Annotated in this window: 63 protein-coding genes and 1 riboswitch (1 of these 64 running past the window's edge); of the genes, 2 read left to right on the top strand and 61 right to left on the bottom strand. The window is 37.3% G+C overall.

Annotated elements, in window-relative coordinates; genetic code table 11:
• The 7 genes from dprA to fakB all read right to left on the bottom strand — a co-directional run.
• A protein-coding gene (dprA, locus tag H5S39_RS04430; protein ID WP_182595758.1) for a DNA-processing protein DprA crosses the window boundary here: on the bottom strand, positions 1-317 show its 5' end (the start). The gene continues 547 nt to the left of window position 1, outside the view; only the first 317 of its 864 coding nucleotides appear in the window; it begins with the start codon at positions 315-317; the stop codon falls past the left edge of the window.
• 64 nt (positions 318-381) lie between these two features.
• Complete coding sequence (gene rnhB / locus H5S39_RS04425; RefSeq protein WP_182595760.1) at positions 382-1,152, bottom strand: ribonuclease HII; 771 nt, start codon at positions 1,150-1,152, stop codon at positions 382-384.
• Positions 1,145-2,017, bottom strand: a complete 873-nt coding sequence (ylqF, locus tag H5S39_RS04420; RefSeq protein WP_182595761.1) for a ribosome biogenesis GTPase YlqF — start codon at positions 2,015-2,017, stop codon at positions 1,145-1,147. The genes rnhB and ylqF overlap by 8 nt, the downstream gene beginning before the upstream one ends.
• Positions 2,018-2,031: 14 nt before the next feature.
• Positions 2,032-2,253, bottom strand: coding sequence for a YozE family protein (locus tag H5S39_RS04415; RefSeq protein ID WP_182595763.1), 222 nt, complete (start codon positions 2,251-2,253; stop codon positions 2,032-2,034).
• A gap of 17 nt (positions 2,254-2,270) precedes the next feature.
• On the bottom strand, positions 2,271-2,873 hold the full coding sequence (locus tag H5S39_RS04410) for a YpmS family protein (RefSeq protein ID WP_182595764.1): 603 nt from the start codon (positions 2,871-2,873) through the stop codon (positions 2,271-2,273).
• 2 nt (positions 2,874-2,875) lie between these two features.
• The gene (locus tag H5S39_RS04405; protein ID WP_182595766.1) at positions 2,876-3,802 is read right to left on the bottom strand and encodes an SGNH/GDSL hydrolase family protein; all 927 of its coding nucleotides are present in this window, start codon (positions 3,800-3,802) and stop codon (positions 2,876-2,878) included.
• 170 nt (positions 3,803-3,972) lie between these two features.
• Positions 3,973-4,815 carry a fatty acid kinase binding subunit FakB gene (fakB, locus tag H5S39_RS04400; RefSeq protein WP_182595768.1) on the bottom strand — a complete coding sequence of 281 codons (843 nt, stop codon included), beginning with the start codon at positions 4,813-4,815 and terminating at the stop codon, positions 3,973-3,975.
• 178 nt (positions 4,816-4,993) lie between these two features.
• On the opposite strand from fakB, the gene trhA reads away from it, so the two are divergent.
• Positions 4,994-5,638 carry a PAQR family membrane homeostasis protein TrhA gene (gene trhA / locus H5S39_RS04395; RefSeq protein ID WP_182595770.1) on the top strand — a complete coding sequence of 215 codons (645 nt, stop codon included), beginning with the start codon at positions 4,994-4,996 and terminating at the stop codon, positions 5,636-5,638.
• Here the strand turns inward: trhA and H5S39_RS04390 are convergent.
• From H5S39_RS04390 to H5S39_RS04125, 54 genes are all read right to left on the bottom strand, one after another.
• The gene (locus tag H5S39_RS04390) at positions 5,624-6,115 is read right to left on the bottom strand and encodes a dihydrofolate reductase (RefSeq protein ID WP_182595772.1); all 492 of its coding nucleotides are present in this window, start codon (positions 6,113-6,115) and stop codon (positions 5,624-5,626) included. The two genes, trhA and H5S39_RS04390, sit on opposite strands and share 15 nt — an antisense overlap.
• A 10-nt stretch (positions 6,116-6,125) precedes the next feature.
• Positions 6,126-7,088 carry a thymidylate synthase gene (locus H5S39_RS04385; protein WP_182595774.1) on the bottom strand — a complete coding sequence of 321 codons (963 nt, stop codon included), beginning with the start codon at positions 7,086-7,088 and terminating at the stop codon, positions 6,126-6,128.
• Between the two features lie 52 nt (positions 7,089-7,140).
• A complete protein-coding gene (locus H5S39_RS04380; RefSeq protein WP_182595776.1) occupies positions 7,141-9,042 on the bottom strand; it encodes an ABC-F family ATP-binding cassette domain-containing protein in 1,902 nt (633 codons plus the stop codon).
• Position 9,043: 1 nt separating this feature from the next.
• Positions 9,044-10,255 (bottom strand): CCA tRNA nucleotidyltransferase, encoded by a 1,212-nt coding sequence (locus tag H5S39_RS04375; RefSeq protein ID WP_182595777.1) that lies wholly within the window; start codon positions 10,253-10,255, stop codon positions 9,044-9,046.
• Positions 10,256-10,390: 135 nt separating this feature from the next.
• A complete protein-coding gene (locus H5S39_RS04370) occupies positions 10,391-11,656 on the bottom strand; it encodes a tetratricopeptide repeat protein (RefSeq protein ID WP_182595779.1) in 1,266 nt (421 codons plus the stop codon).
• A 128-nt stretch (positions 11,657-11,784) separates the two neighbouring features.
• Positions 11,785-12,060, bottom strand: coding sequence for a non-specific DNA-binding protein Hbs (hbs, locus tag H5S39_RS04365; protein WP_003666054.1), 276 nt, complete (start codon positions 12,058-12,060; stop codon positions 11,785-11,787).
• A 210-nt stretch (positions 12,061-12,270) separates the two neighbouring features.
• A complete protein-coding gene (gene der, locus H5S39_RS04360; RefSeq protein ID WP_182595781.1) occupies positions 12,271-13,584 on the bottom strand; it encodes a ribosome biogenesis GTPase Der in 1,314 nt (437 codons plus the stop codon).
• Positions 13,585-13,676: 92 nt separating this feature from the next.
• The gene (rpsA, locus tag H5S39_RS04355) at positions 13,677-14,930 is read right to left on the bottom strand and encodes a 30S ribosomal protein S1 (RefSeq protein ID WP_182595782.1); all 1,254 of its coding nucleotides are present in this window, start codon (positions 14,928-14,930) and stop codon (positions 13,677-13,679) included.
• A 77-nt stretch (positions 14,931-15,007) separates the two neighbouring features.
• Positions 15,008-15,688, bottom strand: a complete 681-nt coding sequence (gene cmk, locus H5S39_RS04350) for a (d)CMP kinase (protein WP_182595783.1) — start codon at positions 15,686-15,688, stop codon at positions 15,008-15,010.
• A gap of 70 nt (positions 15,689-15,758) precedes the next feature.
• On the bottom strand, positions 15,759-16,325 hold the full coding sequence (locus H5S39_RS04345; protein WP_182595784.1) for a LysM domain-containing protein: 567 nt from the start codon (positions 16,323-16,325) through the stop codon (positions 15,759-15,761).
• A gap of 83 nt (positions 16,326-16,408) precedes the next feature.
• Entirely contained in the window at positions 16,409-17,848 is a 1,440-nt protein-coding gene (locus H5S39_RS04340; RefSeq protein ID WP_182595785.1) for a RecQ family ATP-dependent DNA helicase, read from the bottom strand.
• Positions 17,838-18,863, bottom strand: a complete 1,026-nt coding sequence (locus tag H5S39_RS04335) for a helix-turn-helix domain-containing protein (RefSeq protein ID WP_182595786.1) — start codon at positions 18,861-18,863, stop codon at positions 17,838-17,840. Before H5S39_RS04335 ends, H5S39_RS04340 begins: the two co-directional genes overlap by 11 nt.
• A gap of 181 nt (positions 18,864-19,044) precedes the next feature.
• Positions 19,045-19,623 (bottom strand): ECF transporter S component, encoded by a 579-nt coding sequence (locus H5S39_RS04330; protein WP_182595787.1) that lies wholly within the window; start codon positions 19,621-19,623, stop codon positions 19,045-19,047.
• 111 nt (positions 19,624-19,734) lie between these two features.
• Positions 19,735-19,862, bottom strand: a riboswitch (FMN riboswitch).
• 365 nt (positions 19,863-20,227) lie between these two features.
• Positions 20,228-20,935: a hypothetical protein gene (locus tag H5S39_RS04325; RefSeq protein ID WP_182595788.1), complete on the bottom strand. Its 708-nt coding sequence runs from the start codon at positions 20,933-20,935 to the stop codon at positions 20,228-20,230.
• Positions 20,936-21,063: 128 nt separating this feature from the next.
• Positions 21,064-22,299, bottom strand: coding sequence for an N-acetylmuramoyl-L-alanine amidase (locus H5S39_RS04320; RefSeq protein ID WP_182595789.1), 1,236 nt, complete (start codon positions 22,297-22,299; stop codon positions 21,064-21,066).
• On the bottom strand, positions 22,289-22,624 hold the full coding sequence (locus H5S39_RS04315) for a phage holin (RefSeq protein WP_182595790.1): 336 nt from the start codon (positions 22,622-22,624) through the stop codon (positions 22,289-22,291). The genes H5S39_RS04320 and H5S39_RS04315 overlap by 11 nt, the downstream gene beginning before the upstream one ends.
• On the bottom strand, positions 22,621-22,947 hold the full coding sequence (locus H5S39_RS04310) for a hypothetical protein (RefSeq protein WP_139561337.1): 327 nt from the start codon (positions 22,945-22,947) through the stop codon (positions 22,621-22,623). Before H5S39_RS04310 ends, H5S39_RS04315 begins: the two co-directional genes overlap by 4 nt.
• Before the next feature lie 21 nt (positions 22,948-22,968).
• Positions 22,969-24,198, bottom strand: a complete 1,230-nt coding sequence (locus tag H5S39_RS04305; RefSeq protein WP_182595791.1) for a hypothetical protein — start codon at positions 24,196-24,198, stop codon at positions 22,969-22,971.
• A 38-nt stretch (positions 24,199-24,236) separates the two neighbouring features.
• Positions 24,237-24,788, bottom strand: coding sequence for a hypothetical protein (locus tag H5S39_RS04300; RefSeq protein ID WP_182595792.1), 552 nt, complete (start codon positions 24,786-24,788; stop codon positions 24,237-24,239).
• Positions 24,789-24,829: 41 nt separating this feature from the next.
• The gene (locus H5S39_RS04295; RefSeq protein ID WP_182595793.1) at positions 24,830-25,933 is read right to left on the bottom strand and encodes a BppU family phage baseplate upper protein; all 1,104 of its coding nucleotides are present in this window, start codon (positions 25,931-25,933) and stop codon (positions 24,830-24,832) included.
• 4 nt (positions 25,934-25,937) lie between these two features.
• Positions 25,938-27,116: an SGNH/GDSL hydrolase family protein gene (locus H5S39_RS11695; RefSeq protein ID WP_182595794.1), complete on the bottom strand. Its 1,179-nt coding sequence runs from the start codon at positions 27,114-27,116 to the stop codon at positions 25,938-25,940.
• Positions 27,117-27,127: 11 nt separating this feature from the next.
• Positions 27,128-27,391, bottom strand: a complete 264-nt coding sequence (locus H5S39_RS04285; RefSeq protein ID WP_182595795.1) for a hypothetical protein — start codon at positions 27,389-27,391, stop codon at positions 27,128-27,130.
• Positions 27,392-27,433: 42 nt separating this feature from the next.
• Entirely contained in the window at positions 27,434-27,673 is a 240-nt protein-coding gene (locus H5S39_RS04280; protein ID WP_220477050.1) for a hypothetical protein, read from the bottom strand.
• A gap of 2 nt (positions 27,674-27,675) precedes the next feature.
• Complete coding sequence (locus H5S39_RS11570; protein WP_233446416.1) at positions 27,676-32,499, bottom strand: tail fiber domain-containing protein; 4,824 nt, start codon at positions 32,497-32,499, stop codon at positions 27,676-27,678.
• Positions 32,444-34,297, bottom strand: coding sequence for a phage tail protein (locus H5S39_RS04270; RefSeq protein ID WP_182595796.1), 1,854 nt, complete (start codon positions 34,295-34,297; stop codon positions 32,444-32,446). Before H5S39_RS04270 ends, H5S39_RS11570 begins: the two co-directional genes overlap by 56 nt.
• Complete coding sequence (locus H5S39_RS04265) at positions 34,294-35,127, bottom strand: phage tail domain-containing protein (protein WP_182595797.1); 834 nt, start codon at positions 35,125-35,127, stop codon at positions 34,294-34,296. The genes H5S39_RS04270 and H5S39_RS04265 overlap by 4 nt, the downstream gene beginning before the upstream one ends.
• A gap of 14 nt (positions 35,128-35,141) precedes the next feature.
• Entirely contained in the window at positions 35,142-40,829 is a 5,688-nt protein-coding gene (locus H5S39_RS04260) for a phage tail tape measure protein (RefSeq protein ID WP_182595798.1), read from the bottom strand.
• 26 nt (positions 40,830-40,855) lie between these two features.
• The gene (locus H5S39_RS04255) at positions 40,856-41,008 is read right to left on the bottom strand and encodes a hypothetical protein (protein ID WP_182595799.1); all 153 of its coding nucleotides are present in this window, start codon (positions 41,006-41,008) and stop codon (positions 40,856-40,858) included.
• 38 nt (positions 41,009-41,046) lie between these two features.
• Positions 41,047-41,451 (bottom strand): hypothetical protein, encoded by a 405-nt coding sequence (locus tag H5S39_RS04250; protein WP_182595800.1) that lies wholly within the window; start codon positions 41,449-41,451, stop codon positions 41,047-41,049.
• Between the two features lie 132 nt (positions 41,452-41,583).
• Complete coding sequence (locus tag H5S39_RS04245) at positions 41,584-42,288, bottom strand: phage tail protein (RefSeq protein ID WP_182595801.1); 705 nt, start codon at positions 42,286-42,288, stop codon at positions 41,584-41,586.
• Positions 42,289-42,687: a DUF806 family protein gene (locus H5S39_RS04240; protein WP_182595802.1), complete on the bottom strand. Its 399-nt coding sequence runs from the start codon at positions 42,685-42,687 to the stop codon at positions 42,289-42,291. It lies immediately after the preceding gene.
• 1 nt (position 42,688) lies between these two features.
• Positions 42,689-43,144 (bottom strand): hypothetical protein, encoded by a 456-nt coding sequence (locus H5S39_RS04235; RefSeq protein ID WP_182595803.1) that lies wholly within the window; start codon positions 43,142-43,144, stop codon positions 42,689-42,691.
• A complete protein-coding gene (locus H5S39_RS04230; RefSeq protein WP_182595804.1) occupies positions 43,137-43,493 on the bottom strand; it encodes a phage head closure protein in 357 nt (118 codons plus the stop codon). The genes H5S39_RS04235 and H5S39_RS04230 overlap by 8 nt, the downstream gene beginning before the upstream one ends.
• Positions 43,486-43,932, bottom strand: coding sequence for a head-tail connector protein (locus H5S39_RS04225; protein ID WP_182595805.1), 447 nt, complete (start codon positions 43,930-43,932; stop codon positions 43,486-43,488). Before H5S39_RS04225 ends, H5S39_RS04230 begins: the two co-directional genes overlap by 8 nt.
• 21 nt (positions 43,933-43,953) lie before the next feature.
• The gene (locus H5S39_RS11490) at positions 43,954-44,040 is read right to left on the bottom strand and encodes a HeH/LEM domain-containing protein (RefSeq protein WP_310735858.1); all 87 of its coding nucleotides are present in this window, start codon (positions 44,038-44,040) and stop codon (positions 43,954-43,956) included.
• 251 nt (positions 44,041-44,291) lie between these two features.
• Positions 44,292-45,470, bottom strand: coding sequence for a phage major capsid protein (locus H5S39_RS04215; RefSeq protein ID WP_182595806.1), 1,179 nt, complete (start codon positions 45,468-45,470; stop codon positions 44,292-44,294).
• Positions 45,467-46,237 carry a head maturation protease, ClpP-related gene (locus H5S39_RS04210; RefSeq protein ID WP_182595807.1) on the bottom strand — a complete coding sequence of 257 codons (771 nt, stop codon included), beginning with the start codon at positions 46,235-46,237 and terminating at the stop codon, positions 45,467-45,469. The genes H5S39_RS04215 and H5S39_RS04210 overlap by 4 nt, the downstream gene beginning before the upstream one ends.
• Positions 46,238-46,245: 8 nt before the next feature.
• Positions 46,246-47,475: a phage portal protein gene (locus H5S39_RS04205; RefSeq protein WP_231832841.1), complete on the bottom strand. Its 1,230-nt coding sequence runs from the start codon at positions 47,473-47,475 to the stop codon at positions 46,246-46,248.
• Entirely contained in the window at positions 47,476-47,676 is a 201-nt protein-coding gene (locus H5S39_RS04200; RefSeq protein ID WP_182595808.1) for a hypothetical protein, read from the bottom strand. It abuts the gene before it with no gap.
• 8 nt (positions 47,677-47,684) lie between these two features.
• A complete protein-coding gene (locus H5S39_RS04195) occupies positions 47,685-49,025 on the bottom strand; it encodes a terminase large subunit (RefSeq protein WP_182595809.1) in 1,341 nt (446 codons plus the stop codon).
• A 276-nt stretch (positions 49,026-49,301) separates the two neighbouring features.
• Positions 49,302-49,781 (bottom strand): terminase large subunit domain-containing protein, encoded by a 480-nt coding sequence (locus tag H5S39_RS04190; RefSeq protein WP_259407320.1) that lies wholly within the window; start codon positions 49,779-49,781, stop codon positions 49,302-49,304.
• Positions 49,765-50,220 (bottom strand): phage terminase small subunit P27 family, encoded by a 456-nt coding sequence (locus H5S39_RS04185; RefSeq protein WP_182595811.1) that lies wholly within the window; start codon positions 50,218-50,220, stop codon positions 49,765-49,767. The genes H5S39_RS04190 and H5S39_RS04185 overlap by 17 nt, the downstream gene beginning before the upstream one ends.
• Positions 50,221-50,569: 349 nt before the next feature.
• Positions 50,570-50,830 carry an HNH endonuclease signature motif containing protein gene (locus H5S39_RS04180; protein ID WP_231832843.1) on the bottom strand — a complete coding sequence of 87 codons (261 nt, stop codon included), beginning with the start codon at positions 50,828-50,830 and terminating at the stop codon, positions 50,570-50,572.
• A gap of 276 nt (positions 50,831-51,106) precedes the next feature.
• On the bottom strand, positions 51,107-51,292 hold the full coding sequence (locus H5S39_RS04175; RefSeq protein ID WP_182595813.1) for a hypothetical protein: 186 nt from the start codon (positions 51,290-51,292) through the stop codon (positions 51,107-51,109).
• 288 nt (positions 51,293-51,580) lie between these two features.
• Positions 51,581-51,766 (bottom strand): hypothetical protein, encoded by a 186-nt coding sequence (locus tag H5S39_RS04170; protein WP_182595814.1) that lies wholly within the window; start codon positions 51,764-51,766, stop codon positions 51,581-51,583.
• 437 nt (positions 51,767-52,203) lie between these two features.
• The gene (locus H5S39_RS04165; protein ID WP_182595815.1) at positions 52,204-52,431 is read right to left on the bottom strand and encodes a hypothetical protein; all 228 of its coding nucleotides are present in this window, start codon (positions 52,429-52,431) and stop codon (positions 52,204-52,206) included.
• 14 nt (positions 52,432-52,445) lie between these two features.
• The gene (locus tag H5S39_RS04160) at positions 52,446-52,790 is read right to left on the bottom strand and encodes a hypothetical protein (RefSeq protein ID WP_182595816.1); all 345 of its coding nucleotides are present in this window, start codon (positions 52,788-52,790) and stop codon (positions 52,446-52,448) included.
• Positions 52,791-52,854: 64 nt separating this feature from the next.
• Positions 52,855-53,133, bottom strand: coding sequence for a hypothetical protein (locus H5S39_RS04155; protein ID WP_182595817.1), 279 nt, complete (start codon positions 53,131-53,133; stop codon positions 52,855-52,857).
• 16 nt (positions 53,134-53,149) lie between these two features.
• Complete coding sequence (locus H5S39_RS04150; RefSeq protein ID WP_182595818.1) at positions 53,150-53,560, bottom strand: hypothetical protein; 411 nt, start codon at positions 53,558-53,560, stop codon at positions 53,150-53,152.
• A 284-nt stretch (positions 53,561-53,844) separates the two neighbouring features.
• Complete coding sequence (locus H5S39_RS04145; RefSeq protein ID WP_182595819.1) at positions 53,845-53,988, bottom strand: hypothetical protein; 144 nt, start codon at positions 53,986-53,988, stop codon at positions 53,845-53,847.
• 326 nt (positions 53,989-54,314) lie between these two features.
• Positions 54,315-54,563, bottom strand: a complete 249-nt coding sequence (locus H5S39_RS04140; protein WP_182595820.1) for a hypothetical protein — start codon at positions 54,561-54,563, stop codon at positions 54,315-54,317.
• 407 nt (positions 54,564-54,970) lie between these two features.
• The gene (locus H5S39_RS04135) at positions 54,971-55,207 is read right to left on the bottom strand and encodes a hypothetical protein (protein WP_182595830.1); all 237 of its coding nucleotides are present in this window, start codon (positions 55,205-55,207) and stop codon (positions 54,971-54,973) included.
• A gap of 462 nt (positions 55,208-55,669) precedes the next feature.
• Positions 55,670-55,873, bottom strand: a complete 204-nt coding sequence (locus tag H5S39_RS04130) for a hypothetical protein (protein ID WP_182595821.1) — start codon at positions 55,871-55,873, stop codon at positions 55,670-55,672.
• Positions 55,874-56,105: 232 nt separating this feature from the next.
• Complete coding sequence (locus tag H5S39_RS04125; RefSeq protein WP_182595822.1) at positions 56,106-56,252, bottom strand: hypothetical protein; 147 nt, start codon at positions 56,250-56,252, stop codon at positions 56,106-56,108.
• Positions 56,253-56,791: 539 nt separating this feature from the next.
• Between H5S39_RS04125 and H5S39_RS04120 the strand changes: the two genes are divergently transcribed.
• Positions 56,792-57,571 carry a hypothetical protein gene (locus tag H5S39_RS04120; protein ID WP_182595823.1) on the top strand — a complete coding sequence of 260 codons (780 nt, stop codon included), beginning with the start codon at positions 56,792-56,794 and terminating at the stop codon, positions 57,569-57,571.
• The last annotated feature ends 100 nt before the right edge of the window (positions 57,572-57,671 follow it).

Genomic DNA, 57,671 nt, shown 5'->3' with positions numbered 1-57,671 from the left:
AAGCTTAGATTTCCGCGGTAAAAAAGCACTAACGGTGGACAATAAGTCTCTTTCAAGTTTAATGGATACAATGGATCTACAATCGTAATAAAAGGTTCCTGCTTATTCATTTTGACTGTATTATCTAAGTCACTACTAGTCCAATTATTTTTAAATGCTGTGGCGCTACGCAAACTAATCTTCGAATGCTCAATTAAAAAGTTAATGTTATTAAAACAACGTGTTCGCTGCGCACATTCCCATAGACGATATTTCGATACTAAACTAATTCCGCGACATAGACTTAATCGCAATAAAAAATCATTTACTTGTAACATAAAAAAGCCTCCATAAACATATCTTCATAGATATATATACGAAAACTTTTTTAAAATGCATTTTTTAATTTAAATATTTTGGAACAGGATTAAAAGAACGACGATGAATTGGACAAGCGCCTAATTTTGCAAGGCCTGCTAAGTGTTCCTTCGTACCATATCCCATATTCTGTGCAAATCCATATCCGGGATATACATAGTCATAATCACGCATTAAATGATCACGATATTCTTTTGCTACAATACTAGCAGCTGCCACACTAATACTCTTTTGATCGCCCTTAATTAAAGTAGTTTGTGGAATATCGACTGCTAAGGGAACAGCGTCAACAATCAAATGGTCTGGGCGATGATGGAGCTGATTAACAGCCCGAATCATTGCATCTTGGGTTGCCGCATAAATATTTAATTTATCAATTACATCACGGTCATTTACTGCAATACTTACTTCAACAGCCTCATTAATAATCTTTAGATAAAGATTTTCTCGCTCATGGCGACTTAACTGTTTTGAATCAGTTACACCTACCAAATCAAAATCAGCATTCAAAATAACTGCACAGGTAACAACCGGTCCTGCTAAAGGCCCCCGTCCTACTTCATCCATTCCTGCAACATATTGGCAGCCACTTTGCCAGTAGTATTCTTCATATTTGAACCTTTTTTTAAAGGCCGCATAAGCTTCATGCTGACGAGCCAAGCGTCGTTTTAACTGACCAATTGCCGTTTGAACACCCTTACGTGAATCGCCAACTATTGATTGGATATATGGGTCATCGAGCCTTTGAACTGTTAATAGGTGCTCTTTTATTTGACTAATCGTCTCTTTACTCATTTAACCCATCCTCATTTAAATCTGCTGGAACTTCAAGGGTAATCGGTCCTAATTTTCCCTTTCGCAGATCGAATATCAAGCGTTCACTTGCCCGATCATAATCATCACGAAAACCCATTTTCGCTGTAATTGTTAATAATAATTCCGGATTAGCAATATCTTCACTTAGCTCTTCATCGGTTAAATGATAGCGTTCTTTTAACTTTTCTGGCTGGTATTGCCGTAAATAATCAAGCGCAAATAAAGCAACATCATCTTTTGCGTATAAGCTGTCTTTAATTGCTCCTGAAAGGGCCAGCATCGTTCCTTGTTTAGGGGTAGCAAACTTATGCCACAATACTCCAGGCGTATCTAAAAGCTCCAGTTCAGCAGATGATCGCAGCCATTGTTGACCAGTAGTTACTCCCGGTCGATTGCCCGTAGCTGCAACATTCTTTTTCACAAGATGATTCAATAATGTCGACTTACCAACATTAGGGACACCAACACACATTGCCCTTATCGGTCGCTTCTTCATCCCCTTCGCTTGTTCATCAGCAAGCTTATCACGAAGAATCTCCTTACTTTTAGCTGTAACAACTTTTGCAACATTATTTTGACGTGAATCAAGTGCTAATACTGGCTGCCCATGATTTTTATAATAAGTTAGCCACTCATTCAACCTTTGACGATCTGCAAGGTCAGTTTTAGTCATAATTAATAATTTAGGCTTATCGCCTGCAGCTAATGCCACTTCTGGGTTTTGTGATGAATACGGAACCCGCGCATCAACCAATTCAAATAAAATATCCACTAATGGCATCTGTTCGCGAATCTGTCGTAGCGCTTTTGCCATGTGTCCAGGAAACCATTGTATTGTTGCCATTTCTTTCTCCTCCCTTAATTCATGGCATCAATGTATCGCTGCCATGATTCATCAAAAATTGTCATTGATGGTAAATAATCTGCATTCTCTTCCAAATACTTCGAGATCTCTTCAAAATCAGTTGATTGTTTAGGAAATGCCGAATCAAAGAATGCGTTATTAGCAAATTGTTGAACCTCATCTGCACTATTAGGATTTCTTTGCGTCATCAAAAAATGATAAAAGCTCATCCGCATTTTATTTTCCTCCCATATTATTTATTATTAGTTGGTACTGTAATGAGGAATTTAAATTGACCTTCCTCCATATTTATTTCCTGAGCTGAATACTTTAAGGAGCGATGTTTACTATAACGATTAAGATCCAATAGAACTGTCTTCTTCTTTGGATTAATCGTTACCCATTTAGGAATGTCGTAATTTTTGGCGATGTATCCCATCACAAATTTAATTGGAATGTTTAACCGACCAACCGTCAATCCTTTTGCCCGTAACAAAACATTTCCATTATTCATCCGCTCAGGAATAAAATTAATCGCAAAACGAACATTAGCACCTAAAAATTTAGTGTTCCCTGTCAGGGTAGCATACTTATCACCAACGATAAAATCATAACGAATTTTTTGCCCCTTCAAGAATTCATTTAAGTAATTTGCCGCCAATGCATTTACTTGCTTTTTATTTAATTCAACCGTAACCGATGAATCACTCGGTTTAACTGGTTTTGTAATTGTAGTATTTGGTGCAGGAGCGGTTGCCTTATTTAAGACTACACCACACCCAATAACGATCACTGCAACTAGGCAGAGAAAAGCCCATTTCCACCAATTAATATGTTTTGTTTTCGTTTCGTTCATTTTTACCTCCTTGTAAACTCCCAACTATCGTGTTTTTCCATTGAATCAAATAATCGTGCTGCAATTTGACTATATCCAGCATGATTAGGGTGAAAATTATCTGTGGTTGAAATATACTTATTCAAATTTTGGTCCTTATGGTTCATTATTTCAATTACACGTTTTTGACTGACTTTCCCTTGGTTTGCTTGCTTTTCCTCTTTTATTAATTTTTGTTGTTGGTTTTTGGTTTGATATTGTCCATACGACATCACTTTATTAATATCGACAAAATACATATAATGGTAATTACTCATTGCATTTTGGGTTGTTTGATTCCACTCACCAATAGACTGATCAATTATTGTCACATCTGGAAAATAAGTATAAAAAGGGTTATAAATACTCATCACAAAAATTGGGGCCTTGGGATTTTCTTGACGGACCGCGTTAAACAATTTTACTAATTTTTGTTGGTATGTCTTTTCACCCTTACGAACGCTGCTTGTAACCTGATTTTCAGATCCCATAACATTCTTCTCCAAAATTTGCATTAAATCATTACCACCAACTGTCATTGTAATTACATCAGCAGCTTGTAAATCTTTTCTCAATTGTGACTGTTGATCGACCCGGTCAAGGATCTGATCTGACCGATCGCCAGTAACCCCATAATTAATAGTTGTAACCTTGGTTTGTTTATAATGATGTTCAATTTTACTTTTTATTATTCCAACGTAGCCGCCATTGTTATCCTCATCTCCCTGTCCATGAGTAAGAGAATCACCAAGAGCAACTAATCTAACATTTTTCTTCTCAATATATTTTGGTGCAACTGATTTGGTATCACGAGTCATCGTTGTAATCGAAGAATTATAAGCATACCATCCTCCGCCAATAACACCCACCATAACCAATACAACTAATAATAATCGTTTCCACTTTTTCATCTACTGTACCTCATTATGTTAAGAAATAAAGGCTGAGAAAAAACCTTTGCTTTTTCTCAGCCCCACTAGTTTTATGACTAATTCACAATAAAATGATAAGCCCAATAAGCTAGCTTATGCTTTACATGATTAGCTATTCAGGCCAGGTGTACAATCTTCTTATCCTTATATTATTCAGTATAGTATAAAAGACAACAAGCACCCATTCCCGTATGAGTAGCAATAATTGGCACCGTTTCTCTGACTGTTACATCAATATTAGGGTAAAGTTCTTTTAAGTTTGCTAATAATCGATCTACTTCTTTACCAGCGTCTACATGAGATATCCCAATCTTTTTAACCTTAGGTCCCTGCGCCATCTCATCAAGAATTTTTCCCCATTCCTTATGGATAGACTTTAGACCCCGGCCCTTAGATTCAATATGAATTTGACCATTATATACTTGAAGCATAACCTTAATATTAAGTAGATTTGAAACAGCCCCCGCAAATTTACTAATTCGTCCTCCAGCAACTAAATTATCAAGATTATCAATTGCTAAATAAAGCTTGGATTTACTGAGAACACTTTTCATCTTTTCAATAGCGTCGTCAACACTACCGCCATCTTCAATTACTTTAGCAGCTTCCACTATTTGAAAAGCCATGCCTTGGTCAGTAGTCTGAGAATCGTAAACAGTAACCTTTGTCTTAGTCATTCCAGCTGCTTGTTCTGCTGCGTGAACTGTTCCACTAATTGATTCCATCATGGTAACACATAACACTTCACTACCGTCTTCGCCTAGCTTATCAAACGCATCAACGAATTTACCAATTGGCGGTTGAGAAGTCTTAGGTAACGACTTAGCGTTTTTCATCATTGCTGGGAACTGATCATTTGTAATCGTTTCACGTTCAACATATACCGTCCCATCAACCATCACACTTAATGGTATAATTGTAATGTTATACTTTTTTATTTCTTCATCTGCTAATCCAGCTGATGAATCACAAACAATTTTTATCTTTGCCATGAAACTTACCACTCTTCCTGAACAATTTGTGCTATAATTATCTAGTAATCAGAACTAGATAATTAATTTTTAATACTATTATACTCAATTATATCTAATTTTGTAAGGTTAATTGCTATTCATATAGTATACCAAAAATAATGTGAGAATTCATTGGTCTTTAGAAAGGGGTCTTTTGATGACTACAGAAAATAATACTAAGAATCGCGATACCCTTTTAGTAGAAATCGGAAATGCGGTTACACACGGGATTGGTGCCGGTCTATCAATTGCTGGTTTAATTTTATTAATTATTCGAGCCGTCCATACTGGAAGTCCCATGCGAATAGTAACATTTACTATTTATGGCAGTGCTTTAATTCTTTTTTATCTTTCATCAACCTTGTTTCACGCACTTATTTTCACACGCGCTAAACGAGTATTTCAAATTTTAGATCACTCAATGATTTTTGTCCTCATTGCTGCCACCTATACTCCTTATTGTCTTGTTAGCATCGGCGGATGGCTGGGTTGGACTATCTTTGGCGTTATCTGGGGGCTTTCCGTTATTGGAATTGTTTATAAATGTATCTGGCTTAAACATAAGAGTAAATACTCTACTATTATTTATATTTTAATGGGATGGCTTTGTCTTGTTGCTTTTATGCCACTATGGCGGGCACTAGGACCTGTTGGTTTTGGATTATTATTACTAGGCGGACTTGCCTTTACAATTGGTGCCCTATTTTATAGTCGTCCTACCCTTTATACACATCTTATTTGGCATATATTCGTACTAATTGGAACAATCTTAATGTATTTCTCAATTTTATTGTACGTCTAATTGCCATTCCTCAAAACGACAAATTAAGCGACCATTCTCATCGTAATTGACTTGTTTAACTAAGTGCCAGCGATCATAATTGATTGCTGGCATTTTTGTATCGCCATCGATTCTTTTATTGATAACTGTTCGATATAACTTTGTTGCGAGAGGGAGTAATTGTTTATAAATAGTTGCGCCACCAATAACATAATAATCAGCATCATGTTTTTGAAAATACGCTTTTAATTCACTTAACGAATGGACGACAACTACTCCTGAAACACTAAGTTGATGGTTAGTTAAAATAATGTTTTTACGTTTAGGCAACGGTTTATTCCCAAGAGACTCAAATGTCTTCCGGCCCATCACAATTGGATAGCCTAACGTTTGGTGTCGAAAATGCTTCATGTCCGCTGACACATGCCATGGTATGGTATTTTCTTTACCAATCCACCCATCTAAGTCTTCTGCCCAGATTAATCTTATTTCACCCATATTAGTTCTCCTAGACAGCCACAGGCGCCTTGATTGCCGGTTCATGAGTATAACCTTCAAGTTTAATATCAGTCATCTCATATTGATCAACTGGCTTAGGCTCTGCCGGAAGAATTAATTTGGGTGCTTCGTGAATAGGACGGTTCAATTGTTCTTTTACCTGGTCAAGATGATTTAAATAAATATGTGCATCCCCAAGGGTATGAACAAAGTCACCAACACCTAAGCCACATTGGTGAGCAATCATATGTGTCAACAAGGCATAACTAGCAATATTAAATGGCACCCCCAGAAATATGTCTGCACTACGCTGATACAATTGGCAGCTTAATTTCCCATCATTAACATAAAATTGGAACATTGTATGACATGGAGGGAGCGCCATGGAAGGAACATCTTCTGGATTCCATGCTGATACAATCATTCTCCGCGAATTTGGAGTTGTTTTTATTTGATGAATTACATTTGCAATCTGATCAATTGTCTCACCTTGACTAGTTTGCCATTTACGCCACTGACTTCCATAAACCAATCCTAAATCACCATACTTTTGGGCAAATTCATCATCGGCTAAAATTCGGTCACAGAAAGCCTTCTTTTCTTGAAGATAAACTTTTTTAAACTCAGGGTCTTTTAACCATCGATGCCCAAAATCAGTCATATCAGGGCCATGGTAATCAGAACTTTCAACCCATTTTTTAAATGCCCATTCATCCCAAATATGATTTTTGTGCTGAAGAAGGAAGCGAATATTTGTGTCACCACGTAAGAACCATAGTAATTCACTTTTTATTAACCCAAATGGTACCTTCTTAGTTGTTAAAATAGGAAATCCTTTATTAAGATCAAAACGCATCTGGTAACCAAAAACCGATTTTGTTCCTGTCCCTGTTCGGTCGTCTTTCTGATGTCCATTCGCTAAAACATAACGAATAAGGTCTAAGTACTGTTCTTCATTTGGATTTATTGTCATTTTATTTGCTCCTCTTGTTTCCCTTTTGGCCTTATATATCAACGGGTTTTATCTACTCGACATAAGTACTCAAATATTCCCAGCGAGCAGTCTTTTCATCAATTTTAGTTTGAATCTCATTTAATTGTTTTTGTAATTTTGCTAGTTTATTATAGTCACTTGCTGCCTCAGCCATCTGATTTTCCAATTGTTGATGCTGTTGATCAAGCTCATCTAATTCTTCATCAATATGATCCCATTCTAATTGCTCCGCGTAAGTCAGCTTAGTCTTTTTCTTTTTTTCTGGTGCTTCAGTTTTCGGTTTCTTGGTGGCCTTCTTTTTATTATGCGATTCCTTTTCCTTTATGGATTGTTCCTTCTCATTAGTCAGGTAATCCGTAAAACGTCCAGTATAGCGCTGAATGTCACCATTTCCATGAAAAATTAATAGGTCATCGGCAACCTTATCTAGAAAATACCGATCATGAGAAACAGTAATTACTGTTCCTGCAAAGCTATCCAAATAATCTTCTAAAACAGTTAAAGTTCCAATATCAAGATCATTTGTCGGTTCGTCTAACAAAAGAACATTGGGCTGCTGCATTAAAATCTTTAAAAGATAAAGTCGTCGTTTTTCACCACCAGAAAGTTTACGAATTAAAGTTCCATGCATAAACCGTGGGAACAAAAAGCGTTCTAATAATTGCGTAACACTTAACTTATTACCATCCTTATCGGTCACATTTTCTGCAATTTCAGATAAAAAGCTAATCATCCGCTTACTATCGTCAATTCCTTCAGTCTGTTGGGTGTAGTAACCTAGCTTAACAGTCTCACCAATTTTTAAAGTTCCACTATCTAAAGGTACCCGTTGTGCAATTACATTTAATAAACTGGTTTTCCCAGCACCATTTTGACCTGTAATACCAATCCGATCACCTGCTTGAACTAACCAATTAAAGTCTTGCAAAATCTGATGATCACCAAATTGTAAATCAGCATTTTTAAATTCAATAACATCTTTTCCTAGCCGTTGTGAGCCAAGATTAATTGCAATGTCTTCATCCGTTTTAAGGTTACCAATTTTATTTTCAAGTTCATGAAAACGATTGATTCGTCCCTTTTGCTTTGTCGAGCGGGCTTTTGCACCAGTTCTCATCCATGCCAACTCTTTTTTATATAATTGCTGGTTCTTACGTTCTGTATCTTTTGCTAATTCAACCCGTTCTGCTTTCTTCTCAATAAAATCCTGATAGTTTCCTTCATAATGATATAGGTTACCAAAAGAAAGTTCCCAAATATGATTAGTAATCTGATCTAGAAAGTAACGATCATGTGTTACAACTAATACCGCTCCTTTATAACTATTCAAAAAATCCTGTAACCATATAACCGAATCAAGATCCAGGTGGTTAGTAGGCTCATCTAGTAATAGCAGGTCTGGTTGCTGAATCAAAACTTGTGCTAAACCAACACGCTTCTTCTGCCCTCCAGATAGTTCAGAAATGTGTTGGCTTACATCATTAATTTTAAGTTGCGTTAAAATTGTCTTTACTCGGCTATCAGCTTCCCAAGCGTCTTCTTGATCCATTTTTGCCTGCATTTTTGTATAACGGTCTATTGCTTGGGGATCTTCTGGATGCTTTGTAAATCGCTCTAATGCCAGTTCATATTGACGAATTGTCTCAAAGACCGGCTGTTCACCCTCAAACACAGCTTCCATTATTGTTTTTTCTTCATCAAGTTCAGGCTGCTGTCTCAAATAGCCAATGGTGTAATCATTTGGCCTAGTAATTTGTCCGCCTCCCTCCGGCTTCACTTCTCCGCTAATTACATTTAAAAGACTAGTTTTACCACTACCATTGACCCCAATTAGGCCGATTCGATCATTCTCATTGATAATAAAAGAAATATTATCAAATAATACTTTTTCACCGTACGTACTTGTAAGTCCTTCAGCGCGCATTGTCTGCATATTATCCCTCTTCCATTATTTTTCGTGCTTCATTTAATAAAGTGCCTGTATCATTAGCAAGCTTACCATTTATAACTGCTGTTGTTAGCTGCTGAATAATCTTTCCCATTAAAGGTCCTGGCTTTATCCCAGCTTTTGTAATCAACATTTTTCCATCAACCGCTAATTCTTTGCTTTCCTTGATTGGCAACTGCTGATATGCCGCTTGTAATTCCTGATTTGGAATTGCCCAACCATATAATTTAGCAACCTGATTAGCATCTTGGAGAGCCTCTTGCCCAGTCTTAAACATTGTTACTGGCATTAAACTTTTTTGCTGAATCTCTCTTACCGCTGGAACAACCTTTTTCACTCGTGTAATTAGGTCATTAGCAGTTTTCCATTTTTTTAAGAATTTACCAATTTCTTTTTGGCCTAATTGAAGTTGAATACATAACGCTGCCCATAGTTGTGCCTCATTTTCTAATTTCCAGTGATTCAGGAGTAATAATGTAGAAAGGATATCTCTAGCATTAGCAAGGCCAGGACAGTACTTGTACAAACCGGTGGATATAAAATCCTTTAAACCTGCAACTGGATTTTGTCCTAACATTAATTTTTCAAACTCAACCCGAATCCGCTCAACAGCAATTTTAGCTAACAGAGGAGCATTTTCTTTAATCCCGGTTAAAGTAGGACCATCAATAACAAAATTAAGCTTACTTGCAAAACGAACAGCCCGCATCATTCGAAGAGCATCTTCGTGAAAACGTTCATTAGGGTCACCAACAGCTCGAATAAGGTGTTTTTGTAAGTCAGCTAACCCATTGAACAAATCAATAACTTCGCCATCTTCACGAAGCGCTAATGCATTAATAGTGAAATCTCGTCGCTTTAAGTCTTCACTAAGCGAACGAACAAAGGTTACTTTATCTGGTCTACGGTAATCTTGATAACCCGATTCAGTTCTAAACGTCGTCGTTTCATACCCATTACCATGGTCAAGAATCATCACTGTTCCATGTTCAATTCCCGTATCCACGGTACGATTAAAAATTTCTTTAATCTCACTCGGGTAAGCACTCGTTGCAATATCAATATCATGAATATCGTCATGTAATATAGTGTCGCGAACACAACCGCCAACAAAGTACGCCTCATATCCAGCAGCCTCAATCTTTTGTAAAACTGGCCGCGCTGGTTCAAAAATAGCTGGTAATTGTTTTATTTTCATTTAATCAGGTCCCCATTTCGATAATCAAAGTAGATTATAGCAAATAAAATTAACACTAAAAAGAGACAGTGAGTATAAAGAGCTGATAAATTAATTATCAAGCTCTAATATCCCTGTCTCAGTTAAGAAAGTAAATTATTGATAATCTTCATACCGTTCATATAAATCTTGCATTTCCGCATCAGTTGGTACCAACCGTAAATAATGTTCCAACTCATCCATGACTTTATCGGTTTCTCCTACTTCACGATAATAATTAATCAATTCCTTTAAGAAGGTTGGATTTTCACTATATGCTGGCAATGCTGCTTCATAATATTTCCCAGCAAGATCAAGCTGATCTGTCCGTTGATATGATCGTGCTAGATTCCAATATAGTTGTGGATCAGTTTCATCCTCTTTTACTAATGGACTTAATAATTCAATATTAGCTTTATCATCATGCTGATGTAATAAAAAGTTACTATACTGGAGCGTAATTGTCATATTTTCCGGTGCTAATTCATGTGCTTTTACAAGATACTTTTTCATCAACTCTTGGTTTCCCAAATGACTAGTAATTTCGGCAGCTAATGAATATAAGTACTCATTATACTGGTCTACACCTAGTCCTTCTTGCACAACTCGCAACGCTTGCTGATAATTGTTTTCTTTTTCATATGCCCGTGCTAATTCAGGATAAGCAGATGCATATTGATCATCATCGCTTATTAATTCTTCTAAAGTTTTAATTGCTTCTTCAGTATCACCTAATTGTAACAATGTAAGTCCCTGCTGGAAGCGAACATCACTAGTGCGATACTCCGGCTTTACTTGTTTAAAATAACCAAGTGCTTTCTTAAATTGGCCACTTTGGGCGTAACAAATACCAAGCCGGCCTGCAATATCTACTTTTGCAAAATCAGTGTACCCGTTTTTTATTAGCTGAAAATAATACTGAATTGCATCCGTAAATTGGCCAACCATAAAGTAAAATTCACCCAATGCAAATTCAACAGCAGGTTCATCTGGAGCCAATGAATAAGCTTCTTTCAGTTTTTCCTCAGTAACTTCAAATTCCTTTTCAGTCTGGTATAAATCCGCCACCACAAGTAATGACTGGACATACGCTGGCGAATCCGGCTTTACCTGTGCTAAGTAAGATAAAGCCTCGTCATTATGTCCCTCATCAATTGCAATTGTTGCAAGACTAGTCTTTAATTCGTCCTCATCAGGGTACCGTTCTAATAATTTTAGATAAATTGTTCGCGCCTGCTGTAAAAATCCCAATGCATATAATTCCTCTGCAAGACTAAACAACATATCATCATCATCATTAATTAATGCCAGCTTAAACGAATTTTGGGCTTCTTTTAATTTGCCTGCTTCTAATTGGTCAATCATCTGTTCTGAGTAGGTCATTTTTTGCCCTCCTTTTATTACCATTTTAAATATATCACAGTCTATTATTTTAAGCATTGATCTTGATTTTAAAAGAAAAAAGATCATGATAACTCTACCATGATCCTTTTTAATATTTAACTGTTAAATTATTTAACAGCATCCTTTAAAGCTTTACCAGGCTTGAATGCTGGTACCTTGCTTGCAGGAATGTTGATTTCTTCTCCAGTTTGTGGGTTGCGGCCCTTACGTGCAGCACGTTGACGTACTTCGAAGTTACCGAAGCCAATCAATTGAACCTTTTCACCCTTAGCTAAAGATGCTTGAATTGAACTGAAAACAGCATCTACAGCTGCTGTAGCATCCTTCTTGGTTAAGCCAGTTGCAGTAGCAACATTGCTTACTAATTCTGCTTTGTTTGCCATGTTGTTTCACCTCCCACAATTAACGAGAGCCTCAAACTCACGTCAGTGAATGTTAATTTTGAGTGGTCCAAAATTAACGAAATAATTACGAGAAGTTCGTATCATTTCATTGTTAAGATTAGCATAGAGAAAGCCTGCTGGCAAGCGGTTTTATGAACTTCTACCCGCATTTTTAATGTTTTTTCATTTTATTGGAAATTCTCTAACTTTTTATTGCCGTTGACGTTTAATCAGGTGAATTGGTGTTCCCGAAAAGTCAAACGCTTTCCTTATCTGGTTTTCCAAATAACGCTCATAAGAAAAATGCATTAACTCTGGATCGTTTACAAAAATAACAAATGTCGGTGGCTCTGTTGCCACTTGTGTTGCATAGTATACCCGTAAACGACGACCGTTTTGGGTTGGTGTCGGATTAGCTGCAATAGCATCCATTAAAACATCATTTAAAACTGATGACTGAATCCGTTGCCGGTGATGATTATAAACATTCTCAATTAAAGATGGTAATTGGTTCAATCTTTGCTTAGTTTTGGCAGAAACAAAAATTATTGGTGCATAACTAAGATACTGGAATTCTTGCCTAATTAAATTAGTAAAATCTGTCATAGTACGGTGGTCTTTATCTTTAAGTGTATCCCACTTATTGACGACAATAATAACACCACAACCTGCCTCATGAGCGTATCCAGCAATATGCTTATCAAGCTCTCGGATACCCTCTTCAGCATTTAAGACGACTAAAACAACATCACTATCATCAATTGCCCGCATTGATCGCATTAATGAGTAACGTTCAGTATTTTCGTATATTTTCCCTTTTTTACGAATACCTGCCGTGTCGACCATTGTAAACTCTTGTCCATCATTAGTCTTGAATTGTGTATTAATCGCATCACGAGTTGTTCCTGCAACATTTGAAACAATAACCCGATTCTCTCCTAAAATAGCATTTACAAGTGATGATTTACCAACATTTGGTCGGCCAATAAAACTAAAGTGGATACTTTTATCGTCCTCATTTACCACGTTATCTGGGAAACGTTTTATAACGGCATCTAAAAGATCACCCATTCCAATACCATGTACACTTGAAACAGCATATGGCTCTCCTAGTCCAAGTGAATAATAATCATAGATATCACTACGTCTTTCGGGATTGTCGACTTTATTAACAGCAAGCACGACTGGTTTATTCGATCGATATAAGATTCGTGCCACTTGTTCATCAGCATCAGTAACACCGTTTTCTACATCTACTACAAAAATGATAACATCAGCTTCATCAATTGCAATCTCCGCTTGTTGTCGAATTTGAGTTAAGAGGGGCTGATCTGATATTTCAATTCCTCCTGTATCAATCATGCTAAAGTTTTTACCTAACCACTCAGCATGTGCATAAATTCGATCTCGTGTAACTCCAGGAGTATCTTCAACAATCGAAATTCTTTCCCCTGCAATACGATTGAACAGTGTTGATTTACCAACGTTTGGTCGACCAACAACTGCGACGATTGGATTAGCCAATCCTTCCACCTTCTTTCATTTTATTTTAAAAACGACTAAAGAGGAAGTAACAACTTTGTCACTTCCCCTTAAAAGATAATTAATTTAAGAAACTAGTTCCGTAGGTCCTTAAGCTTGTCACCAATTAAGTCACCCATTGAGAAGCCACTTTCTTCTTCTGGAGCGTTGTTCATAAAGCTCCGGTTATTATTGTTACGACGTGAACGACGACGACCACGGTAGTTTTCGCCACCATTGTTATTGTTGTTCTCATCTTCCTTTGGACGTTCTTCAAGAGCCTTCATAGATAAGCCAAGACGTTGACGTTCAGGATCAACATTAATTACCTTAACTTTAACTTCTTGACCAGGCTTAAGAACATCAGCAGGTGTAGCAATGTGCTTGTGTGAAATTTGTGAAATGTGAACTAAACCTTCAACACCAGGGAATACTTCAACAAAAGCACCAAAGCTAGTCAAGCGCTTAACAGTACCTGTTAATACACTGTCTACTGGAGCTTTTTCTTCGATGTCATCCCATGGTCCAGGTAACGTTTGCTTAATGGATAATGAAATACGTTCACGTTCAGGATCAACACTTAATACCTTAACTTTGATGTCTTGACCTGCAGTTAAAACATCAGAAGGCTTGTCAACATGATCGTATGAAATTTCAGAAACGTGAACTAAACCATCAACACCGCCAAGATCAATGAAAGCACCAAAGTTTGTCATACGGGCAACTTTACCTTCAACAACATCACCTGGTTGTAATTCAGCAAATACCTTTTCAGCAGCTTTTTCATGTTGTGCTTGAATAATTTCCTTGTGAGAAAGGATCAAACGATTTTCGCTTGGTTCAATTTCAACAATCTTAAATTCAAGTTCTTGACCTTTGAATTGGTTCAAATCTTCAACATAGTGATCCGTAATCATTGAAGCAGGGACGAAGCCACGAACTCCAGCATCAACGACTAATCCACCCTTAACAGCCTGGGTAACCTTTGCGGTGATGTGTTCACCTTCATCAAATTTCTTTTGAATATCATCCCATACCTTACGGGCTTCAAGACGACGGTGAGAAAGTAAGTAGCTACCATTTTCCTTGTCGTTACCGATCTTAGAAATGACAACTAAATCTAATTCGTCACCTACTTTTACAGCATCATTGATGTCTTCAACTGGCTTGGTTGATAATTCCTTAGCAGGGACGACACCTTCAACCCCTGCATCTTTAATTCCAACGATAGCTTGACGATCGTCATCGATTGCCAAAACTTCACCCTTGACAACATCGCCCACCTTTACTTGTTCAATGCTATCAAGCGCTTCTAACATATCGTTTTTATTTTCGTTGTTTTCAGCCATTAAAAAAAATCCTCCTTGCAACAATCAACTCTAAATGATATTTTACTAAAAATTGTTTTACATTTCCAGTATTTAGGCTAATTCATCTCGTGTTTTTTTATTATTTCACTAATCTCGTCTACTACTTCGTCAATTGTTAAATTAGTTGTATCTAATTTAACCGCATCACGAGCCTGGGTAAGGGGAGACACCTTCCTGGTGGAATCCTTTTTATCCCGCAATTCGATTGCTTTTTGTAACTCCTCCAATGAGGTAGTCTCAATTCCCTTAGCCTTGTTTTCAACATAACGACGACGAGCACGTTCATAGGCACTTGCTACCATAAAGATCTTGACAGGGGCATCTGGCAGAACAGTAGTACCTATATCCCGTCCATCCATTACAATGCCTCCGTTGGCTGCAATTTCCCGTTGCTGCTTTGTCATTTCCTCTCGAACAGCTGGTACCGCAGCAATTGCCGAAACATTTTTTGCTACTTTAGGCAACCGAATATCATGAGTGACTTCTTGCCCGTTCAAGAAAACTCGTTGTTCTGTTTCACCGGGTTCAAAACTAATTTTTACTTGGCGTGCCACTTCAGCTATCTTGGCGTTATCTTTAAGATCAATACCTTGGTTTAATACAGCTAAGGTTACAGCACGATACATTGCTCCGGTATCACAATAAATATAATTAAATTTCTTAGCAACCAATTTTGCTACTGTGCTCTTACCTGCAGATGCTGGTCCGTCAATAGCAACTTGTAAGCCTTTACTCATTATCAGTCCTCACTCCTCTTTTTTATCCAATGTCTTACTTTACCAGAAAATCAGTCATTATTGTTTAAAATTAACGATAATTGTAGCGATTTGTATTCTCCGTATTATTATAGCGATTATAGTTTTGATTATTGTTATAATGGTAATTGCTATAACGGTTGGCATTACGATTTTGGTACCCATTATTATAGTGATAACTATTGCTATAACGATAGTAGCTACTACTACTTTGAGGATAGGTGCTACTCTGACTCACCTGACTTGAGCTTGACTCTATAGTTGAAGAAGAACTGCTGCTTTTCTCGCTGCTGTCACTTTCTTGTCTAGATTCTTTTTTCGAGGTACTCGAACTGTGAGATACTTTTTTTTTACTATTTGAAGAATCGGTCGCCACTTGTTCAGTCCGTACTGGATGATTAAACGATTGTTTATTATTAATCCAATATATAAGCGGTGTCGCAGCAAGGATAATAATTAAAACAATCAAGACAGTCGTAATCATTGAATTATGAGATCGTTGCTTTCGGTGCTCTGTTCGTGAAAGGTGACCATCACTATCAAAATCTTCATTATCAGTAAACTTTTTATCCCATAATTCATCATTTGCTCGCCGGGTTTCCTTCCGTCCATCACTCAAAATAATCATGCCTCCTTATTTAGAATTTAACAATCTGATTGTATCGCAAACTTTTAATGATTGTCTAGCAACAACACTAAACTTTAATTTTCATCAATGTTTAGCAATAATTTCAATTGTTCCTGCCAATCCAATTTTTTTGGTTTTGTTACCAACTTACTAGCAGGGAGGTCAATTTCTGTTTGCCATTCTTCTTTATCAAAATCACAACAGTTTTCCTTATTTGTTGATAATTGCTCACCAAAATAAGTCAATAAATATTTGCGACGACATCCCCGATTATTTATATATCCCAGCATCTCTTGCAATTCCTGTTCCATTTGGTATTTTCGATGCTTAAAAATGCTAACTATCTGTTCAGGCGACGAATGATGGGCCAAATAAAAATTAAAAAGTTCAGCTTGTTCACCTAAAACTACGGATGATAATCTATGCTCTTTTATCTGCTGCAACAATTCGACAGGAGGAATATCAATACTTGTTAATTGCCGCTGAATCATCTCATCTCCATCCGCATATAATAGAACCGCTAAGCTTTGCTTGCCATCACGACCGGCACGTCCAATCTCTTGTAAATAATTTTCTAAATTATTCGGTAAATGGTAATGGATTACAAAGCGGACATCATTTTTATCAATTCCCATCCCAAATGCACTTGTTGCACAAATAACCTGTAACTCGTTTGCCATAAATTGTCGTTGGATTTGAAAGCGATCTATTGCAGTAATTCCAGCATGATATGCAGCAATATTTAAGCCAGTTCGTTCTGCAAGCCATTCTGCCATCTGCGAAGCCATTTTACGGCTTGCAAAATATATAATTCCTGGACCCTTAAACTTTTGAACTAGGCGCAATAGTTCCTCGTCCTTTTCCTGTTGGCGATATACTTTTTGCACCGCAAGGAATATGTTCGGACGATCAACGGATTCAACTATTTGTTGTGCATCATTTATTCCCATTTTTGCTTGTATATCCTGCCGAATTCGTGGCGTTGCCGTTGCTGTTAACATTAATGTAGTTGGTTTGCCTAATTGTTGACGAACATCTTTTAGCAGTAAATACTCAGGACGAAAATCAGGGCCCCATTGTGAAATACAATGTGCCTCATCAATAACTAGCATCGCCACATCTACGTTATTAAAAGCGGTTAAAACATTATCATTATCAAGCATTTCTGGGGAAGTAAAAACAAATTTAAATGATTGCAATCTTTTTAATACTGCTGTTCTTTCTGCTCCTACAAGCTGGCTGTTTAACATTACAACCCTTTTTTCGCCTTGACGGTGCAGACGATCAACTTGATCCTGCATAAGCGATATTAAAGGAGAAACTATTATAACTGTCCCTGTTAATAAATACGCCGGTAATTGATACAACAATGACTTTCCTGCCCCAGTCGGCAAAACAGTTAGTACGTCTTCACCAGCCAATAATTTGATAATAGTTTCTTCTTGACCAGGTCGGAAACTATTAAAGCCAAATTGCTTTTTTAGAATCCGTAAAAGCTCCTGCCTACTCTTCATTTACTACTCCTTGATATATTTGATATAGTCGAAATTCATAAAAGCTTGACACGTTTTCATTAAATTTCCAAGTTGTTGGCACCCCTTCGTAAGCTTTTCCAAGAATAATTCTTTTATCCTCTGGAAGGAATCTATTCCAATTTACCTTTTCAGGTATTAAGATTGCTGCTTCTAATAAGTGCTCTTGAATTGTATTCTGCTTTAAACGCCTTCTTTGAGAAATTTGTTCAATTTCTTGCCCTTGAGCATAAAGATTATAGGTTATCTCAGCACTCCGATTCAAAGGACTCGTCCTTAAGAGCGGACCTAATAATTGTTGGAGTGGACCGGGAAAATTACGAGCATAAGCACTTACCGCTAACATTTCATCATGCCTTAAAAATTGAATATCCTCCAATGACAACTTTAAATTAGCTGCTGCTTGATTAGGTGTCCACCCTGCTTTTTTATAACCAATTAATGAATTAAAAAGATCAGTTGCTAACCGCGGATCTTCACTATCTAATGCTTTTCCTAAACGCTGTAAGTCTAAATACAGCCTATTGGTAAGATCATATTGATAATTATTGCGAAACCATTGTTTGACTACTTGCATCTCTCCTAGTGGGATAGTAAGCGGTGCATATTTATTTTGATGATAGGAGTATTCCGATGCAACCTGTACTGCTAATAATAACCGTTGCACCACCCGATGAGTATTTGCTAACCAATACCAATCAAAAAAAGCAGGCTCATATCGATCAGCTTCTTCCTTCTTCAAAATAGCAGCTCCTTTTTCAGTCAACTTCGCTTCTGATTTATCATTTAACGTTAAAATTTTTGTATGAACAAGCTCATCAATAAGGTCGTTAAATTCATGCCGCGTAAGTGATCGATAAGCTCCTAACCATTTTAGAATATCATATTGGCGGGCCCAGAAGAGTGTTGCGACTGTCCGACGACTACAAAGTGTATTTTCAATTACCCTTATTCGTCGTGGTTGATGATAGCTAAAAAAACGCAATAAATTTGTCACTTTTTACCCCCTCCTATATATCTATATACGTATTTTATTTAAAAATACTAGCATAAATTTTAATTTTTTCTAAAAGGAAATGAGCCCCAGTGCCGGTAAAACCGAACTCTGAAGCTCATTTGTACTTGTAAGAGCGTGACAATGACTTCTTTTTCACACTCCTCCAACCTAACTTTTAATTTTATAGCGTGCGATGATGATCAAGCCACGACTGTAATCGATCAGCAATAATCACATAAACTATTGTTACTACTAATCCCTTGATTATATTAAATGGAAGAACGCCAATTGCCACCAACTGTGCTACTGGTAAAGTAGATTTCCAGTTCCAAACAGCCATATATAACGGTGTAAGAACCCATAGATTTAACAATGACATTACAGTTGTTAAAATAACTGTACTTAAAATAATTCCCGTAATAGCCTGCTTCTTCTTACTCCACTCCTGATGATGCCATACCCAGCAAAATGGTAAAAGCATCGCTAACGCAGACAGAAAATCACTGAAAATACCAATCAATTCTGCGGGAGAAAACCCATGAACCATTCCATGAATTAAACATTTTAATAGTGCAATAATAACTCCGCCAACTGGTCCATAAATGTACCCACCTAATAGTACCGGAACATCAGAAAAATCCAATTTAAGGTAAGGTGCCATTGGTAGAATTGGAAATTCAAAAAACATTAAGATAAATGCTAAGGCACTTAAACATGCTATTCCAACCAAGCGCTGAATACGTTGATGCGTCACTGTCATAATAACAACCTCCAATTGAGATTGTCTCCATTTGGCATCCTGTATTAAAAAAGCGCTACTGACACTTACAGGTTTGTCAGCAACGCAATAAACTTTGTAGTTATTTAATACAGAAATCTTCTTTATACCAGACTATACTGTCGGCCCTAGAATCACACTAGGTCAGCCACTGCATAAATAGCAGCAGGTTGCGGGCTGTCACCGCCGGTCGGGAATTTCACCACGCCTTGAAGACAAACGTTTTTATTTAATTCATTTCCTATGATACTGGCTTTCCTTTATGATGTCAACGCTTTTAGCCTTTATAATTTTCCACAGTTTTCCGTAATTAACCGCAATTTTCCACAAGTTTTGCCCCCTCAGTGCCCCCCTCAGATTCTCTACTTAAAGAATAGAGGAATAGTTAACCAAAGCTACTATTCCTCTATAAGCTGATTGTTTTGTTCTTCGTTAGTATAGCATAAATTACAGATAAATAGGTAGAGATTTTCGCTGCATAAAATGGCCTTATAGATTAATAGGTTACTTTTCATTACAATGTACGGAGCTTTTTAAAATGCTAAAAACATATCACAAATATTACATCTAATTATGACCCGACAAGTCACTCTCCTCTTTGTGCCCTATGCCATTCACGAATTAAATAATCTCTTGAAACAGTTCTTAAGTTATGAATTGGAATATCATCAAAAGAAAACTCAACAGAAAATGGAGCGTTTTCTCTCCATGTCCAATATTTATTAAATGAATTAACCCACGCAGAAGTATTATTGATACTATCAATCATTTGCTTATTATCAACATTATCAGCAAACGACATTAATAAAATCTCAACTTTTAAATCTATATCTTCTATTAAGCTATTAGCCTCATCGTGATACTTATCTTTCAACAATTGTCTCTTTTGGGAATCCGGTTCTAAAATATTTTTGTTTCCACAATTTTGAACTATATCATAGTACTTATTAAGAGATACTAAAAGTTCTGCTACCTGCTGCTTAATTTCGTTAATCCAGCGAATGCGTTCTTTCGAAATAACATCGTACTTATTCTTTTTATTAGTAGAATAGATTGAATAAACAAAAGTAAACAGAGCAATGATTGAGGTTACTCCAATCCATTGAAAACTACCATTCTTATCAAAAAATATGTTATTGGGTGAAGAATAATTAACTATTATTAGTCCAACAATAATTAAAATTACTAAAATATAGTAAATTGAAATATGAAGCTTTTTTTCCTTCTCAGCATACTCACTCGTTATAATTAATTTACAATCAAATAATTTTTCAATCTCTTTATTTTTCTTCATTTATTAAACTCCCACATAAAACTATATTATTACTCTAGTTGATAAGAACAACTATTTCAATATGTAAAAAAAGCCCTAGTGGGAGTTACAGAAAATGCAACAACCACTAGGGCTTCATTTATATTCAATTATTGACGCTGTGAATAAACAACTGAATTGAGTTGTTGAGGTTTAACACCATTGGCAATATCATTAGCGAATTGGTTATAGTTAATTCCCCAGCTTGCCAAGTAACCGTATGGATCAACGTGTGAGCCACCAATATTTTCAGTTACCCAGTTGTGCGTCTTAACACCGGGAGTTCCTGCACCCCCTGCGTCAAGTGTTAGCGGAATACCGTATTGTTTAGCGTAGTAACGGGCTACGTTAATGTAAGTCGTGTAATCTTTAATGAATTGTTCACGATTGTATGTCCGACCAAGTTCAATCTGGCATGGGCTATATGGGTTAGCGTTCAAGGCACCCCAAGAAACATAACCTGGTTCGCCGACCTCAAAGACTTGGCCACCGTCACCGACAACAAATTGTGTGTAGGCTGACTGCCAGTTATTGTGGAGGTAGTTAGCGTTAGCAGCAGCCCCACTTTCAGCACCGACATCGTGCATGATGATGTAGTCATTGATGGCTGGTTGACTGCTTCCTTCCCAACTAGCGAGGTCGTAGGTGTGGTTGATTTGTGACGGTGTAAAGGCATTCGCACTTTCAGAAGTCAGAACACCCTGACTATCAGCATGATACTTTACACCGTTAATCGTAATATCCTGATTAGTTACTAAGGCACCATCACTACCAAAATAATAGGTGTTACCCCAGTTGTTATAGAACTGGTTAGTGTACCGTGCTCCATCAACGCCGAAGTAATACGTGTGTCCCCAATTATGATAGAATCGATCATTCCAGCGAGCACCATCAGGACCAAAGTAATAAGTCCGTCCCCAGTTAGTATAGAACTGATTGGTATAACGCTTGCCGTCTTTACCGAAATAGTAGGTGTTACCCCAGTTGTTATAAAAATAGTTGCTTACTTGATTACCGTTAGCATCGTAGTAGTAAGTTGCCCCATCACGAGTATTAAATCCATTGCGAACCATTTCTCCGCCTTTGCCAAAGTAATAAGTATTGCCATCAATCTTCTGTGCCTTATTGGTCAAACGGTAACCTTCTTTGTTGAAGTAATAAAGATTGCCATACTTGTACAACCAATTATCTTTCAACTGCTGGCCATCAGCGTTCTTCCAAGTTACTGTTGAGCCAGCATCATTAGTGCTATTAGCCTTTACAGTAGTAGTTGCACCTACTAAAAAAGCACCAGCAATTGTTGCTAGTGCTAAGTTCTTAGCTTTCTTAAATGATTTATTCTTCATTAACGTTATCCTCCTTACCAGATTGATTTGGAATGAAGCTCTTTCCACTAAAAGTCACGTTGTCTGCATTTAGCTTAATTGAGTTAGTATCTATGGTTGTATGGACCTCACCGTTACCTTCGACAAATCCGCATAGACCAAGAATAGTTAAGATAGTGTTAATGATAGCTGCTACTTGGTCCCAGTGACCGTAAGAGAAACCGCAAGCTTGCATTGCTTGTTGAATTAAGACGATTAACAGGGTAATAAAAGACGCTACAACCGTTTTGTTGATTGTACCGTCTGCGTTTAAGAACTTCTTCTTGATTATTTGTTTTAGTTTCATTTATGACTACCTCTTTCCAAGTTTGTAATTCGGCGTTCATGGTCTTTTAATTGTTCGTCGTGGCGAATAAACTTCTTATCTCCCGCTTGCAGACGTTCATTGGCTCTTTCATATTGACGATTAGAGACTTCCATATTTTTGTTGAGTTTACTTAACTCATCATAAATTGGGCCCAGAATATTATGCTCAATATTATCAATTGCTGTCTTTGAGCGTTTGCCCAGCCAACGAAAACCAGCAATAATAAAGCCGATGATTGTCAGAATCGCCACCCAGTCCTCTAACGAATACCCTAGAAAATAGTGAACTGTTACCCAGTGCATTTACTCACCTCCCTAGACTAATTAGTTAGTTGTGTCAGAGCCAGGTGTGGCGCCCGTTTCAGTTGAAGAACTAGCTGGCGTATTATCCGAGGCATCAGATGATGAATTTGATGCTGGTGTGTTATCTGGTGAAGTAGTTGAAGAACTGGCAGGATTTGAAGCAGGATCAGCAGGACTTGACGGCGTATCTGATTTAGCCGGTTGGTCACCATTATCTGATTTTGCAGGCGTATCACTCTTAGCCGGTTCATCTGGTTTAGGAGTATCAGATTTAGCTTCTTGTAGTGCTTTAACTTCTGCCTGTAAAGCCGTAATTTGTGCTTTGAGTTCAGCTAGATTTGAAGAATTCTGTAACGTATTGACTTGGTCTTTTAAGTTATCAAGTTCTTCTGAATCACTCTTGGTAGACTCCTGCAAAGTCTTTAATTCAGTTGAATTGTCGCTTGCTGTTTGGCGCAGACTATTAAACTGCTCAACAGAAACAAACTTAGATGTATCAGCATCTTTTCCCGCTTGTCCCTCTGCAATAACTCCTGTATCAGTATTGCCAATCATCCAGTGCTTGGACTTAGGGTCAATTGATGGAGTTAATCCATCATTACCATTAAGACCCGGCCCACCTGGAGTCCCTGGAAGTCCTGGGTCACCCTGCTTACCTTGCTGTCCTTGCGGAATTTGCAGATTCAAAGTGTAAGTATTCGGGTCACTTTGTAACGGGACTAAAGTTGCGGACGGCTGAGCATCTGGCGACAACTTAGTAACTGCTCCCATAACAATCTTCGGTGTCTTACCTGGGTCACCCTTAGCACCTTTCTTGATGGCCTTTACCTGTTGCATTAGGTCCGCATAGATAGCTTCAAGCGTCTTAGAGGGTACATTTGTAATATCTGAGACCTTCATTGTATTTTGTTCAATGCTAAAGAACGCAAAGCCCTTAGATGGATAAATAGCATTCTTTTCCGTTGAATTATCCATTACCCACAGCTCAACAGAATACGTGCCAGGTGTCAGAGTTTTAACATCTTCGGTCTTTAACAGAACCTTATTATTTTCAACATAACCGGCTGCACTGGCTACATAATCTTTAGGATTATCTGGCGTTGAAGCAGCAGAATCAGCGATTTTAAAAGTTAGTGTTTTATTGATAAAGTCTGGTGTTTGACCATCATTTTGAGTAGTAAAGGTCATTACCGCGTCAGTATCGCCAAACTTCCAATCTTTCCAATTATCATCAATTATTAGTGTACGCATAGCTTCTCCTTTCTAATTTTGTGCAAAATAAAAACGCCCTATTGGACGTTTTCATTCTTTATTCTTTCCCATTGAATGGAAAAATATTCTCGTGATAAGTCAATAAGATCATTGATCTCTTTTACAGGTAGAGATCTATTTGATTCCAGCTTTTCGATAACTTTTTCAATTTGATTATTAATATCAATTACTAAATAATCGTGGTCATCATACAAATGCATTCGTATTTGAGCTTGCAGTGCATATAATTCACTCGAAGTCTGATTTGAGTTTTTAATTACTGTCTTTGCATCATCGGTTATATTATCAAAAATTTGATCATTACTATTTGATTTTATGGCTTCATCGAAACGTCCTACTAAGCTATCAGCTGTATTGTAGACTTGATAAGTCTGAAAACATGTTTTGACAAATTTGCTAATAAGCTCACGAGTTTCATTGTTCCACTCTAACGTAACTTCATTTGTTTTCTCTAGATTTAACATTTTTGTAGTCTCCCTTTGAGTTTGATTGCTCCACTTTGCTACCAAAACATTAACTAACGCTGCAATTACTCCAGCTATAAGCCCGGTTCCTATAACGTCCCACATAATCAATCCACCCTTTAATTGTTGAATTAATTATATCAGTTTTATCGCCAAGAACAGAACCAACCAATCTGGATATATTCCGAATCAGGTTTAGTTGCGTCATAACTATTTGATTGGTGGTGCATCCAGATATGGCCACTGTCTCCAGTATTATATTCAAACATCAAGACGTTATTTTCGTTCTGCGGTGTTAAGCGAGGGAAGGCATAAATACCGCCGTTCATTGCCGCTTGGTCAACATTGATTACTTCCCGACTTTCATAAGGCTTCATTGCTGGAAAGTCAAACGTCCCTTCAAGCTTACAGTAACCAACATACTTATTGAACTTGATTAGCGTACATCTCACATCGTTATGCGCACGACATCCATTGACTCCCCATGCTTTGTATTCGTACTGCTTACCGGATTCATTATCTGCCAAGCTAGCCTTAGCTGCATTAATTGCGTTGTTCGCATAATCATAGGCCGGTTGAAGCGCATTACCACTTAGCTTATCAATCTGTGTTGTTCCGTGAAAGGTGTTCTGACCAGTGAAGACATTATTACCACCCTTAGTCGCAACCTGATTAGCTTGAATGGAAGATAGAACCGCATTCAAGGATTCACGGGCAATCTTAGCAGCGCTATTAGTACCGTCTAACATTCCATATAGTTCTTTGGTAAAGTTCGCAACCTTTTGCTCAATTCGGGCCATGTTGTTTTCAACATTGCCGTCAAAGATTTGTGAATCGCCTTGTGTCATATAGCCCACGCCTTGAATGACGCTAAACATTACATTAATTGTAGAAATGACTTGGTCGTTATTATCCTTAATACGGAAGTAAGCTCGGTCATAATCACCAACTCGCTGATAGAAAGCTCCAGGAATTGTAAAGTCTAGCTTTCCTAATGACGGGCTAATTATGTTCATGGTGTTACCGCTAATCTTTGTTTTACCAGCGCTATCAACGCCGACAAGGTCAAGACTACGATTCTGCATATTAAATGGTCGTCCTTGTTGACCGATCATTACAAATTTAACCACTCGGCCATTATCGCCTTGGTGACCATTCATTTCATCGATTCGGATTACTTTATCAGAAGACATCGTCACATCAAGGACTACTCGCCCGTTACGGTAAGCCTCATCAATTGTTTCTGCCATTCTCTCACTCTCCTTTTAGTACTTGGTTAAGATACTGAATTAATTTATTTAAGACCTCTTCAATTGCTTGCCAGTTATCATTGATTGCTTGCTGATAATTGGTATCAGTAGTTAATCGGTCTGGCCTTTGTAAAGTTAACAGCGGTGTACTCTCACCCGTTTGTGGATTAACAATCCAGTTCTGATTACACAATTGGATTACTTCATTAACTGCTGTTTCCAGATTAAAGAAGCTCATCAACACATAGTTGCGTAATGGACGGCTAAGACTATTACCGGGTGCAGTCAGTGTCGCTTTAACCTGCTTCTTATCCGTTCCCATAATTTGTTCAAGATTACTATAAAGCTCATTAATCTTGTTGAGCGTCCGGTCAACCCCGTTACTCATATTAGTTCCAATTCCGAATAAATCGGTTAAGCGGTCGATTTTAAGCTCATCAATTGTTTTAACAACCGGCTTATCTGGTTCAACTGGTTTATCTGGGTGATCGTCAGGTGGTATTGGATTGACTATCGGTGTATCTGGGTTACTTGGCTTATCTGGTTGACTAGGATTATCTGGCTTAGGTGGAATGTTACCAGCCGTAGATTTAATATAGTCAGCTAAACGCTGAGCCATTTTCATCTGTGTATCAAAATTCGGGTGTAAGCAACCGTCACCAAGTAACGACTTGTAATTGCTTGGCGTAACCAGCGGGTCTTCTCGCCAATCGTAATAGTGATACTGATGGTCAATAGCCCAGTCCTTGAACACGTCCATAACTTGATTTTGCGTAATCCCGAGTTGGTTAGGACTATCAAGGCTAGTCGCATTATTAATGAATGATTCAATCATCAAATCAACTAATACATAAGCGTGACTACCTGATACTTGATACATAGAGCTGAACATTGACAACCCAGCTTTTAAGGCGTCTAAACTTTCACGGTTAAGGCCCCAATCATTGGCTCCATAGCCCAATAGAATATAGTCATAGTCAGCCAGATTAACAGTTGGTAACAACGACACAAGCGACTTATCACCATCATTAACAGAGGTAGCACTAACCGCTTGATTATTAACTTCAACGCCTAATATTTGACCAATCTTAACTGGAATTGGCGGGTCGGCTCGTGGGTGTGCAGCATCGAAGCCGGTTACACCCCACATAATCGAATCACCAAAGCATAACAGCTTAGCCATTAAATCACTTCCTATTGGTTATTAGCTTGTGTGGTTGCTGTGTCTTTAACTGCAACATAATCAGCTAACTTCTTCCGGGCAATTTCAACAACGTCATTCATCGTGACATTGGTATAATTCTTACCCTCGCCGAGTTCGTTTTCGTGAACACGAATTTGGTTATTTAGATACTCACCATCAGATGGATTACCAGCAAGAGTTACTTGAAAGTTTAAGAATTTGCCAGTTGAAGTATCAAAATTGTAAGTGAATTGATTTGCTTGTAATTCAGCCATAATAATTACCTCCTAAATATCTGTACTAAAAAGGCCCACAGCTTACTTATTAGCTTGTGGGTCTTGCTTTGTTTCTGGCTTATCAGTTTGTGATTGACTATCTGTTTTCTTGTCGTCTTCCTTTGGCAACTTAGCTTTTAGTTCTTCAATTTGTTTCTTTAATTGGTCATTTTCATTTGTTAATTCAATTGCCTGTGCCTTAAAGCTAGCTCGGTCAATCTCGGCATTTGAAAGTCGTGCTGCTAGTTCTCGTGCAGTTTGTACTAATTCTTCATTATTCATAATTAAATTTTCTCCTTTACTTTATCTAATTGTTTCTTCAATTCTTGAACGGCTCCCATTAGGTAGCCAATTACATCTGCATCAGAACGTCCTGAACGCTGTTCGTTTATGAATTCGTCCGGTGTATAGTATTTTGCCACATCATGGATATCATCAATGATTGGTCCAGCATGGCGCTTAGTCATACCTTGCGCCACCTCTGCCTTATATTGGTAAGTAGTCAAATCAGTTTGAATAATCTTATCCAACGCATTCTTGGTATCAAGCGGTTCAATTCTCGTCTTACTTGAAAGAGTTGATTTAGTTGTCCAACCCATTGCTTCAACATAACCGTTATAAGAAGCCCAGCCAAAGACTCGAAGGTGAACTCCAGTTGCATTACCAGTGTCATTAGGATTACCGATATTAACCTCGCCATTATGCATATAGATTTGTTGGTTCCCACCTTCAATAAAGGTATGATCGTTTCCATGAACCGTAGCATAGTCACTACCACGTAATTCTGCCTTATCAGGTCCCAAGAATATATTTGAATTTCCAGCATAAACATCGAAGCGAGAACTGGTTCCAATACCGACGCCATGCGTTGGCTGCGTTGTGCTTGAACTATCATACAAATAAGCTCGGTAGCCTTGACTATTGCTTGGCCCAATTGTCCAACCAGTTGTCTTGCCTTCGCTGTCAACTGCGTTCATTAATGCATAATTCTTGCTTGCCCAAAAGCCTGAATATTGTTGATTAAGAGGATGACCAGAACCCGGCCCATATACCTGAGATTTAGAAGCTAGTCGCACAGTATCATCGTGCATGGTTAAGATAGAACCAAGATTGTTTGATGAGTGGATTTCAAAACCACCCTGATACTGCAGATTAATCGTGCTTTTAAGCTTATCTTGGTCATATTGAGCAACACTAGCACCGATAGTAGCTCGTGAGCCATTACCATAGAATGTCAACTTATCAGCATCGAGTTCTGAAATTGCGGCACTTGGGATAAAGGCACGTCCTGAAAAGACAACCGATGATGCATCAAGGTACAGCTTATTCGACTGAATTAATGTATTTCCAGCAGTTAAGTTAATTTGCGATAACAACTCGCCTTTACCAACACGGTCATTAATCGCATTAGCTAACTGAGTTCTAACAGAAGATAAATCGCCTTGATTAACCTTTGACTGCATCAAGCCTGATAGCTGTGTGTACTTGGAATTTGTATCATTCTTGTAGTTAGTAACGTTAGACTGCAAGCCGTCGATAGAGGCTTGAACGCTCTGAACTTGAGTTACTGTAGCGTTATCACTAGGAGCAGGAGAATAGCCTTTATCAATCGTACCGCGAGCAATCTTAAAATTAACAAAATCAACCCAATCGCATTGACCTAGATTCCAAATATTAAAATAAAAACTTTCACTATTTAATTTATCTAAATTACCATTAGTGTGTCTAACAACACTAACATGCGTAATTTGATTAGCGTTAAAGTGCTGATTGAAACCACCATTAGTGAAATATCCATGCAGGCTATCCCCACCCGCGATGTTCAAAGTTCCACTTGCATTGATAGTTTGAGAAGTTCGCACATCAAAACTAATTACATAGTCAGTATTAGGTTCAAAATTATTAAGGTTAAGTGCATACTTTGCTACCCACCAAGTTGTAGTTTTACGGGTATTGTTAAATCGAACTCCTCGTACTCCATTAATATTAATTTCAGTTAAGTTAGTTGCACCAGTACCAGGGTCACACATCCAATTTGCAGTCCCTTGATTAGTCCTTTCAGCAAGATTAATACTTGATGATGAATTAAACTTAGTTTCGAGGTTAGTTATCGACTCGCTCAATTGTCCCGCTTTTTGACTAATCAAGTTCTGCACGGTTGAACTTGTTGCATATCCACGCGCATCAATTAAGCCGTTAACTCGTGTCTCATCAACCTTTGACTTGACCTCTCCAGCCATAATATTAAGCCGAGCGTTTAATTGTTCAGCGGTGCCTTTAATGTTATTGACGTCTGTTTGATTAGCTTTAAGACTAATAAGCTTACTGTTTTCATCAATGGCGGTTGAGTTCTTCTTGATTGAGGCAATAGTATCTTCGGGAGCGTGGGTATAGTCTGTATCGATATTTCCTTCTTCAAGCTTTAATTTTTTAATAAAAGCCATACCAGAAATCACATCATTGTTATTTTCATTGTTTCCGCCATCTGGATGAGCAAGATACACAGTTACAGATGGGTGAAAAATTTTTCCACTCGGGGTGGTGAACGTAATTTTATTATATTGATCCGTTAAAGAACTGTTAACATTTAAGCTGACTGACCACGACCAATCCTCAGAATACGCATCAATAAATACATTTTGATGATGATTAAGTGAATCTTGGTCAACTCGGGCCCATCCGGATAATGTATAGGTTTTATTAGGTTGTAAGCCACCTGAAATTTGATAATCGGCAAATGCATAAGCCTTACCTGATACTTCGTTTTCACTAGTTCCAATCAATAGATTCCGTCCGCCAACCTTTAACCCATTAACCTTATCCTTCAACGTCTGATATTCAGTTGACGATACTTTCTGATTAATCTGGTCAGCTAATATCTTTCGCTGAGCCTGCTCTTGTTGAAGTTGACCAGTTAGATTGTTAACCGTTGTTTGGTCAGCTTTGACCTCTAACATCTTCTTCGTAGCATTAATATCCAGCGAGTTAGTGGTAATTTTGTCTGCAATATCACTAGCGTTTGGTGCCCAATTACCAATTATGTTCCCTACTACGGCAAACGGTAAGACCGCATAAACATTCCCTTTATTGCCTTGACAGCCCCATAGATAAAAGCTGTGATTTCTAGTATCACGTTTCCCAGTAAACTTATAAACTTGCCAATCAGTAGTCAAAGCTTGGTCGGTAATACCGCCTCCGCCCCACAGCTCAGTGTGAAGTTTATCTCCAGCGTTATCAGCTCTGGCATATACCGTCCAAGTGACAGGCTGGTTATCATATGGTCCATCTAATTGGGCATTTAGTGAGTCACCACCAGAACCAGTATTCTTTAGAACGGCAATTGCTCCATTGAGGTACTTATCTGTTGAGATGCTAATTGATGGTCCCTTGTACCAGCTTGAGAACGTATCAGAATCATGTAGTAGATTACTTGTTCCTACTTTTAGTCCATTCAATCGACTAGCTAACTCACTACCGGACTTCTCAACGCCTGCTAAACGGGTGCTAAATCCCGAAGCATTCGCTTTAATCTGTTGAATATCATTACCTTGTGTCGTTAAACGAGCATTGAGTCCATTAGCAGTTACTCTAATGTTATTGATGTCATTCTGAGCATTGCCAAGCAACAGTTGCAAGCTATCTGCTTTTTGCGAAACTTTATCAATGTTGTTCTTGTTATCAGCTAGTTCACTAGTATGTTCAGTAGCCGTCTGTTCAACCTTGCTTAGTCGACCGTCATGGTCTTTGAACTCACTGTCTAATGAAGTTGCTGTTTTCTGCAACGATGAAATATTACCCTTAGCGTCGCGCATGTCGTCTTGTAGAGACTTGCTGTCCGCTTGCAGAGTGTGAATGTTTTTATCGTGGTCAGCAATCGTCAGCTTAATACCTTTGACATCCTTTTGCAGACTTACAACGTCACCTTTAAGGTTGCTGATTTGTTCAGTCGTCCCCTTAGCCGTTGTCTGTAACTGCTCAATGTTTCCTTGTGCGTCTTTCAACGTCTTAGTAACACTGTCAGCTGTCTGTTTGACCTGCGACAGATTTCCTTGCAAATCGGATAAAGTCGTTGCCTGTTCGCTGGAGGTTTGTTCAATCGTACTTAGTCGTCCTTGCGCATCACTAATTGAATTGCTCAACTTCGTTGCCGTTAATAGCAATTTGTCTACATTCTTCTTGTTATCAGATAAGATACCTGATAGCTTATCCGCTTGAACTTGCATAGTTGCAACATTATTCTGCGTATCTTTGAGGCTTGCCGTTAAGCCGGTAACTGCATCAGTAACCTTAGTCACATTGCCTTTAACATCCGCAATAGCAGTAGAAAAACCATCCTGAGTATTCAGAATGGTTTTAATTGTCTTACCCTGTTCTTGCGCCTGTTTAGTATAGACATCTAACTGGGTAGCAACTGTTGAATTAGCATTCAAGGCTTGTTGCACGTTAGTACGGTTAGCCGCTATTTCAGACTCAATCTGAGCAACATTACTATTGATTTGTGCTTGCGTATTAGCCACTGCCGACTGGGCTTGATTAAGCTGGTCGTTAACGGTTGCCAAGTGCTTTTGAGCGTCTGCAATTTCAGACTTCAACTGATTAACTGATGATTCATTAGCACTCTTAGCCGTATTGACCTCATTCTGAACATCAACAACGGATTGCCTAATCTGTGCGGCATCACTAGAAGCATTAGCCATTGCTTGTTGTACATCACTCAATGCACTATTAGCAGTAGCCTTAGCTTCAGCAATAGCACTATCCATCGCAACTTGTGCATCGCTATTAACTTTACTTGCAGCAATAGCAGACTCGGCAAACTTAACAGCACTATCGGCTTGCTTCCTTATTTCAGGTAAGTCAGCCGTAGCAGCTTTTATTTCATCAGCAACTTTGTGACCGGCTCCGTTGTTCCAGATCGACTCTATATCACCTTTATCATAAAGTCGCCCAAACATTGTATCTGTTACATGAAAAGTGGCACCGTTATCGTAAGAGTAACCACGCCCTAAAATACCTGTTTTAGTATCTCGCCCAATCTCTCCAACAATAACTTTAACTGTTCTCTTCTTGTTGATTTTGCTTGTTTTGCTGTTCGACGTATTGCTCAATTCGGTTTGCCTCCTCTCTTGTAATAGTAAGAATGTTTGTTGATTGATCTGGATAACTTGGTGATTGTTTAATTGAATTAATAGCTTCAATTAAACTCCTATTGCGTGCATTCTGATAATCTAGAATATTTTGAGTATTTGTGTTTAATGTTACGGATGTTGGATTACTTGCACTAAAGGGATACCAATTAAAACCTACAACAGCTTCATTTGTAGAAATTTGTTGATCTCTTACCATAATGTGAATCATATCGCCAGCTATTGGTTTAAAACTTGTATAAGTAGTTACTTCAACGGATAATGCTGGATTAGGTTGAATTTTTGTCTTTGCATATTCGATCATTGCATTTTTATCACTAAAGCGACCATCTTCAATTGGCTCTGCCGGAAATTCACCGTACTTTTTTATTGACTCTTCATCACGATACATGAAAGGAGCAAAATAATAATACTCAATGGAAGAAGAGGTACTGCTGCTTTGATTATCGCTTCCTCCTGCTGACCCGCCACTACCAACGATACTTGACATTTGATCATTGCGAGCGACCCAGCTTGGATAAAACCAACTAGCTGGTTCCTCTTTACATACTTCACCGGGTTGCGGTTCAAAAATAATAGTATTAGCATCTAAAAACAAACAAATATGATAAGAATTCCCATGAGCTCCATAGAAACCAACATCCCCGGTCTGAGGAGAACTAACTTCATGAAAATATGGTTCCATTGCTACGGTTTGAGCTGGAATATGAATACCAAAGTCTTGATATACCTGAGATACATAAGAAGAACAATCCATTCCATTTCGTGGATTGCCCCCTCGTGCTCCACCTGCTCCCCCGTATACATAAGGAATTCCTAGATATGACCGCGCATCGTCAATAACACCCTGAGCATTTTTAGTAATGCTCGTAGCTTGATCATCGCTGCCCGTATCCGTGTCAACTTCTGTTTCAATCGAATACTTTCCACCTATGCACATAACTTCATTTGTTAAGCTAGTAGAATCAAAAGTCCACTTGAATTCAGTAGTGTTATACAAGTAATCTAACCTATTTCCATAATCTTTATTAAATTGATCTTGGGAATAAACTCTAATTACTTTATTGTCAGGATAAATAACTGCATTAGGCCAATGCTCAGTAATTTTACTAAGCATATCAGTCCCACTACCATCAGATAACTGTTCAATCCGTGACGATGGAAAATTACCAATAACTTGATATGAAAAGCCTAGTGTATTGCCATCCAACCAATATTTCAAAACATCTTCGATCTTATAAGATATTTGATTTTCATCAGAGTCTTCTTTTGTCTCGTCTGTCTTAGTTACTGTAGTTGTTGTAGTGGTATCACCATTTTTTGACTGCGATGAAGTTTTTTGCGCATTAGGATCAGTATCATCACTACTATCATCGTTATCTATTTGAGTTCCACCATTAACCCTCACATCTGTTTGCTTATCATTATCTTGAGGATCAACATAAGTTTTGTATTTACGAATACGTCCAATTTCAAAATAAACATGAGTAGCAACTATATCTAACGAGTTCTGCCCAGAATTTGCATCTGGTTCAGCTTGCTTAATAATATATTCTTGCCCATCAAAAAAGACGGAAGCTTGACTATCCAACATTGAATAGCCTAAAGAACCATCTTGATAAGCCGTAAACTGTAAGCTCCAAGTAGAATTAATTTCCCATGTAATATAGAAACTATCTGGATCGACACAATTAAGAGGCTCAACTTCGGTGCGTCCTTGTCCTCTTACTGTGATTTTTTGGGTAAGTCCAGGTCTCATAGATAAATAAAAGGAAAACTGAAAGTAATATCTACACTGTTTGCACCGGTAACAGCAATATCATTCCAGCCAGTATTTAGGATTAGATTACCGTAGTCAGTATTAGCACTAGCGGGTTGACCATTAAGAGTCGTATTAATTCCATTAAGAATTATGTTTTCTGATCCATTTGATGGTTTTTTATATTCCCATTCACTACTATTAGTAGAATTGATAATTTTCATTGAATTACCATTAAAATGACAAACAACTTGTAAATCATGCTTTTGACCATAAGGATCAATAGCAATATCGCTTGGATTAAATACTTGGAAGTTATTTGTAGTGAAATGATAATTAGGCGCATGGTCTAATCCTAATTCACCAAATTGATTAATGCCAGATTCAAAATTATATAAAGAATTACTACGGTATAGAGAGTAGCGATATCCAGATGGATTATCAAAGTTCATTGTAAACAAAGCATCATGAGCATAATCTTGACTGGGTTTAATCTCAGGTAAATTCGGGTAAACAAAACGGACTATGGAAGATTCCACGTCCGTTCGCATTCGTATTAATTTGCGTTGGCCAAACAATCGATAGAATTGGTGTTTAGCTAGCTTGAAATCCTGCCAATCAGTAAATCGTAGGAAAAAGTTAGCAGCTATTTGATATCTTGAAAAAGTAGAGTATTGAAGTTTACTTCCGTCTACCCCCGCTACATCAAGAAAAGAATTATTAATTACTGGAGTTGAATTATCTCCTAAGTAACGTAATCCTTGAACCTTATCAGCAATATTGAATTCCGGTTGGTCACCAATTTTTAAATATAGTTGTGGATTCTGCATAGACAATTCACCTCCTAATAACTCATATAATCATTTAGTTTTTGATCTTTACCGTAATCGTTATAGAATTGTGCTCGTTTTCGCCGCGATACAATATTATCATTCTTTCCATTAGCTAAGATAGCATCAATTTGCTGTTTATTAAGTCCAGCAATTTGAGCCAAAATAGTTACTGCTTGTTTAAGATAAGTAGTGGTTTCAGAATTTTGGGTTGCTTGTGAGTTGCGACTACGCAATCCCCCAGTTCCGCCACCATCGTTTTCCATCTTATCAAGAGTTTGATCGATAAGGTGTAAAGCACGTGGACGTTTATTGAGATCCATTGGAATAATTGACTCAAGTTTATTACCCTCAGCAATTGGATATAGACCCTGGCGGTTTACAAAGCCACCCCATGCCCATCCATGACCGTTACCAACATTGCCCCAGCCTCCTTCACCGCCGTTTTCGAGAACATGAATAGCAGTAATGATTTGATCATAACCGCTAGCCTTATTCTTATGGCGTGGCAAGGCGTCAGCAGCCCATGTACTTGCAGCAAATTGCAATAGTCCAAATGATTCATTGCCACCAGAGTTTTTGTCGTGAATTTGCTGTGGAATTGTTGGATTACCATTTGATTCAGTTTGAATCTGTTTCAACAGTTTATTAACTTTCCATTCAGCCGCTTCAAGACCTAATTCATGAAAAGCACGAATAATATATGGGCGCCAACGTGCAACGCCAGCACCACCTGGATTTGCTGGCTCTGAAAGCTGTTCTTTTAAAACGTTGGAAATTCCACGAGCAAATGCAATAGCAGTAGCAGGACCTAAATCGGCAACAAGCGGTATTTTTGAATTCCAATTAGTTAATTTTAGAACTAAAGTCTTTGCGGCTTGTTCAGGGTGTTTATCAAATTGTTCAGATAGCTTGTTCATTTCTGATTCAGATAAAGTACCATTAGCGTATTTATGAACTCCGATCGAATTCATAAATTTATAAGTACTTTCACCACTTAATACTTGGGTACCACGTGGTGCGTTTGGAATAAGCGTATTTCGATGTTGGGGTAACATAGCTTGACCATTCGGAAATAAGACAAGTTCTTTCCAATGTGGACGAACCGAATCATTAACTAGCATATGCCCACCAGGATGACCATTCATCGTACCATTAGCATAAGAAATAGTTGATAATTTCTTATCACCGCCAAAATTACTAATGGTCGAATTAATACCACTAATTCCTTTATTTAACCGACTTATGATATCTTTCATTGACGATTGAGCATAACCTGGTAGTTTGTTAAACCCTTTACGAAAATTACTAGTCACGTCATTAATCCAACTATTCCATCCCTTAAGAAAAGAACTACTGAATTTAGCACGTGTACTTTGAACGTCATCTAAATAACGGTCAACTGATCGGTTAGCAGAGCTTAGGTTACGACTGACAGGACGGTCTAAGCCTGACCAAGTACTCTTCCAATCACGATTAAATTCCCTCTTAAATGAACGTAATGCTCTATCCATTGAACGGGTTTCACGGTTAAATTCATTGACAAAGCCAGATTTTTTACCACTCATTGCTTTATTAGCGATGTTAGCTTGTTGTGCAATAAGTTTCCCAAAAGGATTTTTGCGAATAGTCCGATAAAGACTTCGTACATCCCTATCAACCGTAATTAAACCATTCTTTTTACCAGCTAATCCCTTAATTGATTTTTGAAGAAGTCGTAGCGAAAACGCAACTGTTTTAATTGGCTTTGAGAGGTTCTTCCAATCATGTACAGACCGACGAGCACTCTTGTCTAAGTTTGAAAGTTCTTTAGTTAGTTTGGACTTGCGAATGTTCTTAGACATTTCACTAAAATAATTCTTCATTTTAACTTTCTGCAAAGACCTTAATGCCCGTGTGTATCCATTGACAGCGTTTGTCATTTGTTTAACTAATTGGCGATCTTTAGCAGAATAATTACCGGTACCTAGGCCTTTACCCTTCTTAGAACCAAATTGCTTGTTCAGCCACTTTCCAAATTTTTGACCTTGACCATAAGCCCATTTAAACGGCGCTTCAAATAATTTGCCGATACCTTTAGCAACTTTGGAAGCACCTTTTTTGATTTGTGGCCATGCTTTGCCAAGTGATTTTCCAATGTGACCACCAGCAACTCCACCAATTATGCTTCCTAAAGTTCCACCGATAACTGTACCGATTCCTGGAACAGCACTTCCTAAAGTAGCGCCAATTGCCATTCCACCCGCTGCACCTGCTGTCGATCCTAGGGACTCACCAACTTTTTTTGCACGGTTTTTATGATTACTTGTGGTTAGTGCTTGTAATAAATCAATTGCGCCAAATGCAACTGTAGCAGCACCACCCATTTTACTTCCTAGAGTTTTTCCATACGTTAAGAGTTTACTGCTCCTTGTTGCACTTTTGCCGGCGTTTTCTACAAAAGATGCTCCTGCTTTTACCCCACTAGCTGCTGCATGTTTACCAGAGCCTTTAAATAAATTAGCAAAAGAAGTTTTCTTTGGCGATTTTTCAATTGCCTTACTTGCACTCTCTACAAATGATTTTCCAACATTTTTCCCGCTTTGAGCTGCGTGCTTCCCTGAACTCTTAAATAAGCTCTTTATTGAAAACTTATTTTGAGAATTCTTAACTGATTTGTTCATTCCTGTTGCAAAATCTTTTCCAGTTCTAATACCTTGTTGTGTTACTCGCTTTGTTGAAAAGCCAAACATTGACTTTAAGGTATCAAATTTAGAAGAATTAAAACTTCTTTTTACACCATTAGAAAATGATTTTGTAACTTTTTGCCCTTGTGATTCAATATCTTTAGGTTTAAATCCAAACATTGATCGAACAACATTAGTATCAATCATTCGAGCAAAAGGTTTAGTTATCCATTTTCCAAGCTTCCATCCGAGTTTAAACCCTTTTAGTAACCATTGACCTATCCTTTTACCAATTCCAAGAACTAAGTCAAAATCAAGCATACCACCTGTTAGAGCTATTATTGCGAGATTAGCAATTCCCTTTAATCCACGTACTAATCCCCCGCGTATTCCTTTAGCAATGTTACTACCACGATTTTCTCCAGCTCGCCTCATCTCACTACGAGAAGGTAACTCTTCCTCGATAGTAGACGCAGTTACTACTGGTGATCTTGCTTTTTCAACATTCTTATCTGTCTTTTCAATAGTGTTATTTGTTATATCACTACCTATACTAGAATCACCACCAGATACTTCATTGTGGCGTTTCCAAAGGTTAATATTTTCTTGTAACTTTTTATTTTCAATATCAATTTTAGATTGCTCTGAAGCAACACCATCTAAGTGAAACATTGTGCGAATATCTTGCCGAATAGCACTCATTCCATTAATAGTACCTTTGAGTACCTTAAACGCACCAACAATACCGATAATAGCACCAGTTGCCTCACCAATATATTTTGGTAAATTGCTATTAGATTTTGACAATCCAGTAATTCTTCCGAATGCGCTATATACATTCAAAATTGCGCCTGCTGCTTTTCCACCATATCTTATAACACCAGATAAGCCTTCAACAAAGCCACCAATAAATTGAATAATTGATTTTGAATGTTTACCAATGGCTCGACCAGCACTAGACACACTATCGCTAAAGTCACCGATGGCTTTTTGTCCATCCTTTGAGCCAACCCAATCACTCATCGCTTTAGCTACATCGTTGACAGCTGGAAGAAGTTTATTTCCAAGATTAATTGCAATATCTTGGATATTCATTTTTAACTTCTTCATTTCCATTTGGGTTGATTGCATGTTCTTAGTGGCTAATTTATGGACATATCCATTTCCCTTTTCAGCTTTTTTTACATTTTCTGTCAAGGTTTCAAGATTCTTATTACCTTTAGCCATACTGTCCATTGATTGAGCCAAGATGGTACCGGCCTGTTGACCAGTTGTTCCAAATAAAGCCTTAAAGAAAGCACCTTTTTCAGCCTTGCCAAGGTCTTTTGTGTGGTCATTAATTAGCTTAAAAATATCTGACATTGACTTTAGAGAGCCATCTTTTTTCTTAAAGTCATCAATGCTTAAGCCAACTTTTTGAAGATGAGCTACTGCATTATCCGTTGGGGCAAGAATACTATTAATAACCTTACGTAATCCAGTACCAGCTTTGGAAGCTTCAACACCAGAATTAGAAAGAATACCAATAGCAGCGGACGTTTCTTCAACACTAAAACCAGCCTGACTAGCACTTGCCGAAACATAACTCATAGCTAATCCCAAATCCTTAAATGAGGTTGCTGTCATATCAGCTGAATATGCCATCGAGTTAACAACACGGCTGGTATTTTTCATCTGTTCTCCAGCAGTTTTGCCTTGTAGTCCAAAGGCATCGAGAACTTGTGATGAGCTTTGAACAACATCATTAAAGTCATCTCCAGAAGCACGTGCCGCTTCAAGCATTGACTTCATTGATCCTAATGCTGATTCAGATGTATATCCACGCTTTACTAGTTCAGTATATTGATCAGCGATTTCTTTTTGAGAGAAACCATATTCTTTTGAATACTTGCTAGCATCTCGTTGCATTTGACCAACTGTCTTAGTAACATCAGAAACTTTTTCACCACCGGTAACTAATAAGTTCTTAGTAGTGATCCATTGTGCCTGCAATTCTGATGACATTTGAACAGACTTACCCACTGCCATTCCAAATGGGGCCATCGCAAACGTAGCCGTCATTAATCCACCACGAATTGATTGAGCCCATTCTCGTGTATGCGATGTTGCGCGCCGTGCATTAGCATCAAGATTATTCATAGCTCGACTTAATCTAGTAATTCCACCATCAGTTACACTACGTTCTGCTCGGGAAATTTCATTAATTGACGTTCGAACTTTTAACGCTTGTGTAATTTGCTTTGCGTAATCAGAATTTAGATTAGTAATCTTTTCGCCTAATCCGGCAAGAGACGCAGCTTCCTTACGGTATTCACTAGAAGCTCGTCCATGTTCACGAATAGTCTGGTTAACTTTAGCTTCTTGTTGTGAATAACTATTTCGTAGGCTTACGACTTTGCTCTTTAATCTATCAGTTTCACTTACTTCTGCACGGAATTGATTTATCAAAGCTTTATGCTGAATTTTGTAAGATTCAACCTGAGCTTTTCCTGTTCGAAAAGCATTACCTTGACTATTAACAGACTTTACATAACTATCCATAACAGACTTAGCACTTTGAGCTTCGGTCCTTGTTCGGGCAAGGCCAGTATTAAACTGTAAAATACTTTTCCGGGACTCATCGATACCTTGAGTTAACTTATTAATCTGATGTTGTGCGTTCTCAATTTGACGAACCGTACTTGCATATTTCTTTTCGGTCTCATCAAATGCTCGTTGAACTTTTTGAGCTTCGTCAGAATTAGTGTCAGCATACTTTTTAGTTTCTGCAATTTGCTTCTCACGAGCTTTTGAAAGTTTATCAAGTTCATCTCGAAGCTCTTTTTGCATATTCTTATAATTTTCAATCTGGCGTTTAGATTGTTCAATCTTAAAATTATAAGCAGATATGGACCCTTCACCTTGACGAATGGTTTCAAAGCCTGTCCGCATTTCAGCTTTCATTGCACTAGCTGCTGCCTTCATCTGTCGAAGCGTTGTTACAACACCGCGATCTTGCATATCAACAGCAAATGTATACCCATCAATTACAGCCATTTATTTTCCTCCTTTCCTTAAAGATTTTAAAAAAGGAACGCCTCAGAACCTACTAAAGTTAATGGGTCCTGTGGGCGATCTTTTCTTGCTTTGGCATTTTGTGCAGCCATCATATCGCTAAAAGATGATTTATAAAAATCACCAGGTAATATACCATTTTGCATGGCTTGCTGAGCCATAAAATCAATATCTTCAGTTAAATTATCTAAATCAATAATTAATTTTCTGAACTTTGTTTTGGGTCATCTTCCTTACCTAATGCGTCCATTACTTGTTCTTGACGCTTTTGCATCTTACGGACACTAGGAGTTACCATTCCTGTAAATTTCTCAACAGCATTTGAATAGAAAGTAAATAGGTCACCATAGGACATCTCTTCTAGTTTCTTAGAATCTTCTTTATTTAATCCTAGAAGCTTAGCAACTTGTTTGACTACTTCATCGGTAATCGCTTCATTGTAGTCAGCAAATAATGGATTTTCGTTTTTATCATCCACTTCATTGATACGCTTATAGATTGCTTTGATACCAGCATTAATTTTCTTAATATTGGTCATAGAATCCATAATCGTGTAATCTTTACCAAGAGTATCAGCAGCTTTTAAAGTTACAGTTTTTGCCATATTATTATTTCTCCTTGTATGTATTTACTTACGTCTCACAATTTCTCGTCTCTGTCTTTACTAGTTAGGCTGTAGTTGAACTACCATCTGGTTTAATTACTTCTGTGGGTTCCCCACTTGGTTGTGGGGCAGCTATTTTCCCACTCCGGCATTCTTTTCACCATCGGTACGAACATCAACTGATTGTCCGCCGTGTAATGATGGGTCAGCCGTACCATCTTTGCTTGCAGTGACAAAAGTCTGACCAGGAAATACCGTGTCAAATAGTTTTTGTTTATCAAAGCTATCTTGACCTGCACGAGCAAAGCCATAGTTTTTACCGTTAAACCCTACAAATCCCATAGAGGTAAATGTTAGAGTATCACTTTCACGGGTTTCCGCAGTATCAGTGTTAGTCTGCACATTTTGCGTTGTTTCAGTGAAAACACCCATACCAAATGAATAGTAAACATCTTCCAAAGTAATTGGTGATTGAGTAACAATAATCAAACCTGAATAGACTGGTCGTTCACCGTCAACCCAGACACCATTACTAAGTTTTACCCGTCCAAGAATCTTTTGCTTAACTTCTGGATTGATCAAGTTAGCAGTAAGAGCAACAGTTGGTGAAGATGGTGGATTAGAGATATCTACCACTTCGTTATTACCATTAATCTTTGTTGGGGTTCCAGATAATGCCGAAATGTTAGCTGTTTGAAGCCCTAAATTTAAGTGGTTTTTGTTGGTGTCAATTGGAAAGACACCAGTCGCAGAAAGGCCTTTTGTTGCGTCAACAATGGTAGATCCATCTTCATTTTTTAACGCAAGATAGGCTCCTTTCAGACCAATGTTAGCCATTTATTCGTCCTCCTCTTCTATTTCATCTTGTTTGTAATTAAATTTCAGTGTATTTGTGATGTTCTCTGTGTCAGGCGTTATAACATGCCCGGCATTTAGATATCGTCTAATTCCATGAGCATACAAAAAGGACTCAACTGATTTCTCAATTAAGTCCATATCGCCTTCAAAATTAATTGGATAATAAAACATTATTGACACACGTTTAATTGTGGAAAGAATAGTATCATTTCCAACATCACGCTGCCCATCGTTATCTTCTGAAACAACAAGAATAGCATGAGTATCATCAACATTCTCATTATCAATTTTATAAGCACAAATATTATCGATAAGAATATCTTTTAGTTGATCTACATTACCACTAAGTAGACCAATAATTTTTGCGGTAGGTGTCATACTATTTGCCTACTTTCTCATCCATAATCTGTCTAGCACGAATAGCCATTTCCTTACCCATTTCTTGATCACGTTCTTTACCAATTCGGGCAATAAAGTCATGCCAATCAGCATATTTTGCCTTTGGTGCAGTTCCATAAGGTCCACCATATTGGTTCCGTGGTTTCCATCCATCGTTTAGAAAACGAGCAATATAAGCTTTCTTTCCCTTTTTAGAAAAGCCAATCTCATAATGCCCATCTTCTTTGATTTCATGAGTAAGTGTTTCTGCTAAATGCTTAGTACCGTTTTCGTACACAACATCACGTTCATGTTCCTTTAAGAAAGCTATCATTGCTTTCTCGTAAATCTTATCTCCAACTTTATTAACTTTTTTTCGATCAGATAATGTAAAGCCTTTGTCAGCCTTTTCCAAAAACTGGTCAAAATTATTTTTTATAAGTCCATCGTTAGCCATGTTTAACGACCTCTCTATGACAAGTAATCAAATCAAATCCATCAGTGCTCAGACCATCATCGTAAGAAATGTTATCAATAATAAAGATTTCGTCTCCTTTACGGATTTTATAATTACTTGTTATTTGTAAATCATGACGAATAAAGAACACAACAGCTTCTTTAATATTAGCTCCTGCCAATGTGATTGCTTGATTAGCATTTAATGTCCATAACCCGGCATATCTTGTAAAGTGTGGATTAAAGCCTTTAATTGCTTTACCCGTATTAGGATTTTTCTTTCCGGTGGATTCATCAATACCAAATTCAAGTCGATATCGCATGCGAGCAACATTTAAATTTTTAACCATTATGTTCATCCCCTAGTTCCGAAGTCTGATTGGAATTTGCTGTCTTTTCATTACTACTTTCAGCATCTGCACTATCAGAACTATCATCACTAAGAAGTCCATCACTTTTCATTATTCGGTAGCGATATTCGTCTTTCATTGAATTAATCAAAGAATATAGCGCCATTGGAACTTCATAAGTTTGCTGTTCTGATGTTGCACTCCGATGATTGTATAAGTGTGATACCTCCAAAATAACCGCAGCATTAAATACTTCATTGTTATCAAAAAAGTCATTAATGCGTTCTCCTACTTGGCTGATTACATCTCGCCGTGCCGCTTTAATCAGCATTTTCACTAACTTGTCATCATCTGTCATATCTGGTTCTAGTCGTAGAGAAGCTTTAACCGTTTGTAACTCGTCATCTGACACTGTTTCTTTCAATGAATTAATTGACATAAATACCACCACCTATCGTTATTATTTTTGGTTAACTAAGGCTAATAAATCAGGCTTACTTGCCGATGATGCATAAGAGATCTTATGTGCATCTAGGTAAGCTTTGATTTCTGGAATAGTTTGAGCCTCTGTTGGTTTTACATTACCGTTTGGGTCAAAAGTATCAGTTACTGCCGGTTGAGCAACAGTACCCGAATTAGGTGTTGAAGTATTTGAGTTAGTAGCAGAACTTGCCGGAGTAGAGCTTGCTACTGTACTTGATGCAGGTTTATCGCTTTTACTTACATCGGATTTGGCATCCCCACCTGTTGTCGGCGTTGATGGGGTTGTTTTCTTCCCATCGTCACCGGATGGGGAATCTATTTTGACGGTGCACTAACTGTAGCAAGACGGAATGCACTTGCCAATTTAATTTGGTGATCAAACCAAGCAGTAAGTTGGAAGTAGTTCATTCCTTTTTGGTAATCCTTGTATTGTTCATATAAAGCACCAGAAATTTCGTAGTTCAGTTGGGCAAAGCTAAAATCACCAACCACTGGTGTAGTTGCAGCAGAAGTAAATACTACTGGAGCTCCAAGAATTGATTCTGGCTGTGCTTGATAAAGGGTTGCTGAGTTATTAGCTAAACTATCAAGCATATCGTAATAGTCACTCCGAGTCATAAGTACCTGTGCATTATCTTGGAAAGCGTCATCTAAGTCTGCAAGGGCCTTACGAATAGCGTGGAATAAGTCTTTTCCTGAAACTTTCTTAATTTTGACGGTAGTAGTGTCATAGAAACTCATATGTTCTAAACCGGTTGGGTTAGAAGTACCCAGAGCCATATTTCGTTCCTTTAATTGAAGAGCGGAAGCTAAAGCATTATTTACATATTGAACAAGTCCGGTATCAGTCCCTAAAAGTACAGTATCGGAAATGCCAGCCCGAACCTTTAACATGTGACGTTCAAATGTAATTTGGTCACCCTTAAGATCCATTTCTTTAGCAATATCACCATCATTAATAAATGAATCATCAGCAATATCAAATGCAATCCGTGGAAGAATTAAATTAGTAATAGTTGATACTGTTTCCATTTGACGAAGTGGGTTAGTAGCAAATGGTTCACTAACTAATTGATTAGAAACATTAATTGGGAGCAACTTACCACCGTTAGTAGCACTATCATCTTTCATTTCTTGCTTAATATCATTCCATTTTTCTTGGAATGAAGCATTGTCTGGACGCACAGTCTTCCGAATCCAAGCAGCTTCCATCTTAATCATTCGTTCCTTAGGATCATCAGGAAGCTTCTTTGATTGAGCCTTTTTATTAATATCAGTAAGCTCTGCCTTTTGTTGTTCCTTGGCACGATCTAATTGTTCTTTAGCTGCATCAAAGCGTGTTTGCAGAGCATCACGTTTAGTTTGTAATGCCTTAATGTCATCTACACTTGAGGCTGGATCATTAGCCTTTTCTGCGATTTGGTCATTTACGTCTTGCAAACTTTGACCTAAGTCGAGTACGTTAGTATTTAATTGATATACACTTAACTTCATTTCTTAATTTCCTCCTTTAGTGTTTTCAAGTAAGCTTTCATCGCATCACTGTTATCCAAGGCGTTTTGCTTAATGCGATTAAGTTCTTCTTTTTGAGATAGTTCTTTATGCTTAGCCTTAGGATTCTTGTTCACTTGCTTAATAAATTGTTCTGGAACGTTGTGATAACGTTGAATAAAACGTTTATTAAGTGATGCGGCAGCTTGATTAGCTTCAACCACTTCATCTGCAAGTCCATAATCTTTTGCTTCTTGCGCAGTTAGCCAAGTTTCCTCATCCATTAGTTCTTTCAGTGTTGATTCATTTAACTTGTCTCCAGCTTTTTCGAGATAAGTTCGAACACTAGCCTGTGTAATCTTGTCAAGATCATCAGCTTGCTTACGCAGTTCTTTAGAATTACCAACAGCCATTGTCCAAGGATTATGGATCATTAACATTGAATTTGAAGGCATAAAAATAACGTCACCGCTCATTGCAATAACGCTTGCTATCGATGCCGCTAGTCCATCGATATACACATTGATATGAGCTAAATTTTGTTTCAGCATGTTATAAATTGCAATTCCCTCGAACACTGATCCACCTGGTGAATTAATGTGTAAATTAATTGTTTTTACATCACCAAGACTTTTTAATGTATCGCGAAATCCAGCTGCAGAAGTATCAGAGTCTTCCCATTCATCAGTTACAATTTCACCATCAATATACAGCTCTGCAAGATTATTCTGAGTTTCCTGTTTCACCGTTAGATACTTTGGAAGTGTCATCCTCTGGTTCACCCCCCTTTCGATGTTGCATCATTGATTGATGCTTTCATTTGGCTTTCAGATGGGAACAAATCCTTTGAGATCCAAGTCATATTAGCTGATTTATCTTTTAATGGTGGTAAGTCTTCTAATACCCGAAGATCATTCTGGGTAGTAATTCCATTACGAATCATCATTTGGTAAAAGTTTGTTCGTGCGGCAGTATTACCACGCATTAAGCCGTTGACATTAAACTTAAAGTAAAATCCTTGTTGACGTTGTTGAGGTGCTAATAATTTACGATTAAATTCTGATTCATATTGTTTAACAATTGGTACTAACGTCATTTCAACGAATTGAATCATTGCTTGCTCACCGGCGTTAGCATTCGTGGCAGATGCTTCATTTAGAAACGACAATGGAACATTAAACGCATTGGCAATTCTAGATCGAGTAATTTCTTCCGTTGTTTTAAGGTCACTTGGCTGAAACTTACTTTCATAACGGTCAATTTGAAAACCTTTTTCTTGAACAACCGCTCCTCCATTTTCTTTAACCATATGAGTAAGATCCTTAATCAGTGCTTCACGATTTTCCGGACTAATCGATCTATCATACTGAATGATGTATTGATCCTTTTTCTTCATTTCATTAAGTGAAAAATCTTCTACCGCTTTTTGAAATTTCAATGGACCATTAAGCACATCAATCGGACTAATACCAACTACGCCATTTAAAGGCGTGATATGTTTGACGTGAATCATTTCTGTATTAAAAACCAACACATGAAATTCGGTTGAACTAACCTCATACCAAATTGAGTTATCATCCCTATTTCGCTTTACAACAACTGTTTCAGGATCAATCGGCCATAAATGGATAGGTGTTCCCTGTTTGTTTCGCTCAATTAATGCATATCCATTGCCTGTAGCATTACGTGACACTTCTAATTCGTTAATTAAAGAAAAAGCCGACATTGACGGATTGGCTTCTCCGTGCAATAAGTCAGCTACATCGTTTTCTTGTTGTTCATAACTCTTGTATAGATGAATCGGCAGGCTCGACACTGTATTTGCAAGTCGTGTAATAACGCCAAAGATTTCTTCATTAGTTGCTAAGGTATTATTTTTAACACCCCAGATATCCATATCAGCCCATCCAGCAAAATTGTGTGTTGGACCAAGCCATCCTCGCTTTGAACTGCTTTCTTGTTTAAAACCACCACTAAGCTTCTTTTGAAAATTTTTCCAAAATCCCACTTACTCACCCCTCTTCCTATCTTCATAGTGACTAATTAGAACATATATTCCTGTAATAATAAGAATTAAAAAGTCAATTGCAACACCAATTCCTAAATAGACCCAAACGGGAGCAAATACTAACCACCATGACCACGCAATTGCTCCTGCTAATTTTGCACCTGTAAACATAGCGGTTAGAATAACTACTAAAGCTTTCATTAGATACCTCACTTAAATGAAATAAACGTTGATGTTGGTCCTTCAGTTTCAGGAGTAACTAACATATCAATTACTGAGACATGTGCATCAAGGGCAGCCGCAAAGCCGTCAATTTTACGTGATTGCGATGTCTTGGTTGGCAACCAATTATCATTACGGTCCTGACGTAAATGAACATTATTGAGATACCACTGAAACATTGGTTGTTCATTAAACACAACATTTCCATCTAAGAGGAGTTCTTTGAAGTTTTGCAATGGTCCACCTAACGTGAAAAATCCTTGTCTAACCTTATCTGTTTCAAAGCCTGCTTCAATCAATTCTTTGTTAAGCCGAAGTGCCTTTGCGGGATCATATCTAATCATTACAATGTTGTATTTTTCTGCTTGTTCCTTGAACCAATTAAGCACGTATGAATAATCGACATAATCTCCAGGAATAATTGTGACATCCCCATCATGCTCCCATTTTCTAATTCTTTCTGGATTCTTATCCCGTTCATAGCGAGCGTGAGGAATCCAAGAATGTTCCAATATAAAAACGCCACCATCATCTAAAGGAAACTCTAAGCAAGCAGAAGTAAAGTCCTCTGTATCTGATAGATCATAACCACCAACGCAATCACGATCTCTAAGTTCCTCTAAATCAAGGTGACGTTTATTCTTTTGTAGTATTTCAGGAGTAATAAAACTTAATTCGTCTACTTCTGAAAAAATATTAAATCGCTTAGTTAACCAGTCAGCAAATTTAGCAGGCACACGCCGATCATCTTTAAAGTCGCTAATCATATCTGCTAATTGCATCAATCCTATATTTGGATTAGCTTTAACCCACTTAGTTGGATCATTAACTTCTTCTTTATTGTCAAGGCATGCTAAATAGTAAAAAGTCCGGTCATTGATATCATCATCGTAATTATTTAAGGTATCGTGTCCCTGATCAACCATATCTACTAGTGGTCCATCTAATACATAGCCAGCAGTAGTAATATAGACAATTAACGGTTGAGTACGAGTACCACGCGAATTTTTCATAACGTTAATTAATGAATAATCTTGATACTCGTGGATTTCATCGAACACAGCAAAATGAACGTTCTCTCCATCTTTATTGCTTTTTTCAGCAGACATTGCCATAATCTTCCCACCTGTTTTGGGGTATCGAATTTCACTTCGATTAGGCACAAAACGGTCAGATAACCAAGGAGACTTTTGAATCATTGTTCGTGATCCTTCAAATAAAAGCCGTGACTGTTGCTGTGAATTGGCTAAAAAATAGACATTAGGACCATTTTCACCATCAAATCCGGCCATATAATCAGCAAGACCGGATTCTAGCTCAGTCTTCATTGTTATTAACCATAGGCTTTTTATCCTATGCTCTGGAGGTCACCCTCATTTTCATCGGTTGGTCATTTCCAACCCAGTTTAGCGTATATTTTCAATCATTAAGATTGCCGGACACTCTTGGTAGCATTATATTTATTCAGCTACTACGCGTTACAGTGCTTGTTAGCCTTGCGTAATCCAACAAGTTACCTCGGTATCTTCTCAAAACTGTATTGTCAATGCAAAATTTGTGTTTTTGCACCGATAAGTTGAGGTTTCTACCGATTTTGCCCAGTTTTAGAACGGCGAGACGAGTTTACCGTTCTTACGACCAACAAAAATAAGACTCTCACGAAATCGCCTTACTCCTGTGTGTTTATTAACCCAACCAAACATAGAGCCAACAACAAAGTGCTGCCAAGGCTGCATCACTAAATGTTTAAAATTACCTTTGGTTGGATGACACTTTTTTTCAATAAATCGAATGGGTCGCCAACCTTTATCCTCATCAAAGGTCCAAGGATATTCTGGATCACTTTTTGACCGTTTCAAATCCTTTAAATGACGTTCACATGCTAATTTAACCCATTTACTAGCAATAATATCGTTATTTACGACTGCTTGGGCATAAATAGTTGTTAATAACGCCGGAGATGGTTGTTTCAATACATGTCCTAAACTTATTTCATTAGACATATACGCATCAACCCACTGAGTAAGTCCTGTGTAATCAAGATCTAATGGATTTTCTTTTAGAATTTTAGAAGTCATCATCATCTTGTTTTTGATCATCTGTCATATTAATAGCTAAAGATGCTCGTGCTGCTGGGTTAAGTCCAAGGTTCTTTGCAAGCTTATCTAGTTCAGCTGAAATCTGTAACTTTAATCTCAGAGCCGGATTAAGCTTACCGCCAATAAAACGACCCTTTCGTTTTAGATATGAATTACATGATTTATATTCTTTAGTTAAGTCACAATAGCGAGCAATTTCATTAATATCAGCTTCGTTTAGTAGATCTGTTTCCTTAAATAACTTAATAATCGCTCGAAATTGCTTTTTTGCTCCATTATCAAGATAAGATGGTGGATCCATATGCTCAGCTGAAACTTTTAACTTTTGTTCATTTTTCGCACGCCGTTTAAGTTCATCTTTTGGTTTATGATTATAGTTTCCATTAGCAACCAATTGCAGAACATTTTTAGCTGTTTGTGGCATATCAAAATTTCCTCCTTTCTGCAAAATTTAGCGCTTGACGCTAGTTTTAGTTATGCTATGATTAAGTTGAAATTTGAGTGGTTACAAATTAACGGACATCCAGCGATGGGTGTCCGCTTTTTTGCGTGCAAAAAATTTTGAAAAACGAATTTTATATAAAGTAAGGCATGGCACCGCTCCCGTAAAATTATAATTTTCTAATTTTTTAGGTAGGGGGGCGTATTTTTAAGGTTTTCGCACACTTAAAAAGTTTATTTTTAACTTTCATATGTCTAGAACGTTGATATAATAGCGATTTTACCCGTGTGCACTTTCAAAACTCAAAACTTGTTATCTTATGAATTGCCTTTCATGTTTCAGGATTTGCATTGAATACAAAGACATCAGAACGCCGCGCGCTCTTTATCTTCTCCTGTTTGTCGTGCAGACTTTTGGCCCGTTCGTTATGTTCGGCGTTGTGGCAAGCCTTACATATTGTTTCTAAGTTGTTAGGGTCTAACCGTTTGCCATAGTCTACCCGCACCGCTTTAATATGGTGTACTGTTGTAGCCGGTGTAATTCTCCCCGCTCGTTTGCATACTTGACATAGATAATTATCACGTTGTAGCACTCGCAGCCGTACCGCTTGCCACTCTTTCGAATGGTAGAACTTATTATAATTGTCCGTGTATTTCTTACGGCTCACATGCTCACCCCTTACACGTTAATACAAAGCATAATAAAAAGGCGTTACCCTTTGACAGATAACACCTTATTAATTCGTTTCTTTCGACAATATCAATATAACACAGAAAGCCCCTTTATTTTTCCGCAATTTTTCCGCGAGTTTAAAATAAAGAAAGATCACCCATCTATTAAATAGATAAGTAACCTATATAAATATATTCTATTGTTTATTTAATTCTTTCCGTCTTGCCTTTATGAGTTCTTCTAATTCATCCAGTCCCTCATTATCCGCAAACTTGTTAATATAGCGCCGTGCATATGATCGCGCTTGATATGCCTTTGCTGCTTCCGGGTGCTTTGCCTTGTATTTGGCTGTTGCTCGTGCTCCTGCTTTAGTATATGCCATACTTGCACAATCTCCCGCCAATAACATATAATATATATGTATTCAAAAAGGGCAAGCGTTGCACCGCCTCCCCCTTTTGCTGTTGCCTAATATTAGGATTGCTATTTGTTAAACACTAGTCTATTTTAGATTAGTGTTTATTTTGTTGGTCGTGATAAATTCGATACAGTAACGTTAATAACGTTAATAACGCTACTAACAAATTTAGATACGCGATCCAATCGCCGGAGCTCACGGCGCCCACTCTCCTAATGTTAGGACTTCTACAAGAAAATACAATAGTTTTATTTATTCTTTTTTCATTTCTTTTATTTGTTCGCTTATTAGTTGCTGTAAGTCTTTTAAGTCTTCTATACTTGCATACTTCTTTATAAACGTTTTAGCATTTGACCTATATTGATATGTACGGCGTTTATCTGGATTATTCTTCAAATACTTTTGATTTGCTCGTTTACGTGCATCTGATAGTGTCATTTGACACCCCTCTTTTATTATTGATTATGTAGTTTTATTTGATATAATTAGATATGTAAAAGGCGCCAAGCTGTACGAGAACTTGACGCCCGACGGTCTACAGACAAGAGACATTTTATAAAAGCGCTTGGGCTATTGCTTGAGCGCTTTTATAATTAACGCAATACCACGACAAACCCAATAAAAAGCTTGTGAGAATATCAGCGTCGCGACAGCGTCAACCGTCACGCGTTCTCCTGTCTGGTAGATAACAAAGCATAGGCCCGCGCCTCCTTTGGTCTACCTGTAATCGGTAACGCTCGGCCGTTGCCTGCTGATCCGTCTTGATAAACTCCGGGTTAATTACTCCCATCGCTTACCATACCTATATTATATACTATATATAAGTACAAATAAAGATAATTATAAAATTTAATTCAAAATAAAAAGTCGCCCTTTTAGGCGGCTTCTTTTGTTTCCTGCTGTTGTTTAATGTCATCCCCTACAATGATCTTTATATTTACCCCTAACCCTTGCAAACGGTCAACAGTGGCAAGTAATAACTTCATTAGTACGCTTTTATAATCGTCACGGCTTGCAAAGTAACGGCGCTTGTAATCATCCCCCGGATCAATAAACTTTATAGCGTGGCTCTTAACTGTTCGATAGTATTTTCTATAATCCATTGTGTAACCTCCTATTATTTTAGCAAGTAATTAATAGCACCGTTTAATATTGCTTGTTGCTCGTCTTTTGGCTCGTCCTTGTGGATGCTTTCGGCTAACTCTTCAAATAACATCCCCATAATTATAACGGTGTTAGGCTCTAACCCTTCACAGTATCCGCCAACAAATCGCGCATATATCTTCATGGCTGTAATCCTATTAATTGTTGCCGTGAGGTTGCAGCACAGAACAAAGCGCCAATAATTGCGCTTGAAAGCTCGCTGCTCATGTGTATAGATTGCGTCGCTTTGTGATAACGCCCGCATGATTCGCGTTGATTCCATCAAGAACAATCTTACTTTATCATCTGTATTTAACATCCTAAGCGCCTTTACTGTTAAATCTGTATAACTTACTTCTTTAATATCCATCATATTCAACCCCTTAATAATTTTCTAGTGCGTTTTGTCGTGCTTCTGCTACTTTTTCCGGTGACACTATCCAGTGTTTTAATCTCTTTTCTTGGTGTTCACAAGTTCCGCCTTTTCGCCATTCTGTCCAGTGATGGCGAACTATTGAGATACTAGCCACTTCACCGCTATTAATAAATTCATTCATTTTCTTTTCTGCTTCTTCTTGGGTCTTGTATAGTTCTGATACGCTTTGACCGGTTACATATAGCATATTAACTCGGTATACTGTTGCTTCTGGTGTGATAGTCATTTTTATAACTTCCCTTCTAATTTGCTGATGTTGTCCGCTTGTCTGTCTTTGGTACATTTACAATTTCTAAACCTTGCGCGCCGTCTCCTTGCTGAGCAATTAAGCGCTCGCCCTTTTTACTTGGGTAAACTGTTAAAGTATAATCACCGTCGCCATCGTCTTCATAATCGATTGTAAATTTATCATTTTTAATCTGTTGACCGTCTTTGATATGAGTTTGTGAGTCTTTTAGTTCCTTGTTTTGGTCTGTTAAATCGTCATTAGTGGCGCTTAGGTCTTCTATTTGTGCGCTCGCCTTGCTCTTTGCCGTTTGTTCTGTTCTGATTTGGCTTTGTGCGTCTTGTAGTTTCTGACTGTCTACATACCAATTGCAACCCGCAATAATTAATAAAGCGCCTAATACTTTAATTACTAAATTCTTATTCATGATGATTACCCCTTTTATTTAATTGAACTGTTTTACTCTAATTATTCGGCCTGTATAGCGTCTTTTGTCGTCTCTAATGTAATACGCATCATTATTTATCTTTTGAATGTTCTCCCTGCTATACCATGTTAGGCGCTTCAATTTGTCACAATATGCAAAATAATTAATAAATCCACGCCGCCAGATTTCAAATTTTCCTGTGTAGTCGTTTCTTTCGTACTTTTCAATAATGTATAAATAGCCGTCATTCATCCAGTTAGTTCTTGATTTTTCTATTCCCATAATTACAAGTTCCTTTCTTTCGTTGATAATTTATATAACTTATTCCAAAATTCTTTATACTTTCGCCCGCCTAATTGTTTATAGGCTTGATGAACTGTAATTTTACTTTCCTGATATAGATTGATATACTTTTCTACTTTTCGCATTGTTGGCATCCCCCTTTATAGATCACATGAAATATAATCATAGTCATTAAAATTATGTTTCTTTGCATATTCACTCATACAATAGAGAGAATCAAACTTTAAGCCTTCCGCCTGTTTTGGGGATGTCATTTCATACCCTGTTACATTAAAACCGTTGTTAATTTTTTCGTTGCAATATTCACATTTCATTTTTATTGTTTCCTTTCTTTTATATCACTACGATATAGATATAAGAAATAATTTTTTTATTTCCTGTTCCTTTTGAACATCTTTATAATATATCATAGTGATATAGATGTCAATATAAAAATAGAAAAAATCTATTTTTATTTTTTAGTAACTTTATAGCCAAATTTATCCGCCATTTCTTCAAGTCTATTTGTCATGTCGTCCCAGTAATCAAACCTTTGATCTTCGCTTTTTTCAATTGCTTTATAGATTAATTCGTTTTTATCTTTATCCGGATTGATTAAGTTATCCATGTAATTCAAAGCCTTTTTATATTCGTTATAAGCTTTGTTTTTCTCCCGCCATCGTCTATTAGCTTCTAATTGCGCTTTGCTTGCTTTTGCCACCTTTTCCACTTCCCTAATATATTGATATAGCAAAAATAATCATATATAATAATAACGTGTTAAAGGGCGTAAGTGCTCGCATCACTTACACCCCGACAATCTACTATCCTTGTTTGTAGCGCCTAACCTTTATGGCGCTTTTTTATTGCAATAATTGCACTTATTACGGTAGCAATTACCACACTAAACACTTTACCGCTTGTTATAGTAAGCGTGATACTCATGTATTACCAGACAAAAATAGTAGAGACAAACAGAAGGACATTTAAACCACTCCCTCATCTACTTATAATATTGTAGAAAGTTGGCTTTTATCCTTGTTTGTAGATTGTCTAAGGTTGCGGAAAGGTTGCAAGTCTTCCCGCTTCCTATGTTTTTTATTATATCAGCTTCACCGCGTCACGTTTCTAATTTTTAGAAAGTTCTTCCAGTCGTTTATTTATAAGTTCCTGTAATTCTATTAAATCGGCTTTAGTAGATTTCTTAGTAATGAAATTACGCGCCTTTGATTTATATTGATAGTAATTACTTTTAGGGCTCTTCTTGTTCGCTTCTTTAATCTGCTGTAACTGTGCTTGCTTTGCTTCTTCTTTGGTTGCGTATTTTCTAGGGCGTCCCCGCCGTTTCTTTTGCTGTTCGGTCATTATTACCACCGCTTAAATTCTTTTATCGTTTTAATAAGGCTTTTTATATCATTTTTCAAGCCAATCAATAGCCAATATATCAAGCCTAACATGAATAAGATTATAAATATTTGCATTATCATTTTAGTTGATTCCTCTTTTATCCATGCTATAATAACAATAATTAATAAAAGGGCAAGCGTCCGACCGCCTACCCTTTGTAAGCTTTTATTTAATGTTTGGTAAGGTCTTTAATAGTCTGAATTAGATTATTAAGGGCTTTTATTATATTCTCAATTAAATATATAATCGCTCGTAACTCTAACAATATTACTATTATCAATCTTAACCAATCAATAAGCATATATAACAACTTATACACCCTTTACAATATGAAATTGTAATGTTGTAGTTGCTATAAGCTTTATATAATAGCTTACACCTATTATAATATCACATTATTTTTAGTAGTCAATTAATTTATTATAATTTTTTCAAACGTTCATCAATAAGCCCGCGTAATTCTTCCAATTCTTCCCGTGTTGCGTCTTTCTTAATGAAGCCCCGCGCCCTTGATTTCTTTTGATTGCGGTAGGCTTCTTTTTTATGTGTGCGGTTATACTCAACGTTGCGGGCTAGTTGTCTTCTATATGCTTCTTCTTCAGTTAATTTTTTAGTTCTTGGCATTTTCTCGCCTCTCTGCTTCTTTAACTTGTCGCCGTATTTTGCGAGCTTCTCTAAGATAATAATTGCCTGATTTTATCAGCCTGTAACTTATATATAAAGCAATTACCAGAATTACTATATTAAATAGAGCTTTTAGCATTTTCTAAAGCCTTTCTATTTTCTTAGTTCCATAGTATAATTATATACGTAAAAGGGAACCGCGCCACGATTCCCCATAATGTAAAACTATTGTTTATTTTTTAGCCTTATTTAAGCGTTTGGCCCGCTTCTTTAAGGCTTTTTCTTTTAGGCGTTGCCCTTGCCAATAATCTTTATAACCTTTACAGGCTAACCGATAGGCGCCGGCTATTCCTAAAAGGGCGCTTACTGCTGTAAGCATAGCCCGAAACTCCTTTCAACTAGTATTTGAAATTTAGGCTTGCTTAAGCTAGTAATTAGCTTACAACTATATAATACCACTATTTTATATATTGTCAATGTATTTATATAAATAATAAAAAAGTTTTCTACTGTAAAAAGTCTTATTTTCTTATTAATTATGAGAAACGCGACGCGCAAACCATGTTATAAAGACAGTGAAAAATATTAAATCTATAGTTTGAGCAAATACACAACATTAAAGCTAGATTAATAAGAAAATAAAGCGAATTTTTGAAACAAATTTATTTTCTTACATGGACGAAAGTTGATATTTAAAAAGCATGCTTTTTAAACTACACAGAAATTTTATTAAAAAGAAGATTTGAATTACTTTTTTCAACTTCTTAATCTTCTTTTTCAGTGACTTTTCTTTAATTTAAAAAGCATGCTTTTGTTTCTTATGACACTAATCGATCCTTTGATTAAAAATTATACTATTTACTTTGAAAAATATTTCTTTTATCATTATTGTATTAATTTCAAAGGAAATACTTTTTTATGTTACTTGGATATTTTACTCTATTATTATTTTCATCTTTATTAGTTTTGGGATTTATCTCTATTAATAGCAAATTGGATATATATCAGAATCAATTCAAAGGAGAAAAATTTTATTATTTAAAATTAATATTTTGGGATTCTTTTACGCTATTTAGCCGACTTATAATTATAACTCTTGCTATACTAGGCATTGTCGAAAATGCAAAACACTTTAATATAGTTTCTCTTGCCAAGTTGCAAAGTGCCAATCTTACTGCCATTGGATTTCTCACAACCATTACGTTCTATTTTCTTTCTAACTTTATATTTAAAATACACGTAATCCTGGGAATGGACAATACAAAAAAACTTAGTCTTAATGCAGAACTCGCTAAACTTTTTATAGAAATAGCTTCTATCTCCGCTACTCCTACATTTTTCTTATGGCATAACCAATTAAAACTCCCAAACAGTAATGATGATTTTCTCCTATTATCACTTTTTGTTTCTGACTTTGCCTTAGTCTTCGGAGTTGCAATGTTTATCGCTATTCTATTTATTTTTGCTTTTAGAGTCTTAAAATTTATTCCTGCTTGGATGCTTCAACCTAAATCTGCTAACTTTGCAACACTTTCTCCTAATCACTACGATATTGATAATCTATTAGAAAGTGAGAACACATATAAATCTAAAAAAAAGAATTATATTGATAGCATGAAAGCCACGATCTCGAATGATCCTCTCACTAATAAACTTCAAGATATATCATTTAAGAGAACTAAATCGAGTAGGAGATAATTGATTAATTCAATTATCGACCTCTCACACCACCGTACGTACGGTTCCGTATACGGCGGTTCGACAACTTAATCACTTTGAATTAACTGGAGCGTCTTGG

It is taken from the genome of Limosilactobacillus rudii, assembly GCF_014145455.1.
Taxonomy (GTDB): Bacteria; Bacillota; Bacilli; order Lactobacillales; family Lactobacillaceae; genus Limosilactobacillus; species Limosilactobacillus rudii.
Note: the sequence above shows the minus strand (reverse complement) of the source record. Positions and strands in the feature narration are given on the sequence as shown.

Coding starts and splice junctions, on each gene's coding strand:
- H5S39_RS04145 (WP_182595819.1), bottom strand. CDS start 53,988: ATGCGAAAAGTAGAAAAGTATATCAATCTATATCAGGAAAGTAAAATT.
- cmk (WP_182595783.1), bottom strand. CDS start 15,688: ATGAGTAAAGGCTTACAAGTTGCTATTGACGGACCAGCATCTGCAGGT.
- H5S39_RS04165 (WP_182595815.1), bottom strand. CDS start 52,431: ATGGATTATAGAAAATACTATCGAACAGTTAAGAGCCACGCTATAAAG.
- ylqF (WP_182595761.1), bottom strand. CDS start 2,017: ATGGCAACAATACAATGGTTTCCTGGACACATGGCAAAAGCGCTACGA.
- H5S39_RS04300 (WP_182595792.1), bottom strand. CDS start 24,788: ATGTGGGACGTTATAGGAACCGGGCTTATAGCTGGAGTAATTGCAGCG.
- hbs (WP_003666054.1), bottom strand. CDS start 12,060: ATGGCAAACAAAGCAGAATTAGTAAGCAATGTTGCTACTGCAACTGGC.
- H5S39_RS04330 (WP_182595787.1), bottom strand. CDS start 19,623: ATGACAGTGACGCATCAACGTATTCAGCGCTTGGTTGGAATAGCATGT.
- H5S39_RS04390 (WP_182595772.1), bottom strand. CDS start 6,115: ATGGGTGAAATAAGATTAATCTGGGCAGAAGACTTAGATGGGTGGATT.
- H5S39_RS04245 (WP_182595801.1), bottom strand. CDS start 42,288: ATGGCTAACATTGGTCTGAAAGGAGCCTATCTTGCGTTAAAAAATGAA.
- H5S39_RS04255 (WP_182595799.1), bottom strand. CDS start 41,008: ATGGCTCAGCAAGCCATGCAAAATGGTATATTACCTGGTGATTTTTAT.
- H5S39_RS04225 (WP_182595805.1), bottom strand. CDS start 43,932: ATGTCAATTAATTCATTGAAAGAAACAGTGTCAGATGACGAGTTACAA.
- H5S39_RS04185 (WP_182595811.1), bottom strand. CDS start 50,220: ATGCCACAAACAGCTAAAAATGTTCTGCAATTGGTTGCTAATGGAAAC.
- H5S39_RS04260 (WP_182595798.1), bottom strand. CDS start 40,829: ATGGCTGTAATTGATGGGTATACATTTGCTGTTGATATGCAAGATCGC.
- H5S39_RS04295 (WP_182595793.1), bottom strand. CDS start 25,933: ATGGCAGAAACAATTGATGAGGCTTACCGTAACGGGCGAGTAGTCCTT.
- H5S39_RS04410 (WP_182595764.1), bottom strand. CDS start 2,873: ATGAACGAAACGAAAACAAAACATATTAATTGGTGGAAATGGGCTTTT.
- H5S39_RS04195 (WP_182595809.1), bottom strand. CDS start 49,025: ATGAAGACTGAGCTAGAATCCGGTCTTGCTGATTATATGGCCGGATTT.
- trhA (WP_182595770.1), top strand. CDS start 4,994: ATGACTACAGAAAATAATACTAAGAATCGCGATACCCTTTTAGTAGAA.
- H5S39_RS04380 (WP_182595776.1), bottom strand. CDS start 9,042: ATGCAGACAATGCGCGCTGAAGGACTTACAAGTACGTACGGTGAAAAA.
- H5S39_RS04200 (WP_182595808.1), bottom strand. CDS start 47,676: ATGAAAGCTTTAGTAGTTATTCTAACCGCTATGTTTACAGGTGCAAAA.
- H5S39_RS04340 (WP_182595785.1), bottom strand. CDS start 17,848: ATGAAGAGTAGGCAGGAGCTTTTACGGATTCTAAAAAAGCAATTTGGC.
- H5S39_RS04270 (WP_182595796.1), bottom strand. CDS start 34,297: ATGAGACCTGGACTTACCCAAAAAATCACAGTAAGAGGACAAGGACGC.
- H5S39_RS04130 (WP_182595821.1), bottom strand. CDS start 55,873: ATGCCAAGAACTAAAAAATTAACTGAAGAAGAAGCATATAGAAGACAA.
- H5S39_RS04250 (WP_182595800.1), bottom strand. CDS start 41,451: ATGGCAAAAACTGTAACTTTAAAAGCTGCTGATACTCTTGGTAAAGAT.
- H5S39_RS04285 (WP_182595795.1), bottom strand. CDS start 27,391: ATGGCTGAATTACAAGCAAATCAATTCACTTACAATTTTGATACTTCA.
- H5S39_RS04155 (WP_182595817.1), bottom strand. CDS start 53,133: ATGACTATCACACCAGAAGCAACAGTATACCGAGTTAATATGCTATAT.
- H5S39_RS04310 (WP_139561337.1), bottom strand. CDS start 22,947: ATGCACTGGGTAACAGTTCACTATTTTCTAGGGTATTCGTTAGAGGAC.
- H5S39_RS04315 (WP_182595790.1), bottom strand. CDS start 22,624: ATGAAACTAAAACAAATAATCAAGAAGAAGTTCTTAAACGCAGACGGT.
- H5S39_RS04160 (WP_182595816.1), bottom strand. CDS start 52,790: ATGTTAAATACAGATGATAAAGTAAGATTGTTCTTGATGGAATCAACG.
- H5S39_RS04280 (WP_220477050.1), bottom strand. CDS start 27,673: ATGAATAATGAAGAATTAGTACAAACTGCACGAGAACTAGCAGCACGA.
- H5S39_RS04125 (WP_182595822.1), bottom strand. CDS start 56,252: ATGCTTACAGCAGTAAGCGCCCTTTTAGGAATAGCCGGCGCCTATCGG.
- H5S39_RS04305 (WP_182595791.1), bottom strand. CDS start 24,198: ATGCGTACACTAATAATTGATGATAATTGGAAAGATTGGAAGTTTGGC.
- H5S39_RS04150 (WP_182595818.1), bottom strand. CDS start 53,560: ATGAATAAGAATTTAGTAATTAAAGTATTAGGCGCTTTATTAATTATT.
- H5S39_RS04375 (WP_182595777.1), bottom strand. CDS start 10,255: ATGAAAATAAAACAATTACCAGCTATTTTTGAACCAGCGCGGCCAGTT.
- H5S39_RS04190 (WP_259407320.1), bottom strand. CDS start 49,781: ATGATGATGACTTCTAAAATTCTAAAAGAAAATCCATTAGATCTTGAT.
- H5S39_RS04175 (WP_182595813.1), bottom strand. CDS start 51,292: ATGGCATATACTAAAGCAGGAGCACGAGCAACAGCCAAATACAAGGCA.
- H5S39_RS04120 (WP_182595823.1), top strand. CDS start 56,792: ATGTTACTTGGATATTTTACTCTATTATTATTTTCATCTTTATTAGTT.
- rpsA (WP_182595782.1), bottom strand. CDS start 14,930: ATGGCTGAAAACAACGAAAATAAAAACGATATGTTAGAAGCGCTTGAT.
- H5S39_RS04235 (WP_182595803.1), bottom strand. CDS start 43,144: ATGGCTAACGATGGACTTATAAAAAATAATTTTGACCAGTTTTTGGAA.
- H5S39_RS04215 (WP_182595806.1), bottom strand. CDS start 45,470: ATGAAGTTAAGTGTATATCAATTAAATACTAACGTACTCGACTTAGGT.
- H5S39_RS04405 (WP_182595766.1), bottom strand. CDS start 3,802: ATGAAAAAGTGGAAACGATTATTATTAGTTGTATTGGTTATGGTGGGT.
- fakB (WP_182595768.1), bottom strand. CDS start 4,815: ATGGCAAAGATAAAAATTGTTTGTGATTCATCAGCTGGATTAGCAGAT.
- H5S39_RS04265 (WP_182595797.1), bottom strand. CDS start 35,127: ATGCAGAATCCACAACTATATTTAAAAATTGGTGACCAACCGGAATTC.
- H5S39_RS04170 (WP_182595814.1), bottom strand. CDS start 51,766: ATGACACTATCAGATGCACGTAAACGAGCAAATCAAAAGTATTTGAAG.
- H5S39_RS04325 (WP_182595788.1), bottom strand. CDS start 20,935: ATGAAGAAAAATAAAGAGATTGAAAAATTATTTGATTGTAAATTAATT.
- H5S39_RS04230 (WP_182595804.1), bottom strand. CDS start 43,493: ATGGTTAAAAATTTAAATGTTGCTCGCATGCGATATCGACTTGAATTT.
- H5S39_RS04370 (WP_182595779.1), bottom strand. CDS start 11,656: ATGACCTACTCAGAACAGATGATTGACCAATTAGAAGCAGGCAAATTA.
- H5S39_RS04135 (WP_182595830.1), bottom strand. CDS start 55,207: ATGACCGAACAGCAAAAGAAACGGCGGGGACGCCCTAGAAAATACGCA.
- H5S39_RS04240 (WP_182595802.1), bottom strand. CDS start 42,687: ATGACACCTACCGCAAAAATTATTGGTCTACTTAGTGGTAATGTAGAT.
- H5S39_RS04415 (WP_182595763.1), bottom strand. CDS start 2,253: ATGCGGATGAGCTTTTATCATTTTTTGATGACGCAAAGAAATCCTAAT.
- H5S39_RS04210 (WP_182595807.1), bottom strand. CDS start 46,237: ATGACACTTCCAAAGTATCTAACGGTGAAACAGGAAACTCAGAATAAT.
- H5S39_RS11695 (WP_182595794.1), bottom strand. CDS start 27,116: ATGGCTAAGCTGTTATGCTTTGGTGATTCGATTATGTGGGGTGTAACC.
- rnhB (WP_182595760.1), bottom strand. CDS start 1,152: ATGAGTAAAGAGACGATTAGTCAAATAAAAGAGCACCTATTAACAGTT.
- H5S39_RS04320 (WP_182595789.1), bottom strand. CDS start 22,299: ATGAAGAATAAATCATTTAAGAAAGCTAAGAACTTAGCACTAGCAACA.
- H5S39_RS04385 (WP_182595774.1), bottom strand. CDS start 7,088: ATGACAATAAATCCAAATGAAGAACAGTACTTAGACCTTATTCGTTAT.